Below are 57671 nucleotides of genomic sequence, written 5' to 3'. Positions count from 1 at the left end.
ATTATCAGACTCTTTGTTTAGAGGTGATTTTAGCAGAAACTTTGAAAACAAAAGTCAGCATTAAGCTGACTTTCGAAAAGATCTGAAAAAGTGAAAGCTCTTATTTTGAGGAAGATCCCTTTTTGATGAATCCTTCTTCAGTTAAATCATCTGGAGCTTCATTTACCATCTTAATCTTTGCTTTTGGTAACTCATATTTCTTCTCTGGATTCAGAACTCTAAGTCCGTTATTAAGCTCTGAAAGTGCAACGGAATCTGAATCGATTTCTTCCTGAGTCTGCTGTGCCTTAAGAGCATCAAGCAGTGTCATAGAAGGAGAATTATCAATGTAAACCTCATTATTATCCTCATCTTTTGCAAGAACCAGCTGTGCTGGAGTTACTTTTGATGAATCCGGATCTGACTGCTTGCCCAGATAGTTGATTCTTCTTATCATCTGGTCTGACAGCTCTTCAAGACTTTCCTCTAGAAGGATTCTTCTCTCATTGGCACTTGCAAGAGAGTTATCACCTTTATTTAGAGTTAGTCTGCTGATACCGTTTCTGATAATAATTGGCTTACTATGGTTAGGAACTTTCAGGATGGCAGAGGTTGTAACCACCATATTGTATTCCTTTGCAGAACCAAAAGCATTTACGGATACAATTGGTAAACTTACCTGAGGAGCTGCAATTTCAAGAGTAGGAACATTATCACGGCCCTTAAAGTCACGATTAGCTGTTCCCTGATAGTTTACTTTTACACCTCTAACCTGAAGTTTCTGCACAACCAGCTTGTAGAACTGGTTGTGATACGCTCCTGTAACATCTATTTCAGTAAGACTCGATCCAAGTCTGTTTTGATTAGGAATATGAAAACCACAGGCACTAAGTCCCAATAGCATTACTCCAACAGCAAAGACCTTAAATCTCATCTATTACTTCCTTAGTTGTTAGACAGCAACAATGTTAACTAATCTACCCTTAACGTAGATAGTCTTCTTGATTTCTTTACCCTCAGTGAATTTCTGAGTTTCTGGTGCTGCTTTTGCCTTTGCAATAACAGACTCTTCATCCTCATTTGGATTGATGCTGATCTTTGCACGAACCTTACCGTTGATCTGAACTACAACAGTAATCTCGTCCTCTTTTAGAGCATCCTTATCAGCAACAGGCCAGGTTTCAGTATCGATCTCGGTAGTATTGCCAAGCATTGACCATAACTTGAAGCAGATATGAGGAACGATTGGGTAAAGCATGATAATAACGTTATTATATACTTCATAACGAACTGCAAGAGAAGCTTCATCTGTTCCTGTGCACTTGTTAGCAAGGTTCAGTAACTCCATGATAGCTGCGATTGCAGTATTGAAGGTCTGTCTGCGTCCGATATCATCGGTAACCTTCTCAATTGTTACGTGAAGTTCATGTCTTAGCTTCTTAAGCTCAGGAGTTAACTTGTTCTTATCAAGAGTAGGCTTAGCACCTGCATTAACAAGATCCTGTACCTGAGACCAAAGCTTACGAAGGAATCTCTGAGAACCTTCAACACCTGACTGTCTCCACTCAAGGGTAAGTTCAGCTGGAGAAGCGAACAGCATGAACAGACGAACAGTATCAGCACCGTACATCTTAACCATGTACTCAGGATCGATACCATTAGCCTTTGACTTGGACATCTTAATCATGCCTTCGTGGTGCAGCTGGTGACCTTCCTTGTCCACTGCTGAGATGATATTACCCTTTTCATCACGGGTAGGGAATGCATCAAGTGGGTTTACCCAGTTCTTAACACCCTTATCATCCAGATAGTAGTATGCGTCAGCCAGAACCATACCCTGACATAGCAGACGCTTGAATGGCTCGTCGTACTTAACCATTCCTGCATCTCTTAGAAGCTTGAAGAAGAAGCGTGAATACAGCAGGTGAAGAACAGCGTGCTCAATACCGCCGATGTACTGATCAACTGGTAGCCAGTAGTTAGCTGCATCCTTGTCGAACATTTCCTTTTCATCACGTGGAGAGCAGTATCTTGCAAAGTACCATGATGACTCCATGAAGGTATCGAAGGTATCGGTTTCACGAGTTGCACTCTTTCCTTCATAGGTGGTCTTGTACCATTTCTCGTCTGTCTTTAGAGGAGAAATTACACCGTTAATCTTTACGTCATAAGGTAGTTCAACTGGCAGATTCTCATCCTTCTCAGGAACAACTTCACCAGTCTCATCAATAGTCAGCATTGGAATTGGTGCACCCCAGTAACGCTGACGTGAAATACCCCAGTCACGCAGTCTGTAATTAACCTTGCGTTCAGCACAGCCCATGCTCTCAAGCTTGTCAGCAATTGCCTTGAATGCTTCTTCAAAGTTCATGCCGTCAAATTCACCAGAGTGGCATGCAATACCGTGTTCAACGAATGCGTGCTCTGACAGATCAGGATCTCCTGATTCCTTAGATTCTTTGATTACAGGGATGATTTCAATGCCGTATTTCTTAGCGAACTCATAATCACGCTGATCGTGACCTGGTACAGACATAACTGCGCCAGTACCGTAATCCATGATAACGAAGTTAGCAACATAGATAGGTACCTTTCTTCCTGTAATAGGGTGAATTGCATAGAGACCTGTTGCCATACCTTTCTTTTCCATGGTGGCAAGATCTGCTTCTGCGAATTTCTGAGTGCGGCATTCCTGACAGAAAGCTTCAAGCTCAGGATTTGTTTCACAACACTTCTTAACCAGTGGGTGGTTAGCTGAAATTGAAATATAGGTAATACCCATGAAGGTATCTGGACGAGTGGTGTATACGGTAAAGGTATCATCACTGCCGTCAACTTTGAAAGTGATATTCAGACCTTCAGAACGACCGATCCAGTTCTTCTGCATGGTGCGAACACGCTCTGGCCATCCATCAAGCTTATCTAAATCATTTAAAAGCTCTTCTGCATATGCAGTGATCTTCAGGTACCACTGAGGAATTTCCTTGATCTCTACCTTTGCACCGCATCTCCAGCAGCAGCCGTCTTCAACCTGCTCGTTAGCAAGAACGGTGTTGTCTACAGGACACCAGTTAACTGAAGAAACCTTCTTGTATACAAGACCTTTCTTGTAAAGTTCTCCGAAGAACTTCTGCTCCCACTTATAGTATTCTGGTCTGCAGGTTGCAACTTCACGAGCCCAGTCATATGAAAGACCTAGTGACTTTAACTGGCCTTTCATGTAGGAAATGTTTTCATAGGTCCAGTCTCCTGGCTGCTTATTGTTTTTGATTGCAGCGTTTTCTGCAGGAAGACCGAATGCGTCCCAGCCGATAGGAGCAAGAACGTTTTTACCTAATAAGCGGTTAAATCTTGCAATAACGTCACCTAGAGCATAGTTTCTAACATGACCTAAATGTAATCTGCCTGATGGATAAGGGAACATAACAAGGCAGTAGTATTTCTCTTTGTTTTTATCTTCTGTTGCATGGAAAGTCTGATGTTCTTCCCAGTATTTCTGTACTTCAGGCTCAATTTCCTGAGGATTGTAGGCAACTTTATTGTCAGCCATGGACTAAGTGCTCCAAGTTAAAATTTAAAATCTGTTCAAATTAAAAATAATCATATATTTTGCCACATTTACGCCGGATTTTGACGTATGCCCTAGAAAAAAAATAAAATAAAGTTTATGGAAAAGGCGGATTTGAGGCTGTGATTTGCTACTTTGTATATAAGAAAGGTGAGCTATTATGGTGAAAAATTGGTGCTAGAAAAGAATAAGAATAACTGGAAGCAGCAGAGTAATAGCCAAAAGCAGATCTCTGTAGAAGGTCTTCTTGAATTTTGTTTTTGGATTAACTTTGTAGTTATAGTGGCTGTAAGCCCATAGAAAGGCCCAGAACCACACTGCCAGAATCACAAATTCAACAATCATTCCTGTTTTAGACAATTTGGAAAATCTTCCCTGTAAATATTTATTAATGAATATCGTTATAAAAGCAGGGTAGATTATATACAATTTTTTTTAAGAAACATATTTTTTCGAATAATCTAACAATAGTCCGAAAGTTTGATCTGTGTTAAAATTGCACCGCGGTACCGAGTATATATAGTGCCAAAACGTTTTTACATTGCTTTTATTTTCTGGCGATAATTTAATTCAGTTTTAGTAAATTTTAAAACTGATTAATAATGAGACAATCATGTTTAAGAAATTAGCTTTAGCTTTAGCTCTTTTTTCCACTGTTACAGCAGCAAATGCAACCAACGTATACAATCTTAATGGTAACCGGGTAGTAGGTGAGGAGAAAATCTATCAGATTGATCCTAACGGAATTACTACCCTTGAATATGTTGCGGCTGAGTATCATTTAGGTCTTTCCAATATGATTGAGGCTAATCCAGAGGTTGATCCTATTGTTCCTCTGAAAGGTCTTAATCTTGTTGTTCCAACAAAGCTGATCCTTCCTGATACAGTTCATGAGGGCATTATTGTTAATTCTGCCGAAATGCGCCTGTACTACTACAACAAGGGCAGAGTAGAAGTTTATCCAATCGGTATCGGTCAGATCGGTAAGGGCACTCCTTTAGCATGGACTACAAAGGTTGAGCGTAAAAAGGCTGAACCAACCTGGACCCCAACAGCTGCAATGCGAGCTGAATATGCTGCTGAGGGTGAGTATCTTCCTCCTGTAGTACCAGCCGGTCCAGATAATCCAATGGGCCTTTACGCTATGTATGTAGGCAAGCTTTACGCTATTCATGGTACAAATGCTGATTTTGGTATTGGTCTGCGTGTAAGTCATGGCTGTGTTCGTTTACGTAACGAGGATAACGAGGAGTTATTCCATAAGGTTGCAGTTGGCACCAGAGTTCAGTTTATTAACGAACCTATCAAGTTTGCTGAAGAACCAAATGGTGATCTTTATATTGAGGTTCATCAGCCATTATCGAGAAGTCAGTCTGAATTTGACAATTTTGATGCAAATGTTCCTTTCTCATTTACAAAGTCTCAACTAGAATTCTTTAAGGATCCTCGTATTGATCAGGATATTCTGCAGAGAGCTCTTCATGAAAGAACCGGCAGACCTGTGTTGCTAAATCCAGTTGAATTCTAGAGATTTAAGTGTTTGATGTTAAAACTGTAATTGCAATAGTTTTATCGGGTCTGATGTGCCAGCATCAGGCCTTGGCTAGTACTGACTCTTCAAAAAATTTTGACCAGCCCTCGGGGCTCTATTACCACAACGATATACACAGACTTTTCTCTGATCTTAAAGAGTCAGATAAGATTTTTACAAGCAGAAATTCTCTGTTTAAACCTTACGTTGTGACTGAAGACAGTGAAATCAGTGATTTGTTTTCAAGAAGAGCAAAAGGAGTAGATGCCCCTTCTCAAAAGGGTGAACTGGAGTTTTCATCTTCAAAATATACATGGATAAATGCATCATCCATTTTAACTTTCCTCTTTAGAAATTACGTTTCTGATAATGAGCCTTTTAGTGTTCCGTTTGTAGCAAGCACAGATCCTGATAGAAGTTCCAGAGCATTTGATCTTCATTATGATGCTGCAAATCTGTGCTCAGGAATGGGATATTTTGAATCGAATCTCAAGAATATTTGCGTTATTAATAATCGGCATGACTATGGTCTTGTAGAGATCAACTACAATAAGGATATTGGGGTATTCAGTTCAAAAAACAGAATAAAGCTGTTACCCGAAAACGGAATAAAAGAATCGCTGTCTCACAAGCTCTTTCTGACTTTTGCTTCTCTGATTGGCGTTTATTCTAACCATAATCATGAAGGCTTTAAAAATCCTCTTTCTACTTTTGATTACCATATAATCAGCAATAATAATTTTGTGACTGATAAGGTAAAGTTTTCGGATATTCAGAAGTCATGTGATTATGATTCCTATTCATCCTGTCATTTTAAATTTGTTGGTGTAAACACTGAAGCTCTGCTGGCTCCTGGAAAAAATACAAAGCCTCAGGCTGACTTTTATAAAACAGATAGATTCAGCATTCACTTTACAAAGAGTGGTGCACCTAAACTGAATTTAAGAAACAGCATTTTATCTGGCTCCTCATTTATTAATCATGGTTTTTATAATCAGGCAGAGCTGGAGCTGTTTAAGGATATCGGTTACAACATCAACACAAAAGATTTCTTCGGAACATCAATTTATAATTCAGGCACTCCTGAGCACAGGGGTAATTACAAAATTACAAAGTCTTTTACTGCATCAAATGGTGAAGTCAGACCATTCAATCAGGATAAAGCTTCTATCGTTCCTTTATCAACAGGTACTCACATATATGGAAGCTATAATGATGTAATTCAGTCTGCAATTATTGCTAGCCAGGGCTTTAGTAGTATTGGTATCAGAATTGAAGGATCTCGCAATACACTTTTAATTCCTAAAACAACGTCTGTTGTCGAAAATGGTGAGTCTTCATCAGGTATCGCTGTAACATACGGACGTGACAACAGTATAGATATTTGTGGAGATGTAGAGGCTAACGGAAAAGACGGTATTGCTTTAAACTTTGATTTCGGATCCAATGTGCTGTCTGATCTTAAAGAATATCGTGGCTCATACAAAAGAGTCCGTACCTACGACTATATCAAGAGAAAACTTCCTAAGGAGCAGGCAGAAGCCTACGATACTCCTAATATAATCAGAGGTCCTCTGGTATCAGCTCTTAATATCTCAGGAAAGGTTACCGGAAAGAAGTATTCTATATACATTGATGATTCTGCTCATGTACGGGATATCAATCTTACTGATAAGGCAAGGGTCGTTGGTGATATTGTTTCCAACTGGAATTACTACGTATCTCCTGATGGAAGGTCTCTATATTCAAAACCATATGATGTAAAGCTGTTAGCAGGAAAACTTCAGTTTGATTCTGTATATGGAGAGAATCTGAATATTCCTGCGTTTGTTAAGAAACTTTCAACAAATATCAATCTTGGTATCAAGAAGAAAAACAAAGTCAAGGAGTTTTCTTCGGATAACCTTGTTTCAGACAGTAAATCTCATATTCAGATTGCAGGAAACATTATAGGCAAGACCATTAATCTTCTAAGTTATGGTGGACTGAGTGATATTGAAGGTTCTATTAATGTTAATCGTCTGTACATAAAGGACTCTTCTGTATTTATTCATCCTGAGGCTGGAGCTAAGCCTTCGGTTGTTGATGTTCTGGATTTGAGCCGTGGAGGTCAACTTGATTTGACTGATGGTGGGTCACAGACATTTATTGTTAAAGACAAGGCAACAATTTCAAGTAATTCTGTTATCTGTATAGATGCTGAAAAAAATGGCTCTCTTTTAGATGCAATTAAGTTTGATGGTACCCTATATGCTCCTGATGGCGTTGTAAACTTTGAGCCTGGTATCTCTTACAACGATATAAAACGCTATTCCTCTGATCCTAAGGCATTACTTGATTTTATGAATAATTTCGTAAGACAGGCCAATGGAATGCTTTCAAAGTACAATGCCTATACAAAATTCCCTAAGCATATCTGGTATACACAGGGGAAAATGGGAAGAACCGTAAACTGTTCTCCTCGTGGATGCTACATTGGTGATTTTATTAACACATATAGTAATGCTTCTAAGCCTCTTCCAATGTGGCGTTACATTCTAAGTTTTGTCGGCTGTATCTTGTTACTTGGATTCTCAGTTGTTCTGATAAGAAAAACTGGTTCTGGTAGATTCGGTTAATCTATCTGCAGATAGTGATTTGATAGATAGCCTCTTTGATAACTGTATGTTTCAGAGAGGCTGTATTGTTTGTCTAAGGTCTGATAAGCTTGTTTAATGTTTCTTTGGAAGCATCATCTTTCTTCTTTAATCCGTAAATACCGAAGCCAAGCAGTATCAGCATAATAATGAACAAGGTAAAGGTGCCATATTTTGAATAGAATGTCTGGCCTTTAACTGGTGCGAACTGAACAGTCAGAACCCCTTCCTGATCCGGAGGAAGTCTGTCTACAACCTTTCCATTCTCATCGATGTAAGCTGTAATTCCGCTGTTAGTACAACGAAGCATTGGTTTTTGAAGTTCCATTGCTCTCATTCTTGCAATATTCAGATGCTGTTCCGGTGCCTGTGTAGGACCGAACCAGGAATCATTTGAAACCATAATGATACCGTTTGTCTCTGCAGAATCCATTGAGGATATTACCTCAGGGAAAATTGCTTCATAGCAGATTGCAGGAATGAACTTATTATCCCTAATTCTGACAGGAAGCTGGTCATCTGCTCCATAGCTGAATGAGGAATTAGGAATAACAAAGATAGAGCCTAATGGTCTTAGAAACTCCTCAAAAGGAACTATTTCTCCGAATGGAACAAGCTTTCTCTTCTGATAAGGAAGATCTTTTGCAAGATCTGCACTATTTCCAATACGAACAATAGAATTGTATAACTTATCCTGAACAGAGCTAAAAATTCCGGTTACAAGATCAGATTTTTCACTCTTGAATACAGTGTCTAAATCTCCGATCAGATCTGCAGATGAATAATAGTCTACTGGTAGAGCTGATTCTGACCAGACAACAATTTTTGAATTCTGAATCTTTGGTTTTGTCAGATTCCAGTATGTAGAGAAGATCTCGTTGGCACTTGCTGCATTGTTATGTACGGACTGTGTGATATTAGCCTGAACCAGAGATGCTGTGATAGTAGGGAGTTTTTCGACCTGAGGAAAGTTCTCCAGAAATAATCCTACCACAAGAATCATTGCTGCAATAGGAAGATATAGGAATTTTCTTAGAGCAGTAAGTGCAAGAGCTGCGCTTAAAACATAAAGGACTGTATTAATTCCTCTTACACCAATAAATGGAGCATAATTCTTAAGAGGTCCTTCTACACAGGAATAACCTGCATAAAGCCAAGGAAATCCTGTTAAGTAGTAGTAAATAATGTAGTCTGCAAGAATGAATGCAATAGGAACAAAGCACAACAGATAGACTGATTTCTTCTTTTGGGTAAAATAAAATACAACCATATTGAGAAATGCATATGGCGCTGCTACATAGGCGAATGAAAATCCAAAGATTATTATGTAGGATAATACTGCTGGAACCTGTCCAAAGCCTTCCATCACAAAGTTCAGCCATGTAAGTGATATTGTTCCATAGGTTCCGAAGAACAGTAGAGTTAAAAGAGCTACCTGAGGAACGAATTTACATGTATAAAGCTGCATCATGAAAAATACCAGTGCAATAACTGCAAAAGGCCATTTTTCAACTGGTGCAATAGAAAGACTCATGATTGCGCCTAGGACTATGGAAGAGACACACATTCCCAGGGGTGTTTTGACAATAGCTAATAACCTTTTTCCATCAAGCAGGGCTGATAGGATAAAGTATAATTTTATAAAAAACTGCATATTCCTGTTTCTTACTGTTCTGTTGCTGGAGGAGGTGTTACTTCAAGAAGGTGAACTCTTCTGTCGTTGGCCTCCAATACTTTGAATTCAAATCCTTCAATTGTCAGCTTCTCCCCTACGTTAGGGAATTTACCCAGCATATGAGTGGTTAGGCCTGCAATGGTGTCGACTTCTGCCAGTTCAGAAAAGTTGCACTTAAAGAACTCGTCGAATTCCTCGACTTCAGTAACACCGCTGACTATGTAGGATTTTCCTTCCTTTGATTTTACAATATGCTCTGAGTTTACTTCAGTGTCATATTCATCATCGATATCACCTACGATGACCTCAAGTACGTCTTCAATAGTTACAAGACCTGATACTCCGCCGAATTCATCTACGACAATTGCAATGTGAAAACGGTTCTGCTGGAATTCCTTCAGCATTGAGTTAACACGCTTTGCTTCTGGAACAATAATAGGGGAGCGTAGTATTGATTTAATTGATCCCCCTTCAAGTTCCTTTAGGCCGCATGCGTATGGAATTAAATCCTTTGCAAGAAGTACTCCTACAATGTGGTCCTTATCCTCTCCGATTACCGGATAACGTGAGTGGGCTGTCTTAAGTACTATTTTTGCAGCTTCTTCGATAGAGCTGTTAACGTGGATGGTAACAATCTCGTTGGCAGGGATCATCACGTCAGATACACGAAGTCTGTTGATATCGAAGATACCCTGAAGCATTTCTTCTGTATCTTCATCAATAACTTCATTCTCTGAAGCTTCTCTTATAACCTGTTCTAATTCATCCTGACTTGTTGGTTCAGTTTTTTTTGAAAAAATCTTTGATAAAAAAGAACTGTGTTCTTCGTCGTGAGTATCGGTCATAGTTTTTTCCAAATGTTTATTCTGTTACAGGTGTTTCTTTATTTAGAACTCATCATCTTTATAAGGATTTTCATAGCCAAGTTCAGCCATAGCCTTAACCTCTAGAGGCTCCATTTCCTTGGCATCTTCTTCTTCAATGTGGTCATAGCCTAAAAGATGCAGACAGCCGTGAACAATCAGATGAGCAAAATGTTCCTCAAGAGTTTTGTTCTGCTCCTTGCATTCTCTTTCTAAAACTTCTTTGCATACGACCAGATCTCCTAACAGAGGCAGATCTTCTATTCCCTCTGGTAATTCAAAAGGGAATGAAAGAATATTGGTTGGTCTGTCTACATGTCTGTATGTGGCATTCAGCTCATGAATCTCTTTTGAATCTACCATACGTATGGTAATTTCGCTGTCATTTGTTCTGCCACCTGTTTTAAGAGCAACAGTTGCCCATTTAGTCATGGTTTCAAGAGAAGGATAGCTCTCCAGTGCCTCATCTGTTGCAATCTGCAGATCAATTATTACTTTCATTAGCTACCTCTTTTTCGGAACGTTCTGTTCCGGTTAACTCTGTTTTACTGTTTTTATAGCCTGAATACTGCTGATGAGAACTGTCATGAGTTTTCTCGTACTCATCATAGGCATTAACAATGGCTGCTACTACAGGATGTCTTACAACATCTGATGACTCGAAGAATGTAAAACCAATCTCCTCAACAGACTTTAGAACTTCAATAGCATGCTTTAATCCAGATCTTACATTTCTAGGAAGGTCAATCTGACTTGGATCTCCGGTGATGACTGCATGAGAGTTAAAGCCGATACGTGTCAGGAACATTTTCATCTGTTCTACTGTAGTATTCTGAGCCTCATCTAGAATTATAAAAGAATCGTTTAGGGTTCTTCCTCTCATGTATGCCAATGGAGCAATTTCAATAATCTGTTTTTCGATCAGTTTCTCAACTTTCTCAAAACCAAGCATCTCAAAAAGAGCATCGTAAAGAGGTCTTAGATAAGGATCAACTTTCTGAGAAAGATCTCCTGGCAGGAATCCAAGCTTTTCTCCTGCCTCAATAGCTGGTCTTGTCAGAATGATACGTCTGATTTCATTTCTCTCAAGTGCATCAACAGCGGCAGCTACAGCCAGAAAGGTTTTTCCTGTTCCGGCAGGACCGATACCGAAGCTCACATCGTGAGATACTATCTTGTTGATATAGTCTGACTGATTTGAGGTTCTTGCTTTAATAAAGCCACGCTTTGTCTTAAAGTTATTGGCCTTTGCATACAGTGAATCAATAGATCCTTTTTCATGGTCTAAAGAATAATCTGTGTTGTCCTGCTCTAAAGAGGTTGTCTCTGTAATAGCAAGATGAACCATATCAGGTGTAACTTCAGAAGGCTTCTTTGAGCCTTTGATAGGAGTAGTATCAATATATAGAGACTTAATCAGCTTGTATGCTTTTTTCACATGGCCGGCTTTACCTTCCAGATGAAAATGAGCTCCGGAATAACTGATCTTTACGCCTAGTCTTTTTTCTATCTGTTTTAAATTTTCGTCTTCAGGTCCTACAAGATAGGCAATTCTATTTTTGTCATCAGGATCTAAAACAAAATCTTGTGTAATTGAGTTCATCACAATGCCTTACTTAGTTACCAGCTCACCCTTAAGTGTATGAGCTGCAACAGAAGTGATCTTTACATCAACCATCTGTCCTACAAGAGATAGAGGTCCCTTGAATACTACAATTCTTCCTGAGGATGCTCTGCTCTTGAGTTCATTCTCATCTTTTCTTGAGGTTCCCTCTACAAGGCATCTCTGGGTTGTTCCGACAAATGCCTGTGTATATTCAGATGCCAGTTCTTCAAGTCTCTGCTGAAGAATATAAAGTCTCTGCATCTTGGTTTCCTTTGAAACTGGATCCTCAAGTGTAGCAGCAGGGGTTCCTGGTCTTATTGAATAAACAAAAGAGAAACTCTGATCGAATTTTACTTCGTTTACAATTTTCATGGTTTCATTGAAGTCTTCATCGGTTTCACCTGGGAATCCAACAATGAAATCAGAGGATATATGTACAGTTGGACGTGCGGCTCTAATCTTTTTTATCAGCTCAACATACTGTTTTGCTGTATATCTTCTGTGCATAGCCTCTAAAATTCTATCTGAACCAGCCTGAATAGGTACATGAATACCGTCTGAGATTACAGGCAGATCCTTGATTGCCTCAATAATGTCATCTGTAAAGTCCATAGGATTTGAGGTAGTGAATCTGATTCTCTCAACTCCTGGAATAGCGGCAATTTCATATAGAAGGGTAGAGAATTTGCAGTCGGAGCCATCAGTATTTAGTCCATGATAGGAGTTAACGTTCTGTCCTAAAAGATGAATTTCCTTAACTCCGTTTGCAATATGTCCCACACACTCATCAATGATATCCTGAACTGGTCTGGACTGTTCCTCTCCACGGGTGTAAGGAACAATGCAGTATGTGCATTTGTTAGAGCATCCTTCCATAATGGTTACGAATGCTGAAGGACCTACTGCTCCCGCTTCTGGTAGATAGTCAAACTTGTCGATGGCATCAGCGGTTACGTCTACTACTGGTTTTCCTGAAGCAATGAATTCGCCAACCATCTTAGGCAGTCTGTGGATTGTTCTTGGTCCGAAAATAATATTGATGCTCTTATCCAGATCAAGAATCTGTTCTGCAAGCTCGGCTCCAACACATCCTCCAAGGGCAATAATGGTGTCGTTATTGATTTCACCTGTATGTCTCCAGGATGCAATCTGGTTGAATACCTTATCTTCTGCCTTTGCTCTAACTGCACAGGTTACAAGAATTATAATATTTGCCCCTTTTGGGGTAGAAGATTCTGCAAAACCAGAAGCTGTCATTAAATCTCTGATTCTTCCTCCGTCATATACATTCATTTGGCATCCCCAGACGTGTACATAGAAAGAACCTAATTGAAGTTTTGGCGCAGATAAGGTGGTTTGAATAGTAGTCATGATTTTTATTAATTAGTTATTTTAATTTTGAGGTTTTGCAATAATGCATTTATCAAATAACTCGGTCATTAGTTCATAATCACTGGCAAATGCATTAATTGATGCATAAAGCATCATCTTAGGATCACATAAAGAATAATCAACCTTAAATCCAAGAGGGAGAAGTAATTCTCTTACGAACTCTCGCTGAGCTCTTCCATTTCCTTCTCTGAACGGATGTACGGCGTTTATTTCTCCAAGATAATAAGCAGCTTTTTCAGCAATATTCTTTTCGCTACAGTCTCTCAGATAATTCTCCTGTGCAAGCTTATCGAAAACTTTGCTAATGGTTTTCTCGATAAACTGAGCATCACAGAAAAGAATTTCCTTGGAAATATTAACCAGGCGCAGTTCACCCGCCCAAGGGTAAATATCCTGAAAGATATATTTATGAATTGCCTTTAAGTGGGATAGATCAAATTTGCCCTGAATAGGCTTTTTAAATAGATCGATGATCCTTGCTCCAGTGTACATTCTTTCATATTGAGAAAGCACTCTAGGATCATGCTCATTGAAGTTATTGATTAAAACTTCAGTACCTGGATAACAATAGACTTTATCGAAAGTCGAGGCTTCCAAAATTCAAGCTACCTTGTTATCTTCAGTTATCTTTAATATCTGTTCTTGAAATTCTTTAAAAGAAATTTCTCCATCAGCATAGCTTTGTAATAGCTTTTCTTGCTCTTCTGACAGATATAAATTTTCCATTGCTAAAGTAGCTTTTACTTCATCTAGCAACATACGATCTCCGTAGTAATCACACCAATTTAATTATAACAGAAAAAGGGCATTTTTTTCGTGTTTTAGGGACAATTAATACTATATTATTTTGTGATTAATTTCAAAAATATTAAAAATAATTTTACGGAATTTCTTCATTGTTTTTTTAACGTAGAAAAACATAAAAAAAAACCTCTGACAAAGGAAAAAGTCAGAGGCGATTTAGGTATGTGTAATTGTGAAAACGTTAGTAAAACATCAAGTGTTACTTAATCGATGAGTTCGGAAAATCTTCCAATAAATTGCTTGAACATTAGTCGTAGTTTTAACTAGTCTAATATCGTCTATGCAGGATACATGATAGATTGTTTTTCTTAGTTGACACTTAGTTTATTGAGATATAAAGATTTTTTTATTTATTGGACAAAAAAATGCCTAGGTCAAAAGGTGTGGACCTAGGCGATGAGGTATGTGATTCTTTCTTGTTAAAAAACAAAATCATTTAAAACTATAGAGTTTGAAATCATTTTGTCTCTTCCGTTTTTCTATTATCTATTCTAGAAGCTCTAACTTAGAGAATACTTAGATGACAAAATTCTTTATTTCACAAGCTACAGTGTTAATTATATTTGTAAATTTTGAGCAAAAAGTTGATCTCTGTTTGAAAAAATCGCAAACATAATAATCTTTTGAATAACATTTTGTTTTATCATGAAATTATGTAGATATAAACGAGAAATCGCAACTTTTGTGTAAAATTTTTACAAATGTATAATTGCAGAATTATGCAATTTTTGAAAAATATTAGGCAAGATTCTCTGCCTCATCCAAATTCTCCCAGTAATCACGGTTAAGTTTGTAGGAAGCTGAGGTGTAATCAATAATGTTGTGCATCAGCTCATCAAGCTTACTTCCCTTAGAATAATCAGCTTTTGCAAAGTGCTTGATTCTCTTATCCATAATCAGTTCGTGGACTCTTGCCTTGTTGTTACTGGTTGGGTCGTAGACTCCGATAGAATGTCCTCCGAGAGAATTTACAAGCTTCATACATGGAATATCTGTCTGACTGTCTCCTATGTAGACAATATTATTGAACGGTACCCTAATATTTTCCGGCTCATAGTAACGGTTTACATCATTATCATTTACATCAAGAGTACCTTTGGATATTCTGAAAAGAAACTGGGTCTTGTTTGTGAAGTTGATGTTCTGTGCTGGCCAAACTGCTGCTCCGTTATGGTCATATAAAAATGAATTTGCATAGATCATTCTGAATTCGTCGGCAATTTTTGTTCCTTCTATCATCTCCTTTAGACCAGAGGAAATAATATAGTGCTCGACCTTAACTTCTTTTTTCTTTCCATACTGATTTATTCTTGAAAACCAGTCTGATACACCTTTGTATAGCTTTACCTTAGAGCCGAATTCGATTAGCTTTTCTCTTTTTACCTGAAACTTGCCTTTGGCACCGTTAAGCATCAGATACATATAAGAAAGGTTTGGGTCCATCTGATTTTCTATAGCAATCTTTGATGATAGAGCCCAGAATTCATCAACATTCTCATTTAGCTGCTGAATGTAACCCTGTGCTTGCATTTCATAAGGAGTTAGAGTTCTATCAAAGTCGTAACAGATGGCAAGGACGTTTTCTTTTATCATATGATTATATCGATAGCTTACTTATTGCTATCGGCTCCTTTTGAGATTGGATTTGTTTTTTTACAATTCTTGAGTGTGCCACAAAAACACTTTGTGGCAAACATATTTCAAAATAATTCCTATAATTTGTGTAGGGTGACACTCGTTTTTCAGTTTTTAGAGTGTTGTCTGAAATGTTTTCTTACTAATCTGAGAAAGATTTCAAAAAAGGTTAACGTAAGGATAATCCGATATAAATCATCATTATTAGGTCTTTGCGCTCTAAATAAATTTTGTGACCTAAATTTATTTTTTTTATTTTGTTGACAAGCATTTTTATTTTCATATAATAGTGCACGTTGTCGAACAAAAGCGACCTAGTACTTGATAGGGGTATAGCCAAGTGGTAAGGCAGCGGGTTTTGATCCCGCCATTTCCCTGGTTCGAGTCCAGGTACCCCTGCCAAAGGGATTTGTTTAACACACTGTTGGGGTATCGCCAAGTGGTACGGCAGCGGATTCTGATTCCGCCATTACCTAGGTTCGAATCCTAGTACCCCAGCCATTCAATGGCTATGTAGCTCAGTTGGTTAGAGCGCGGCACTCATAATGCTGAGGTCACTGGTTCGATTCCAGTCATAGCTACCATTCACCTTCAAAGGTGTCTTAATTCTTATCTCATGTTGGGGTATCGCCAAGTGGTACGGCAGCGGATTCTGATTCCGCCATTACCTAGGTTCGAATCCTAGTACCCCAGCCATTCAGTGGCTATGTAGCTCAGTTGGTTAGAGCGCGGCACTCATAATGCTGAGGTCACTGGTTCGATTCCAGTCATAGCTACCAGTAATCTTCTTAGTTTTCTCCCAATTTTGGTTAGTTCGACATAAGTCATTGCAAATATTCGTTACTTGTCGCATTATTCTATTTATTACTAAAAAAAAGAATACATGAGGCTTAACTAATCAATGATCCCAAAAATATCAGATCTCCCTTCAGTTAATAATGTATATAAGAAGTATTTTGATTCCCTTAAAGACAAAGGTTTCAAAGGAGATATTGAGTATTCTCATTCCTCAAGATTACTAGTTTCTACTGATAATTCTGTTTATCAGAGAATGCCTCAGGGTGTAATTTTCCCTAAAGACAGTCAGGATATCGTTACCGCTTTAAAACTAAGAGCCGAGAGCATCTTCAAGAAGCTTGTGATAACTCCTAGAGGCGGTGGCACCAGCACCAACGGACAGTCATTGAATGATGGAATCACTATCGACTGTTCCAGATACATGAAAGAAATCTCTGATCTTAATGTTGAGGACAGATCTGTTCATGTTCAGTCTGGTGTTATTAAAGATGAACTGAACGATTTCTTAAAACCTCATGGTCTATTCTTTTCTCCTGAGTTATCAACCTCAAATCGAGCCTGTGTTGGTGGCATGATTTCAAATGATGCTGCAGGTCAGGGATCACTAAAATATGGTAGAACTTCATCCCATATCAAGGATGTAACAGTTGTTCTTGCAGATGGAACTCTGACTACCTTTGGGCCTGTAAGCGGTGATAGATTAAAGGAGTGCTTAGAGAAAGAAGGCCTGGAAGGTGATATCTACCGTAAGTGTTATGCTCTGTTGAAAGATAACAGAAAACAGGTAGAGAAGATCTTCCCTAAGTTAAACCGCTTCATGACAGGTTATGATTTGAACCATTCATATGATCCTAAAACCGATACATTAAATCTGGCTCGTCTGATCTGTGGTGCTGAGGGTACCTTGGCAGTAATCTGCGGGGCGACTCTTGATCTTACAAAAATCCCTGATTTCAGAGAGCTGATGGTTGTTAAATATGAGGACTTTGACAGTGCCTTAAGACATGCTGTTGAACTGATTGATGCGGGTGTATTTTCTGTTGAGACTGTTGATTCTAGAGTTTTATTCCTTGCTAAAAAGGACACAGTCTGGGAGTCTGTAAAGGACTATATCGAGGAAGTCAAAGGTCATTCCATCAAAGGTATTAACATTGTTGAGTTCAATGGATACAACAGGGATGTTGAGCATAAGAAACTTGTTGATATCTTCTCCAATATAGAAGAAAAAGCTAAAAATTTTGAAAATGGAATTTTAGGTGCGCAGCTTGCGGTAACTCCTGAAGCAATCTCTGCAATCTACGGCATGAGAAAGAAGGCTGTTGGTCTTTTAGGTGCGGCATCTGGTGATAAGAAGCTTGTTGCTTTTACTGAAGATACTGTTGTTCCTCCAAGAAATCTTGCTGATTACATTCTTGAGTTCAGAGCTCTTTTAGATTCACTTCATGTAACCTACGGTATGTTCGGTCATGTTGATACAGGTCTGATGCATGTTCGTCCTGCTCTTGATCTGACAACTGATTCTGACAGAAAGAAACTGGTTACCATCTCTGATAAGGTTGTTGAACTAGTAAATAAATATCAGGGCCAGATGTGGGGTGAGCATGGCAGAGGATATCGTTCATGCTATGGAGAAATCTTCTTCAAGGAACTGTATCCTGTTGCTAGAAAGATTAAATCTGCATTTGATGCCAATAATATTTTAAATCCAGGTAAGATCTGTGTTCCTTTTGAAAACAATGAGGATAAGATTGTTTCTATCTCTGGTCAGATGAGAGGTGATCTAGACAGAACCATACCTGTAAATATCAGAAATTCATTTAAAGGCGCATTAAGCTGCAATGGAAACGGTCAGTGCTTTAGCTATCAGACCAGTGCTCTTATGTGTCCAAGCTACCGCTACACCAAGGATCACATACGTTCTCCAAAGGGCTTCAGTGAGCTTATGAGAGAATGGCTAAGATTACTTAACGACAGGGGACATAATGTCTCAGCTGAAGAGCTGTCCATTTTAACCTCAAGCCCATCTCCTATTAACTTTGTTAGAAGATGTTTTAATACACTGTTTACAAGACGCGGTGACTACTCAAGTGAATATCTGAAGAAGATAAGAACCTGTCTTTCATGCAAGTCATGTAAGAGTATCTGTCCTGCACATGTTAATGCAGCTGATCTGAATTCAAGATTCCTTTCCTTATACTATGGACGTTATCTTCGTCCTCTTAAGGATCTTCTGATTTTAAATGCAGAATTAACTCTGCCTATTCTTTCAAGATTCCCAACCATATCGAATGCGCTTTTATCAAGCTCTCCTGTTAAGTATGCAGTGAAGAGAATTTTCGGAATGGTTGATTTGCCTCTATTCAGTAAAAATACTTTCAGAGCTCTATGCTACAAGGAAGGTTTTGAGATTTATTCATCAAAACAGGCTATGGTTTCTGGAGATGAAGTTCTGATTGTGACAGACCCTTTCACTGTCTGTTATGAGGCTGAAGGTTTGATTTCCATGGCAAGAGTAATTCGTAATCTAGGCTATAAGGTTGCTTTCTTAAAACCTTATGTGAATGGAAAGATTCTGATTATCAGAGGTGAGCGTCGCCGTTTTGTTCATTATGCTGTAAAACAGGCTGCACGCCTTGAAATGCTGTCAAAGGCTGGTCTTGAGCTTGTAGGATACGATCCTGCATTAACCATCTGCTATAGAGATGAATACTCTCAGATTCTTGATGATGCCCGCGGTTCATTTATTGTAAAGCTTCCTGAAGAGTGGCTCTCTGAACAGATGGAAACTTCCGATTTTGCAAAACGTTTTGACAAGATCAAGGATCAGGTATTATCTGCATCAAGAACTGATGAGTTTAAGGAAATGTATTATCTCTTTACTCACTGTACAGAAAGAGCTCTTATAACTCAGTCTCCGGTTTTATGGCAGAGTATTTTATCGACCTTTGGTCTAAATCTGATTCCTGTAAATGTTGCCTGCTGTGGTATGGCTGGTTTATTCGGTCATATGGCAGAAAACCAGAAGCAGACCTATGCGGTATACGAAAAGAACTGGAAGCCTGAGCTTGAGAAGAGAGATTTTGACCATTGTCTGATTACCGGTTTCAGCTGTCGTTCTCAGGTTCACAGAATGGAAGGAAAGAGAGCTGTTCATCCATTATTTGTTGTGGATGATTTGCTCAAGAAGGCATTGAATGGCTAGATATATTTTTTCATATCTACTTGGAGGCTCAATTTTTTTTGTAGCTATTCCTGCTATTATTTTCTTCATAGCAACGCTATGTCCGTATACCTTCATGCCTGAAGGAAAAGTAGCTGTATTTTTCGGCGCTTTCAGCTCCGCTGTCGGCCTTCTTTTTATGATCTGGTCAAACCTTGAACTCATAAAAAAGGGCAAAGGTGGTGCAGTAGTCATCGGTAATATAAAAATTTCAAAAGAAACTATAAAATTAGTTACAACAGGTCCATACGCATTATGTAGAAATCCTATGCACATGGGAGCTTTTCTGTTTTATCTTGGACTTTGCTGTGCAGTTAATTCATTTTTTACGCTAGTCGTACCTTTTGGCTTTTTACTGTTTGCTTATTTTTTTGCAGTATTTCTTGATGAGCCAAGGTTAAAAAGAGATTTTCCTGAAGAATTCGAACAATGGATTCAGGATGTACCACAAAGGTTCTGGCCAAAACCTAAAAAAGGCTAATAAATAAAAAGGAGAATGTAATGACCATGATGTCAGGTGCACAGATGTTGGTGCGCACTCTTGAGGATTTAGGGGTAGATAATCTTTTCGGTTATCCAGGTGGTGCTGTTCTTGATATTTACGATGCTCTCTTAGAGTCAAAGAAGATTAAGCATATCCTTGGAAGACATGAGCAGGGAGTCGCCCATGCTGCTGATGGTTATGCCAGAGCAACAGGCAAGGTCGGTGTTTGTCTTGTGACCTCAGGTCCAGGCGCAACCAACACTGTTACCTCAATTGCTACTGCATATATGGATTCAATTCCTCTTGTTGTTATCACAGGTCAGGTTGGTACTCCTCTAATCGGTTCAGACGCATTCCAGGAAGTTGATACTGTAGGTATCACAAGACCTATCGTAAAACACTCGTACCTGTGTCAGAGCGCTCTTGATATTCCTAAGTTCATCAGACAGGCATTCTTCCTTGCATCATCAGGCCGTCCTGGTCCTGTAGTTGTTGATGTGCCTAAGGATTGTGTTCGTCCTTCTTTGAAGTTTGAATACCCAGAGATGAAATCTCCTGTAAAGATGCGTTCATATAATCCAACCAAGCAGGGCCATAAGGGCCAGGTAAAGAGAGCTGCAAAACTTATTGCTGATGCATCTCATCCTGTAATGCTTATCGGTGGCGGTGCCCAGTTATCTGGCGCAATGGATGAGGTTCGTACCATAGCTCACAGATTTAATCTGCCTGTAACCTCAACCCTGATGGGTTTAGGTGTTTATCCAAGCACTGACAAACAGTTCTTGGGAATGCTTGGTATGCACGGTACCTTCGAGGCTAACCAGGCAATGGACAAGGCTGATCTCGTATTTGCTGTCGGCTGCCGTTTTGATGACCGTGTAACCAACAATCTATCCAAGTTCTGTCCTGCCGCCAAGATTGTTCATATTGATATAGATCCTGCTTCTATTTCAAAGACAGTTGTTGCTGATATTCCAATTGTAGGCGATGCAAAGACTGTTTTAGGGCAGTTCATTGATGCTTTTGACGAATTCAAGCTTCAGGAGAATGCTGCTGCCATGAAACACTGGTGGGATCAGATTAACAAGTGGCGTGAGGACAACTGTCTTGATTATGAAAAGGACAGTAAGCTGATTCAGCCTCAGGAGATCGTTGAAGCTGTTTATAAGGCAACCAACGGTGAGGCTATTATTGCAACTGACGTTGGTCAGCACCAGATGTTTACCGCTCTGTACTATAAGTTTAACGAGCCTCGTCATCTGCTGACTTCAGGTGGTCTGGGTACCATGGGATATGGCTTCCCTGCCGCTGTTGGAGCAAAGATCGGCTGTCCTGACAAGGAAGTCTGTCTATTCACCGGTGACGGTTCATTCCAGATGAATATTCAGGAGCTGTCAACCTGTCTTGAATTTAATATTCCTCTGAAGATCTTTATCTTTGACAACTCTACATTAGGTATGGTTCGTCAGTGGCAGAAGATGTTCTACAGAGGTCATATCAGCTCAACAAATCTGAACTCAAATCCTGACTTTGTTGCTCTTGCCAAGGCATATGGTCATGAAGGCTTCAGAGTTACCGATCCTAAGGATCTGGATTCTGCTGTAAAGAAAGCTCTATCGATGAAAGATAAGCTTGTTATTGTTGATATCGTATGTAATACCGATGCCAAGGTACTTCCAATGCAGCAGATGGGCGGAAGTATGTCAGATATGTTCTTAGGTGAGGAATAGTTATGCGTCAGATCATTTCTATTTTACTTGAAAACGAAGTTGGCGCTCTTTCACGAGTAGTTGGCCTTTTTTCTCAGAGAGGTTACAACATTGAGAACATTACAGCTGCTCCAACTGAAGATAAAACTTTATCAAGAATCACAATTCTTACAGAAGGTGATGGTGCTATCGTTGAACGCATAACTAAACAGTTGCATAAGCTGGTTAATGTAATTAAGGTATCAAGCCAGCAGGACAACTCTATAGATATTGTTGAAAGAGAAATTCTTTTTGTCAAAGTGCAGGCAGTGGGTCACACTTTAAGAGAAGAAATCAAGACACTCTGTGATATTTTTAAAGCACAGATAGTTGATATTACACCTGAGCTCTATATCCTCCAGTATGTTGATACCTCATTCGAGGTCGACAGATTCCTAAAAGCCGTGTCAGAACAGGCTGAAGTCGTCGAAACCGTGCGTTCTGGAGTGTGTGGAATTTTTAGAGGCGAACATTCACTGCATTCATAGGATACAGCTGAATTAAACAGAAAGCCTCGATAATCATCGGGGCTTAATTTTAGGCTCCGACGTATTAATCAGGTAGTTTGTACTCAAAGATAAGATAAAGAATGGTTATGGATAGTAAAGATTTTATTGAATACAAGAAAGACCTGTTGGAAAAAATAGATGCTCTTTATCAGAGTCAGGAGCTTTTTAAAGTTATAAATTTACTTGAAAATTCTGAACTTGATTTTGATTTGTGTAATGAGCTTGTAAGAGCTTATATCAATGCAGCGAACAAAACATCTGATCCTTATTCACTGTTTGAAAAGGCAAATCTGCTTTTGGACAGATTCTCTCTGGAAGGAAAGGATAATCCAAAGCATCAGTTCTACAGAGGATATATTCTGTTTAAACAGGGGCTAATTGAGGACAGCAAGATCAGATTTGAAAGAGCATTAAAATTTGCCAGTGTAAGTGACAGCAAACTTTTTGAGCAGATTACAACCATGCTCTCAAATGTAAATGCTATGATTGAGCGTGCTGCTTTCAAAGGTCAGAGTGAAGAACACAGGAAACTTATTCTTGAGCATGTGAAGAAGAATTTTGGTGAATATCAGCATTTATGTTCTTTTGACAATGTTGATATTTTCAGAATTCCTCCAACAAAGGAACATGACTATAATCTGCTGGTAAGTGTAGGCCTTTCAGCAAAAGTTATGAAAGGTAAGAGCGGTTCGGCTGATGAATGTGTCGAACTGTGTTTTGCACTGCCTTCTGATTATAAATTCAATCCAGACTCAAAGAGTAACTTTGAAGTCTTTCTGATGATTGAAGTAATCAAGCATCTGATTGCAACCCGCGACAATATTGGCTTTGGCTATTACCTTGAAAAAGAGTCTGGCTTTAGTTCAAGAACTGCTTTTAACGGTGCTATGCTGGTTGGAATGGGCGATTATGAGAAGGAACAGCAGACCATGATTCTTGATGGAGCTGAACTGTCTTTCCTTGAACTTCTGCCTTTAAGACCAATGGAACTTAATTTCAGAAAAGCTCATTCAGCTGTTGAGTTACTGAATTTATTTAAAGAGAAGCTGGTTATGATTACTCCTTTTATATCCACCAGAGATGACGTCTGCAATGTGGTAGCTAAGATGTAAGAGATAACCGCAAGATAGATTTATTATTTTTTATGATTTAGAAAACAAGCTATGGAAAAATTAAATGGTGCAAAGCAGGTTGTCAGAGTTCTGGAAGATCTCGGTGTTGACCGTATTTTCGGATACCCTGGTGCAGCTGTTACTGATATTTATGATGAGTTGTTTGATTCAAAGATAACTCATGTTTTAGCTCGCCATGAACAGGGAGCTGTTCATATGGCTGATGGTTTTGCCCGTTGTACTGGTAAGGTCGGTGTTGCTCTTGTGACATCAGGTCCTGGCGCAACAAACACTGTTACCGCTCTGGCAACAGCTTATGGTGATTCTATTCCGCTGGTTCTTATAACAGGACAGGTTAGTACTGATCTGATTGGTACAGATGCATTCCAGGAAGTAGATACCATGGGTGTGACCCGTCCTGTGGTTAAATATAGCTTTTTGTGTAAGAAGCCCGAGGATATTGCAAAAAACATTCGTAAGGCCTTCTACATCGCCTCAACGGGAAGAAAAGGACCTGTTGTTGTAGATATTCCTAAAAACTGTCAGAATCGTGGATATCTTTTTGATTATGAAAAGAAATCTGATATTTCAATTCGTTCTTATAATCCTACAGTATTTGGTCATAAAGGACAGGTTAAAAGAGCAGCTGCGCAGCTTATCAAAGCTAAACAGCCTGTAATGCTTTTAGGTGGCGGTGTTGTTCAGGGAGACGCTTCAGAGATTGCGTACAAGATTGCCAGAAGACTTAATTTCCCTGTAGTGACAACTCTAATGGGAATTTCTGCATATCCAACAACTGATCGCCAATATCTAGGTATGATTGGTATGCATGGTCTGTATGAAGCCAATGAGACCATGCATAATTCCGATCTGATATTTGCTGTCGGAACCAGATTTGCAGACAGAGCAACCAATATGGTTTCTAAATACTGTCCTAATGCAACTGTTATTCATATCGATGTTGATCCAGCTTCAATCTCAAAGACAGTTAGTGCCAATATTCCTATTGTGGGTGATGCCAGAACTGTTCTTACTCAGATTGATAAGGAACTAGATGAGCAGGGGCAGAAAGAGCCTGCAGACTTATCTCTATGGTGGAATCAGATTGAGGAATTCAAAAAGAAGAACTGTCTGAAGTATTCCAAAAAGGAGGGAATGATCCGTCCTCAGGAAGTTATAGAAACTATCAACAGAATTTCAAATGAGCTTAAGTTGAACCCAATCATTACAACAGATGTTGGTCAGCATCAGATGTTTTCTGCTCAGTACTTTGATTTTGAGACTCCTCGTCATTTCATTACCTCTGGCGGTCTAGGAACCATGGGTGTAGGTCTTCCTGCAGCAATTGGTGCCAAGTTTGCTATTCCTGAGGCCAATGTTTTCTGTATAACCGGTGATGGTTCATTCCAGATGAATATGCAGGAGCTTGCAGTCTGCAGAAAATATAAGCTTCCAATTAAGATCTTTATTCTTGATAACTCTGTTCTTGGAATGGTTCGACAGTTCCAGACTGTGTTCTACAAAGAGCGTTACAGTGCTACAAATCTTGATGGTAACCCTGATTTTATAAAACTGGTTGAAGCATACGGCTTTAAGGGAATCAGAATTACTGATAACGATAAGCTTGAATCAACTATTAGAGAAGTTCTCATGGCAAAGGATGAGTTTACTTTGGTTGATATTATTACAGATACCAATACCAAGGTAATGCCATGGCTAAGAGCTAATGGTTCAATGATAGACATGATGTTAAATGAGGAGTAATAAATGAGACACGTTATATCAATCTTGCTGGAAAATGAAGCCGGTTCCTTATCTCGTGTTGTAGGTTTATTCTCTCAGCGTGGATACAACATCGACAGTCTGACAGTTGCGCCTACAGATGATCCAACCTTATCAAGATGTTCTATCCTGACCACAGGAGAAAAGTGGGAGGCTGAACAGATTACCAAGCAGCTGCATAAGCTGGTCTGCGTTTTCCGTGTTTCAGCTCTTCTTGAAGAGGCTGAAGGCGGTATTGAGCGCGAAATGGTTTTAGTTAAGGTAAATACTCCTAACAAGAATGCCCGTGATGAGGTTAAAGGTCTGGCTGATATCTTTAATTCAAAGATTATTGATGTTAACGCTGAAATCTTTACCTTAGAATTCGTTGGCAATTCATCTGAGATTGATAACTTTATTACAACTATAGGCAAGCTTGCTGAGGTTCTTGAAGTAGTTAGATCTGGTGTTGTTGGTATTGCAAAGGGCAATCATTTCATGAAGCCATAACAGTAACCGTATAGAAGAAGAGAGGCGGTTGCCTCTCTTTTTTTTCTAACTCTTGTCGTTTACAGCCAGATTCTCCGACTGTTCATTTGGAATCATCTCTACTGAATTTCCATCAATGGTAAGAACATTATCCTGCTTGATATAGTGTGTTCCTGCTGTATTGAAGTTTGCCAGCTTGTTCTTGAGATTTCCTCTTCCTGTATAAAGCAGATTCTGCAGCTCTAAAAGACTCTTCTGCTGCTTATCAGTATTGCTCAGAACTGAAGCCATTTTATCCTCAATTGTTGAGAACTTCTTCCAGATATCCTGTGCTATTCTGATTAACTCCCCAATATTCTCTGTCTGTTCAGACAGCATCCACAGATTTGAAACAACACGAAGGGCTGGCAGTAATGAAGAAGGAGAAACCAGATAGATTTTATTTCTGGCAGCCTCATTGTATAGGGATGAATCAGTCTTTAGTGCATCGTACAGTGCGCCATCCAGAGGTACGAACATGAATACGAAGGAAGGACAGTTTAAAGTCTTTCTGTAATCATCACAGTATCTCTTATCCTTAAGCTCGGAGATATGTTTCTTAACTGAAGCAATATGAGCCTTAAGAAAGCTTTCCTTTTCCAACTTATCCTGTGAGTTGATGAAGTTTGTATATGCTGTAAGAGAGCATTTTGCATCGATTACAATACAGTGGTTGTCAGGAAGATATACTACTGCATCAGGACGACCTGTATGATTTATATCATTGCTGTCAGGTTTTACTGCAACTTCACGTTCATAATCTCTTCCTTTTTCAAGGCCTGAGCTTTCAAGTACTCTCTCAAGCTGGAGCTCTCCCCAGATACCTTGAGTTTTTACTCCGGAGCGAAGGGCGTTTGTAAGTTCCTGTGCCTGATTTGAAAGATTCAGCGATGATTCATGCAGGTTCTTAAGTTCAGTCTCAAAGGCTCCGACTCTCTTTTCCTGCTTTGCATGATTCTCGTTTACCATCTGTTTGAATTTATCTAGTTCTTCCTTGAGAGGTTTTACAATGTTCTCAAGGTTAGATTGAGAATGCTTACTCAAATCCTCTGTACCAAGCTTTACGAATTTCTCTGAAAGGTTGGTTAATTGTTCTTCAAGCTGCTGCTTTGACAGATTGTATGACTCTTCAATCTTCTGATATAGCAGTTTATCTGATTCAATTTTGGATTCTAGGACCTTGTTCTGGGTTAAAAGTCCTTCCTTCTCAGCATTGACTGCAATCTTTTCTTCTAAAGTACAGGATAATTTTTCTGATACTTCCTGATTGTTTTTAATTAGGATTTCATTCTGATTTGAAAGGTCTTTGTTCTGAACTTCAAGAGTTCTGACATTGTTCTGAAGATCTGCAACATTCTTTTCTAATAGTCTTATTTTTTCTGAGCTCAAAGACATCTGTGAACTGAGCGCGTTGTTGTCTGACAGACATTTCTGATACTGCAGATTCAGGTTAACAAAGCTTCTGTCATTTTCTTCAAATCTTTGTTTTAGTGTTTCAAGTTCTGAATTTCTTTGATTCAAAGCTGTGTTCAGGTCCATGTTTGATTTATTCAGTTCCTGATTGGCTTTATCTAGTTCGAATGCTTTCTTATTTAGATCTGAATTTTTTAGATAGAAATAGATGGCAGTAATTAAAACCAGTCCGAAAATAATTACGAAGATTAGTGGGTTATTGATTATGTAATCCATTATTAACTCAAAAGTTTTTGTCATATTGTCATACAAAGATATTCAGCTTGTTTCTAACCGCCTTTAAGACGTTTTTTACAAGTATATGTGTGTTCTGACACATGATACCACGAACACAAAAATGCGCGTCTATAACGCGCATTTAAATCAGACATCAATGGCCATTTCGTTTTCCACTCTCTCTAGATAATCATGTATTTCTATCTGCGAGCGAATCTGTTTTTCATTTGGCCCTGCCTGAACGTAATTGTTTACCTGATCTGGATCGACTATTCGTGCTTTTCTGTTATCTTTCTGCTGTAACAGTAGAATTGCCTTGATTCTCTCCTTTAAATCAGGATCAAGAATTTTTGTTCCAACCTCGATTCTCAGATCCAGATTTCGTCTCATCCAGTCGGCTGAACTTATATAGAGTTCTTCTTGTCCTCCGTTGTTAAACAGCATGACACGAGGATGCTCTAAAAATCTGTCCACAATAGATGTTATGTAGATATTTTCAGAGAGTCCTGGCACACCAGCCTTGATTGAACACATTCCTCTTACGATACCTCTGATCTTAACTCCAGCCTGACTAGCCTCATACAGCTTTTCAATAAGATCGATATCGACAAGAGCATTAACCTTAAAGTTAATAGCTGCTTCTTTTCCTTGCTTTGCAAACTCGATTTCACGATCAATCATTGAGGAGATTTTCTCTCTTGCATTTAAAGGTGAAACCAGGAGGTTGTTAAATACTGGTCTTGTATAAGGATATTCAATAAATCTGAATACATCGTTAACTTCGCTGGTTATCTTTTCATTAGCAGTGAATAGGGCAAAGTCTGTATAGATTTTTGCCGTCTTTTCATTGAAGTTACCTGTACCGATATGGGCATAACGAGTGATCTTGTCTCCTTCATGTCTGGTTACAAGACATAGTTTTGAGTGGATCTTAAGTGTTGGCAAACCGAACAGCACCTTAACACCTGCCTGTGTCAGGAAGGAAGCCCACTTAACGTTGTTTGCCTCATCAAATCTTGCCTTAAGCTCAACTACCACTGTAACAGATTTTCCATTGTTGGCAGCATGCATTAGAGAATTGATAACACGGCTGTTGCTTGCCACACGATAAATGTTGATTTTGATTGAGCTTACCTTTGGATCGTAGGATGCATAACGAAGGAACTCTGTAAAATAATCAAATGAATAATATGGGTAGTAAAGCAGAACATCCTTTTTGGCAATGGCATCAAATGGAGTAATAGCAGTTTCAAACTGAACTGATTTGATTTCACTCAGACTTGGGTTTTCCATTTCATCACTGCCGATGCTTGGGAAAGCAAGGAAGTCCTTGAAGTTATGGTAGCGGTTTCCTGGCATCATGGAGTCAATTGCTGACATCTTCAGCTCTCCAGCCATGAATCTGACCATATCCTCTGGCATTGCTGCATCATAAGAGAATCGAACTGGCATTGCATTAAGTCTCTGCTTTAAAGCCTCAGACATATTCTCCAGCACAGAACGGTCGATATTTCCAAGAAGGTCGTATTCAGCATCTCTATTCATCTTAATTGAATATGCTTCGATGCTATCGTACTCATAAAGGCCACGGAAGATCATTTCCATACCGACTCTGATTACGTCGTCCAGGAACATGAAGACGACACTGTTATCTTCAGATGGCATACGGATAAAACGAGGGATCTTATCTGTAGGAATCTCGATTAGAGCATGGTATTCACTGCTGCTGTTTGAAAGCTTTACCAGAAGATAGGTAAATTCATCCTTAAGAAATGAAACAAGGTCAGTCTCAGCATCAATAATTACAGGATTGATGTGTTTTAAGACATGATGCTTGAAGTAGCTTGAAACCCAGTCCTTCTGCTCCTGAGTGATGGAATCCTGATCTCTCATCAGAATATTGTGCTTTGACAGTTCTTCAAGCAGATCTGAATAGATGCTGTTTAATGTTCTCTGGTATTTATTTGCTTCATTCTGAACCTGACGCAGCAGGTTAACAGCAGCCTCGTTTTCACCCTGCGCATTATTGATGATGACCTGTCTTTTAAGCTCAGCTACACGAACCTTAAAAAATTCATCAAGATTGCTTGAGTAAATACCTAGAAATCTAACTCTTTCAATTAAAGGTACAGATGGATCTGCTGCTTCCTGTAAAACTCTTCCGTTAAAGGAGAGCCAGGATAATTCTTTTGGAACAAATTTATCTACCATGTCCACCTCATAATTTCATTCATCTAATTAGAAATTATAGTTTTTGTTGTTATTTTGTGAATTTGTTGTGTGACAAATTAAGAAAGTCACCACATCAAATATTTAGTTTTGAGAGGTATAAACAAAAATAATCTAAAGAAAATCGTGCAAAAAGATACAGTTAATGCATTTGTATGATGAGAATTAGTCTTTCAGATTATCTTTATTTTTTGAAAGTTTCTCAAATACATTGTTGTTAAGGGCCAGGTCAAAAAGATACTGTTTTGCGTTCTCATCGCCCAGCTTAGCCGACTCTTTTAGAAGATCTGCTCCGATGGTGAAGGTTTTTTCATCGTTGCAGAACAACCTTCCAAGTATGTAGTATCCGGTTTTTAATCCAAGAAGATTTGTTACTCTTCGAGACCAGTATGCTCCATCGGAGGTTCTATCTTCTGAATAGAATTTACGGGATATCTTTGCTGATACAGTTCCTCTTGAAACAAAGTAATTGGAATATTCCTTGTGACCTTCACTTGAAGCTTTCTGCAGACACATCTCGTATATCGCGTTGGTACTTACCTGCTGAAACTCATAAGGTTTGATTTTTTCTGGAACATCGAAGTTATCCTCAATCTCTGGTAAAGCGACGGATTCATCAAAATCACCTTTCTGGAGAGAGGATACATACATATGTACAACCTTAGGAGCAGCACGCATATCTCCAGTCGTACATTTTTTTGCGTATTCTGTGAAAACTTCTTCTGCCTTAGAGGAATAATCCTGCTTTTTTTCAACTGGTATGATAATTTTTTCTGCAGTTTCATCTTCCAGAGTACATCCTGTAAAACAGAATGAAATCAGAGAAATAAAAAGCAGGAAGGTCTTATTCACAAGTACTATTCCTGTGGAAGTTCGAAATTATCTACCTGATTGCTGTTAGGAAGAGTCTGTGAGCCAGCCTCAAATCCTGCAGGTTTCTTGTAATCTCCTGACATATCTACAAGAGTGTTGTTCTGGAACAGAAGAATCAGATTCTTGATTTCAGGATCACTCCATCCTTCTCGTTTGAATGCTGTGTAGTACCAGCGAGACTTGTCAAAAGGATCTACTAACATAGGAGCACCAAGAACGTATCTTACCTGTTCTGCTGACATTCCATATGAAAGGTTATTAACTAGATCCTGATCTACATAGTTTCCCTGATTAAGATCTGCTCTATAAGCACATGAAGATACAAAAGGCACACAGGCACAGATTGCGCTGATGCATAAAATATTTTTTAGCTTCATAATAAATCCTTTTTTTTATTAGGAAATTGTAGCAAAAAACTGTATATATCTGATTTTATTTTTAATTAATTTTAAATTTTTTTTGCATATTGCTCTTGAAATCAAAAAAGGCGATCCCCATCTTAGATTTAGCGTTAATTTAACAACAATTTTTTAAGAGTAGAAAATGCAGACTGAAGAAACTCAGATGAAACAGGCTTTTGAGAATGCTCAGAATCTTGATGAATCTCAGAATATCGAAGAAATTGCAACAGAAAATGTTGAAGCTCAGAACGATGTTGAACCAGAGGTAGAGAATGCCGCTGAGGAAAATCAGGAGTCAACATTTGATGTTAAAGAAATCCTTGCTGAGAATGAGCAGCTAAGATTACAGATGACTGCTTTAGAGGCCAAGCACAAGGATGAGATTGATCGTCTTGTTCGTGCTGTTGCTGAAACAGAAAATCAGAAAAAACGTATCGAAGCTGATGTTGAACGCGAAAGAAAATACGGTAATGAGAAGCTTCTTAAGGCTCTGATTCCTGTTGTTGATTCACTAGAGTTAGCCCTTCAGCACACTGATCCAAACAATGAAGCAGTTAAACCTACTATCGAAGGTGTTCAGAATACAGTTACACTTCTTCTAAAGGAACTGTCAAAGTTTGGTGTTACCGCTGTTGACCCTTTAAATCAGCCATTTGATCCTAATCTTCATCAGGCAATTTCAATGGCTCCTTCAAACGAGGTTGAAGCTAACTGCGTAATGTCTGTAATGCAGAAAGGTTACACACTGAATGGAAGAGTAGTAAGACCAGCAATGGTTATTGTTTCAAGAGGCGCACCTCAGGAAGCAAATGCTGAGGAAGCAAAAAATACAATAAATATTGAAGCATAATCTTGAAAAAAAATTATTAGACTCCATTTAGTAATACAGATAGATAAAAGTCATTAAGTGACACAAAGAATTTGAAATAGAGGAAATCCAAAATGGGTAAAATTATTGGTATTGACTTAGGTACTACTAACTCATGCGTTGCAGTGTTAGATGGTGATAAAGTTAGAGTTCTGGAGAATTCAGAAGGTCGTCGTACAACCCCATCAATCGTAGCTTATGCTAAAGATGGTGAGATCATTGTTGGTGATGCTGCAAAGCGTCAGGCTGTTACCAATCCAAAGAACACCTTATTTGCTATCAAGCGTTTAATCGGTCGTCGTTATGAGGATGCCGAGGTTCAGCGTGATGTTGGCATTATGCCATTCAAGATTACCAAGGCTGATAACGGTGATGCTTGGGTTGAGGTTGACGATAAGAAGTTAGCTCCTCCTCAGATTTCAGCTGAAGTTTTAAAGAAGATGAAGAAGACTGCAGAGGATATTCTTGGTGAAGAGGTTACTGAAGCAGTTATTACCTGTCCTGCATACTTCAACGATTCACAGCGTCAGGCTACAAAGGATGCTGGTCGTATCGCAGGCCTGAATGTTAAGCGTATTATCAATGAGCCTACCGCTGCAGCTATCGCTTACGGTGAGGACAAGGCTAAGGGCGAGCAGAAGATTGCTGTTTACGACTTAGGTGGTGGTACCTTCGATATTTCAATCATCGATATCGATGAGTTAGATGGCGAGAAGACCTTCGAAGTTTTAGCAACCAACGGTGATACTCACTTAGGTGGTGAAGATTTCGATAACCGCATCGTTGATTACCTGATTGATGAATTCAAGGCAGAGCAGGGTGTTGATTTACGTGCTGATCCTTTAGCTCTACAGCGTTTAAAGGAAGCTGCAGAAAAGGCTAAGATTGAGCTTTCATCTTCACAGCAGACCGATGTAAACCTACCATACATTACTGCTGATGCAACTGGCCCTAAGCACATGAACATCAAGATTACTCGTTCAAAGCTAGAGTCATTAGTTGAAGATTTAGTAAACAAAACCTTAGACCCAGTTAAGACTGCTTTATCAGATGCTGGTCTGTCTCCATCAGAGGTTAACGATGTTATCCTTGTTGGTGGTCAGTCACGTATGCCAATGGTTCAGAAGCTTGTTGCTGATTTCTTCGGTAAGGAGCCTCGTAAGGATGTTAACCCAGATGAGGCAGTTGCTATCGGTGCTGCAATTCAGGGTGGTGTTCTAACTGGTGATAAGAAGGACGTTCTACTTCTAGACGTTACCCCTCTATCATTAGGTATCGAGACTCTTGGTGGTGTTATGACTACTCTGATTGAGAAGAACACAACCATTCCTACTAAGAAGTCACAGGTATTCTCAACTGCTGAAGACAATCAGCCTGCAGTAACCATCCACGTTCTACAGGGTGAGAGAAAGAGAGCAGCTGACAACAAGTCACTAGGTCAGTTCAACCTAGAGGGTATTGAGCCTCAGCCACGTGGAATGGCACAGATCGAAGTTACCTTCGATATTGATGCTGATGGTTTAATCCACGTTTCAGCTAAGGATAAGAAGACCGGCAAAGAGCAGAAGATTACTATTAAGTCATCTTCAGGTCTATCTGATGAAGATATCAAGCGTATGGTTCGCGAGGCTGAAGAGCACTCAGCAGAGGATAAGAAGTTCGAAGAGCTTGCTACTGCACGTAACCGCGCTGATTCAACTGCTCACCAGATCAAGAAGCAGATGTCAGATCTAGGTGATAAGGTTTCAGATGCTGACAAGACCAAGATCAACAAGGCATTAGGTGACCTTGAGATGGCTGCTCGCGGTGATGACAAAGAGAAGATTGAGCAGGCTGAGAAGGCTGTATTAGAGGCTGCTGCCGTACTAATGCAGGCTGGTCAGGCACAGGCTCAAGCTCAGCAGTCTTCACAGCAGTCTTCACAGCAGTCAAATAGTGCTAATAAGGAAGACGATGTCGTTGATGCTGAATTCGAAGAAGTAAAAGACGACAACAAGTAATTAGTACTTAATATTTCCAAAAAAGGTGGATGATTTTATCATCTGCCTTTTTGTCAATTTAAGAGGACGATATGGCTTCCAAACGTGATTACTATGAAGTGCTAGGTGTAGAGAAGGGCGCGGATGATGCTACTATCAAACGTGCCTTTAAGCGTTTAGCTATTAAGTATCACCCTGATAGAAACAAGGATCCTGATGCTGGTGAAAAGTTCCGTGAAATCAACGAGGCTTACCAGGTTCTATCAGATCCTCAGAAACGTGCTGCCTATGATCAGTATGGTTTTGCCGGTGCTGATGGTTCACAGGCAGGCGGTGGCAATCCTTTTGGTGCTGGCGCTGACTTTTCTGACATGTTCGGTGACATCTTCGGTGATATTTTCGGCGGTGGACGTGGCGGTTTTGGCTCTCGTTCATCAGGTCCTCGTGAAATCCGCGGTAGAGATCTTAGAGCTCGAATCACCCTTTCTCTTGAAGAAGCTGTTAAAGGCTGCAAGAAGAAACTTAATGTTAAGACCTACGTTAAGTGTGATACCTGTGGTGGCTCTGGCTTAGGCAAGAATGGCAAGAAAGAGACCTGTCCTCACTGTCACGGTCAGGGACAGATTTTTATGCGTCAGGGCTTTATGCAGGTTTCTCAGACCTGTCCACACTGTAATGGTTCTGGCTACATTATCACTGACGGCTGTAAGTCATGTTCAGGCACTGGTCGTGTTCTAAAGTCAAAGACTCTGGAAGTCGATATTGCAGCAGGTGTTGATACAGGTGATCGTATTCGTCTGACAGGTGAGGGCGAGGCCGGTCTAAACGGTGCTCCTGCAGGAGACTTATATGTTGTTATCGAGGTTAAGGATCATGATATCTTTACCCGTGACGGCAATGATCTGTACTGTGAGGTTCCAATCAGCTTCACTACAGCTGCTTTAGGTGGCAAGGTTGAGGTTCCTACTCTGGAAGGTGCTGTTAATATCAGCATAAGACCAGAGACCCAGACCGGAATTATGATGAGAATTCCTGGAAAAGGTGTTAAGTCTTATAATTCAACCTTCAAAGGTAACCTATACTGCAAGATTGTAGTTGAGACTCCTATTAATCTGACTGCACATCAGAAAGACCTGCTTAAGGAATTCGAGGCTTCTTTAAATGGAGAAGACAAGGATTCAAAAGACGGTAAAGAAGACAAATCATCAAAAGATGAAAAGAGTGCTAAAAAAAGAGCTGAGAGCGCAGCGAGGCACAAACCGAAATCGGAAGGCTTCATAAAGGGCGTAAAGAAGTTCTTTGATGATCTTTCAAGCTAAAAAGATGGTGATTTTTGTCAAAGTAGAAATAGATCACTGTTGATTGAAAGTTCACAAGAGTGTATATTTTTACGTACAGATGGCGCCTAATGAAAATTAGGCGTTGTTTTTTTTACCCTGAATTTTAGGATGGTTCTTAGATTTTTAGGGGAGCACAAGTTTTTAGAAACATCAGAGTCTGAATATAACTCGATGTTCATGATAGTAGATAAGACTGGTAAAAACTGACTTACCGGATCGGGATAGAATGATTGCTTCCTGATTCTGAATTTACAGATAACTTAAGTGTTCATATAAGATTTCAATGGTAAAGGTCAGCTTACCACTGATACAGACTTTAATTATATAAGAGGATTTACATATGGATCAGACTCCAATGACTCCACGTGGTGAAGAGCTGTTAAGAAAAGAGTTGGTTCGTTTAAAGACTGTTGAGCGTCCACGTATTGTTGCAGCAATTGCTGAGGCAAGAAGCCACGGTGATCTAAGTGAAAATGCAGAGTACGATGCAGCTAAAGAAGAGCAGGGCATGTGCGAGGCTAGAATCAAGGATATCGAAGGTAAGATAGCTTCTGCTAACGTTATCGATGTAACCAAGCTTAAGAATCCTACAGGCGGTAAGCTAAAGGTTATCTTTGGTTCAACAGTAACCTTAGTTGACGTTGATACAGATAAGGAAATCACTTACAAGATTGTTGGTGAGGACGAGGCTGATATTGATTCTAACCTGATCTCTTACAAGACTCCAATTGCTAAGGGCTTACTTGGCAAGCAGGAAGAGGATGAGATTGAGATTAAGATTCCTAAGGGAACTATCTGCTACGAAGTAGTAAAGGTTGAATACATCTAATAGATGTCTTAGAAAAAAATTCATACAAAAAAAGGATCCATCAGGATCCTTTTTTTGTAACTGTATTTTGGGGAGCTAACGTGGAAGGATAAATCTGCTGTCGTCTTTTCTCTGACGGAATAGAACAGCAATTCTTCCAACTAGACTTACTAGCTCTGCGTTTACAGTCTTAGCAGCTGTTTCAGCCTGCTCTTTGCGGCCTTCACCTGCATTTAACTTTACCTTGATTAGCTCATGATGCTCAATGCTTGAGTCAATCTCTTTTAAAACATTCTCTGAAAGACCATCGTTACCTAACATAACAACAGGCTTTAACTGGTGAGCCTGAGCCTTTAAGAACTGGCGCTGATGTGAATTTAGTGACATCTTTATCCTCTTTAAAAAATTCTGCAAAATTTGCTGTTTAGCTAAGTCTAAACAGCATTAGTACAGAGTTTTCTGACCACCTTAAATGAAAACTCTGGAGTAAACCTATTGTTTGTATGTTCTCATTATCAGACTGAGAACTATTATCGAGATAATTTGACTAAACTATAATATATTTCTATCTCTACAGTCGTTTCTTGGCTTTTTATTGATTAAAGCTGTACAAATTGTATAATATTCAAGAGATATAAACAAATAAATTAATGTATTCAAGGATCCCAATTTAATGCCAGCAAAAAAACGTACTGCCAGTCAATCTAGGTGGTTACATGAGCACTTTTCCGATCCATATGTAAAACAAGCCCATAAGCTTGGTCTTCGCTCAAGAGCATCTTTTAAATTAGAAGAACTGCAGAAAAAAGATCGTCTTATCCGTCAGGGAAATATTGTTGTAGATTTAGGTGCAGCTCCTGGTGGCTGGTCTGAGTATGCGGTTAAATGTATCGGTGAAAGTGGAAGAGTTATCGCTATGGATATTCTTCCTATCCGCCCTATCCGTAACGTGCAGTTTTTACAGGGTGATTTCAGAGACGAAGAAGTCTTCAAGACACTTTATTCTATGATTGGTGTTGGCGCAGATGTTGTGCTTTCTGATATGGCACCAAATATGTCAGGAACTGTCGGTATTGATCAGCCAAGAGCAATGTATCTGTCAGAGCTCGCTCTTGATATGGCAAGACGTGTTCTGAAAATAGGCGGAACCTTTGTTGTTAAGGTATTCCAGGGCGTTGGTTCTCAGGAATACTTAAAGGAACTGCATAATGATTTTACAACCGTAAAGGTTAGAAAGCCTGATGCTTCAAGAGATCGTTCTCGTGAGGTATACATGGTTGCAACCGGGTTTAAAGGCCATCCTCTGAATGGCGTTGCTCCTGGTGAAGAAAATATTGAAGATCTTCCTGAAGAAGATTTGGAGTAAGTGAAATATATGACAAAAAATCTTATATTGTGGTTGGTGATTGCTGTCATTCTGATGACTCTATTCGAGTCTTTCAGCACGACAGATAATTCTGGCCAGTTACAGGATTACACTACCTTTGTAAGGGAAGTGCAGTCAGATCAGATTGCTCAGGCAACATTTGACGGAAAGGTCATTAACGGTATCAAGACCAACGGTCAGAAATTTGTAACCGTAATGCCTATTTCCGACCCTGCAATCATTGATACTCTTTTAAGCCACAATGTTCGTACTTCTGGTACCAAGCCAGAGGAGCAGAGCACGTTATTTGCCATCTTCATAAGTTGGTTCCCAATGATACTGCTGATTGCAGTTTGGATCTTCTTTATGAGACAGATGCAGGGCGGTTCAAAGGGTAATCCTCTGTCATTCGGTAAATCAAAGGCAAAACTTCTTTCAGAGAACCAGATTAAGACAACATTTGCTGATGTCGCTGGCTGTGATGAGGCAAAAGAAGATGTGGTTGAGCTGGTTGACTTCTTAAAGGATCCAACAAAATACTCAAAGCTTGGCGGTAGAATTCCTCGTGGTGTTCTGATGGTAGGTCCTCCAGGTACCGGTAAGACTTTACTTGCAAGAGCAATTGCTGGTGAGGCAAAGGTTCCGTTCTTCTCAATTTCAGGTTCTGATTTCGTTGAGATGTTCGTTGGTGTTGGTGCTTCTCGTGTTAGAGATATGTTTGCTCAGGCTAAGAAGAACGCTCCTTGCATCATTTTCATCGACGAAATTGATGCTGTTGGTAGAAAGCGTGGTGTCGGCATGGGCGGCGGTCATGACGAGCGTGAACAGACTCTGAACCAGCTGCTGGTTGAAATGGACGGTTTCGAAGGATTTGAGGCTGTGATTATTATTGCAGCAACCAACAGACCAGACGTTCTTGATCCTGCACTTCTAAGACCAGGTCGTTTCGACCGACAGGTTGTTGTAGGTCTTCCAGATGTAAGAGGCCGTGAGCAGATTCTGAATGTTCATGTTAAGAAAGTTCCTCTTGGCAAGGATGTTGATACTGCAACTATCGCTCGTGGAACTCCTGGTTTCTCTGGTGCTGAGCTTGCAAATCTTGTTAATGAGGCTGCACTTGGAGCAGCTCGACATAACAAGCGTGTAGTTTCAATGCAGGAATTCGAAGAGGCAAAGGATAAGCTTCTGATGGGCGCAGAGCGTCGTTCAATGGCTATGAATGAGCATGAGAAGATTAACACTGCTTATCATGAGGCAGGTCATGCTATCGTAGGTAAGCTTGTTCCAGAGCACGACCCTGTATACAAGGTTTCTATTATCCCAAGAGGAAGAGCTCTAGGTGTAACCATGTATCTTCCTGAGCAGGATAGAGTTTCTCAGAGCAGACGAGGCCTTCTTTCAAACATTTCAACTCTGTTTGCAGGAAGAATTGCTGAAGAGATGATGTTTGGTGCTGATGCTGTAACCACCGGTGCTTCAAACGACATTGAAAGAGCAACCATGATTGCAAGAAATATGGTTACCCGCTGGGGCTTCTCCAAGAAATTAGCTCCTATGCAGTATGAGAAGGATAATGAAGGTTCTGCATACCTAGGTGGAGCTTCATCTTCAATGATTGCAATGTCTGACAAGACAGCAGCAACAATTGATGAGGAAGTAACCGAGATTATCAACTCCTGCTACCAGAAAGCGGTTGAGCTGCTTGAGGCTAACAAGGATATTTTAGAGAACATGAAAGATGCTCTTCTAAAATATGAAACCATAGATGCAGATCAGATTGATGATCTTATGAATCGTCGTGAAGTAAGAGCTCCTTCTAAGCATGAGGACAAGACTTCATCAGGTTCAGATTCAGCTGAAGATAAGTCTGATGACAATTCAGATTCATCAGATAATAATGATTCTTCAGATGCATCACAGAAACCTTTAGAGAACGATGATGTAAGAATCGATTCTGAGGATAAGTCACAGGATTCATCAGAAAAAGAAGATAAGTAAAGAAATAGAATCTAAACTTAAACAGTATAGATTGTATTAATCTATTATTATCACCGTAATACTAGAACAGATGTATTACGGTGTTTGTCTAAAAGGACGGTTCTTTTTTCGACAAAATCACATAAGGAATTGCATGAAACTAAAATTGCCAGATAATAAAAGCTTGGACCTGAGTCTGACCAAGGTTATGGGCACAATTGTTCTATATCCAGAGGATTCTAGATCAATAGAAGAAATTGTTGAACTTGCTCATTCTTTTGTTAAATCAGGAGCTGAACTTTTAGAAGTTGGAACCAAGAAGACCGAATTCAATCTTGATGATGTTGATGAGTCAAGAGTCTGCAGTGTAGTTGAGGCTTTACTAAAAGAGCTTTCAGTTCCAATTGCTGTAAACTCTGACAATCCAAGTGTAATCATTAACTCCATTAAGCTTGGTGTTTCAATGATTATTACATCAAAGGGACTAGACTCGGAAGAGGCTATTAAGGCTTTCAAGGATTCTGAGGCAGTTGTCTGCATCCACTGTGAACCTAGTGAACGCGTAGAAGATGACACAGATGTTGTGTCTTTAATTTCTGAGTTTTTCTATGCCAAGATAGATTCGTTGTTAAATTCTGGTATTGCCAGAAAAAGAATTGTCATTGACCCTTCTATTATAAATGCTTCTGTAAATTCAAAGCTCAGACTTATCGGAAGACTGGAATCCTTCAAGAGTTTTGCTCTGCCAATCTGTGTAGGAATTCCTCGTCAGCTTCCTCTTGAAGATGTTCTTTTAAAAGAGAATCGTACACTTTCTCTTACTGCTGCTGTATTCTGTGCGTCAGATAAATCAGTGCAGATTATCAGAACTTCTGATGTAAGTGAGATTGCAATTGCTATTGGTTTCTGGCAGATTATGTCAGCAAAGACAAAGCCATATCGATTATCTAAGTCAATTGTCAGAAGATTGAGAACTCTGAGAGATGCAATTCGTGGTTTAGGTAAGAATCACAATACAAAATGAGAAAATAACAAATGAAAAGAAAATATTTTGGAACTGACGGCGTTAGAGGTCGTGTTGGTCAGTTTCCTATTACTCCAGATTTTGCTGTAAAGTTAGGTTTAGCTGCTGGTAAAGTTTTAGGTAAGAAAAAAGGCGGAAAGGTAATCATCGGTAAGGATACCCGTCTGTCAGGTTATATGCTTGAGGCTGCTCTTGAGTCTGGTTTTTCAGCTGGCGGAATGTCCCCTGTAATGTTAGGTCCTATGCCTACACCTGCAGTAGCTCATCTAACCCGTGCCTTCAGAGCTGATCTTGGTGTTGTAATCAGTGCTTCTCATAATCCTTACTTTGACAACGGTATCAAGTTCTTCTCAGGTCAGGGTACAAAGCTTCCTGATGAAATTGAGCTTGAGATTGAAAAGTATCTAGATCAAGATTCAATTGAGCTTGCTGCTGCTTCTGATTTTGGTCGTGCCTACCGTCAGGAGGATGCTCAGGGCCGATATATTGAGTACTGTAAGTCAACCTTTGCAAGCCAGTTCAGCCTTGAAGGATTAAAGATTGTTTTAGACTGTGCAAACGGTGCTACTTACCATATTGCTCCATCTGTATTTAGAGAGCTTGGCGCTGAAGTGATCACAATCGGTGATGCACCAAACGGTATTAATATTAACGATGAGGTTGGCTCTACTCACCCTCAGGCTCTTGTTGCCAAAGTTCTTGCAACCAAGGCTGATCTTGGTATTGCCTTTGATGGCGACGGTGACCGTGTTCTTATGTGTGACAGACATGGTGTTCTTCGCGACGGAGATAACCTTCTGTACATTATTGCCAAGGATACTCAGAAGAGAAATCGTCTGAATGGCGGTGTTGTTGGCACTCTGATGACAAATCTTGGTTTAGAGCTTGCTTTAAAGCGCGAGAATATTGAATTCTGCCGAGCAAAGGTAGGTGACCGTTACGTTATGGAACAGCTTTTAGAGAGAAACTGGAAGCTAGGCGGTGAAAACAGTGGTCATATCATCTCTCTTCATCATGCAACAACTGGTGACGGAATTGTTTCTGCTCTTCAGGTTTTAAAGGCATGTATGTACGAGGGTAAGGATATTGAAGAACTATCTGAAGGGCTTGTAATGTTCCCTCAGGAACTTATTAATGTTCGTCTGACTGCCGGTATTGATATCACTACCGATGAACTTGTTATGAAGGAAGTAAAAGCCGTTGAGAAGGAATTAGGCTCAACCGGTCGTGTGCTTCTGAGAAAATCAGGAACTGAACCTCTGGTCAGAGTGATGGTTGAAGGCGAGGACCGTGATGACGTTCGCTCAAAAGCTCAGAGAATTGCTGATGTAATTATTCGTCAGTCCGACAGTTAAAAGTTCTTGAATTTATTTTCATAAACTTGTATCATTTTGCAGTCTAAATGTACGCAAAATAGGGTGCGTTATTATTATGTTGTATCAAGTTTTAATCGTTTTACTACTTTTAATCGCTATTGCGATGATTTCTTTGATTTTAGTTCAGCAGGGTAAGGGCGCTGGTATGGGCGCATCTTTCGGTGCTGGCGCTTCAAATACTGTTTTCGGTTCAGTTGGTTCAGGTAACTTCCTAACCCGTTCAACCTGGTTTTTAATTATTCTTTTCTTTGGTGTTTGTTTAGCTTTAGGCTATCTTCAGAAGGCTCAGCACGAAGAGACTTCAAACTTCTCAAACATTGGTGATGCTCCAGAGGCTGAAGTTGTAGAGTCAGTTCCTGCAGTTACTACCGATGCTCCTGTTGTTGAGACTGATGCACCTGCAGTTAAGACCGAGAATAATGCATCTAAGAGTGATGCTCCAGTAGTTTCAGATAAGAAATAATTTCTAGTCTGATATTGCGTTTAAAAGAAAATGGCCTTATGGCCATTTTTTGTTATATATATAGTGAGCTGTCGGAGTAATCACTTCATCTAATGGCATATCCCAGCTTTCGGTTGGAACATTATCAATAAGCTGAAAGTCATAAGCGATACCTATCAGAAGACATTCTGCAGAAATTTTTTTCAGCATTCTGTCGTAGTATCCTCCCCCCATTCCCATTCTGTTTCCTCTGTTGTCAAAAGCAACCAGCGGAACAACAATAGCATCTATTAAATCAGGTCTGATCAGATTTTCTTTCTTATTCTCTGGCTCAAGAATATGGAATCTATTTTCTATAAGGGGATCTCCCTTTTTGAATGAATAAAAATCCATACTGCCTTTAACGTTAATATTTATGAAAGGAAGAATCAGATCGTGGGCGTCTAGTAGATAGTCATTCAGCGGTGAGGTTGATATTTCTCCTCCCGTGCTGACATAGGAAGCAACAATTTTTTTACTTGTGAAAAAAGGATGTTCCTTTAGAACCTTTACGATATTAAGTCCTGCTTTATAAGCATCCTCATCGGGAATAGTTCTTCTCTGTTTAAGAATTTCCTGGCGGATTTTTTTTCTGAATTCTTTATTTCCTTTGTACTCTGCCATTTTCTGTCTTCTTTAATTCGGATTTCATTTTTAGGATTTTCTTTGTGGCCTGATTGATAAAAGGAGTATCTGCATCCAGGTATTCCAGTAGATTACTTTCTGAGTCAAGCGCAGCTAGAATCGCTACCTGAAAAGGGGAAATACTAGGATTGTCCCTAAGCATTTTAGAAATTTTTGCTTGAAGATTTTTTACAGAGGCTTCAAGAATTGCCTTCTTTTCGGAAGAGCAACGAAGATTAAAATTCTCTCCGAGAATTGAGAATGAGACACTGCTGTCTTTATCGTTATCTGGCATCATATCTCCTTTTTGCAGGTATTTTAAAATAAATTTATCTTTAATTCGATAGAATCTCTCCCAAAATGATAAAATACGCTTTTACGAAATTTTTTTATCGCCATTTTATGGCTTGAGAGATATATGACTGAGAAGTTACAGAAAATTTTATCCCGTGCTGGAATCGCTTCACGTAGAGCCCTAGAACAGATGATTGATGAGGGCCGAGTTTCTGTTGATGGCAAGATTGCCTCCATCGGTGACCGTTTTGAAGCAAACGATATTACAGTTAAGATCGATAACAAGGTTGTGCTGTCACCTTCTTCAAATAAGGTTGAGTGCAGAGTTCTGATGTACCACAAGCCAGAAGGTGAGTTAACCACATTATCAGATCCAGAAAACAGACCTACTGTTTTTGATCATATTCCACAGCCTCCTTCTGGCAGATGGATTTATATTGGTCGTCTTGATATTAACACTTCAGGTCTTCTATTATTCACAACTGACGGTGAACTTGCCAATGCGCTAATGCATCCTAAGTATGAGGTTGAGCGTGTTTACGCTGCTCGTATCTATGGTGAAGTTTCTGAGAAGCAGATTTCAGATCTTCTTCAGGGAGTAACATTGGAAGATGGTGTTGCAAGATTCAGCAAGATTATGTATCAGGGCGGTGAAGGTCGTAACTCATGGTATCACGTTACCTTAAAGGAAGGTCGTAAGCGTGAGGTTAGACGCCTATGGGAAGCTGTTGGTCTTAAGGTTAGCCGTCTTATCAGAATCAAATACGCAGGTGTAAGTCTTGATCCTAATATTAAGACCGGTCAGTTCAGAGAACTGACATTATCTGAAATAAACAAGTTAAGAAAGACTGTTCATCTTGATCCTATTGAGGAAGTAGCAAGCTCAATGGATCTAGACGCTGCTCAGTCAACCAGAGGCAAGAAGCCTTCTGCTCAGGGAGCTCGCAAGACTGGTGAGAGCAGAAAGCCAAGAGCTGCAGGTGGCAGATCTTCAGGTAAGCCTTCTTCTGAGAAGTCATCTCCAAGAAAATATGAGAAGAAAACTGAAGGAAGAAAGTCTTCATATCCTTCAAAAAACGGAGAGAAGAGCAGAGCTCCTTCAAAATCAGGAAAGGCTCCTTACAGCAAGGATTCTTCAAGAAGAGGCAAGAGGAACTTTTCCTCAAATGAAAACAGAAATATTTCTGAGTCTAAGATAGTATCCCGTTCAAGCTATTCAGCTCGTCGAGATGATAGTAATGGCTCAGGCAGAAAGCTAAGCAAATTCTCTGCAGTAAGGAGCAGAGGAACTGTTAAGAGCAGTTTTGGTAGAAAAAAATAAACTGTTTTTCGATTTATGATTAATGTACGGCTCTGCTATAGTTTTTTTTCTAAAATCTAAAGTAAGAGCCTTTGTTAATTTGGAGTGATATTTAATTAAAAATGAACCCTGACCCGACCTGTTGTGATAATTTAAGATTCTTTTTCGTTTTAAATCTTTCAGGTAAAGGAGTCCTGTAGTATGGAAGAGCTCGCAAGTTCTATAGCAGGACCTACCTTACAATTCGATATAGCCTGGCTTTTAGATCCTACCGCCTGGGTTGGTCTTTTAACTCTGACCGTAATTCAGACAGTTCTGGGTATTGATAACCTACTGTTTATTGCTATTCTTTCTGCAAAACTACCTCCTAAACAGGCAAAGCAGGCAAGATATCTTGGTCTTGGGGGAGCTCTTGTAATAAGAATCATCCTCATGCTTTCTGCGGCATATATTGTCGCGATATCTAAACCGTTATTCACTATCTATGACTTTGAGTGTACAAGCCGTGATCTGATGATGCTTGCTGGTGGTCTGTTCCTTATTTATAAGGCAACTCAGGAGCTGCATGGAAAGCTTGAGGCAACAGACGTTGAAGAGGCTATGACGGTTAATAAGGCTGTAGTTCAGTCCTTTGCTGTGGTTGTTTCTCAGATTATTATTCTGGATGTTCTTTTCTCTGCAGACGCCATTGTTACAGCCATCGGTATGACTAATCATGGTTATATCATGATTATTTCTGTAACCATTGCTTCGGTACTTCTGATATGGGCGTCAGGAGCTATTTCAGAGTTTGTTACAAAACATCCTACACTGGTTATTCTGTGTTTAGGATTCCTGCTTTTAATTGCATTCAGCTTAATTCTGGAAGCTTTCCATATATACGTAAGTAAAGGCTATCTGTATTCGGCAATGGGCTTTTCAATTCTTATTGAGTCCTTTAATCAGATTTCAAGAAAGAATCTTCTTCAGCTAAAAAAGAATAATACTGCAAGACAGACTGCAGCTACTATTGTACTAAGACTGCTTGGTTCCCGTCCTGATGATATGCCAACCTTGAAGGATGCAATTATTTCTGCTCCTGAGGAGGATATTTTCAATTCTCAGGAACAGGAAATGGTGTCAAGAGTACTGCAGCTTTCAACTTTGCCGGTTAAGGCTGTTATGACAGCAAGACCTGATCTTCAGATGATTAAGATTGACGGTTCTACAACATCTGTTATTAAAAAGGCAATGCAGTGTACCCGCAGTCGACTGATTGCCTATAAGAACGGATTTAAGGATCAGCCTTTAGGTTTTATTGTAAGAGCAAATCTTTTAGGACAGATGTTGCAGGGCAATACTGCTGTTGGAGATATTGAACGCCAGATAGTACAGCCTATTCATCTGCCTGAGACAATCAGTATTCTAAAGGCCTTAGAACAGTTTAAGAAAAACAAGAAGTATTTTGGTTTTGTTTTTGATGAGTTTGGTGTTTTTGAAGGTGTAGTAACTCTACAGGATATTCTTGAGGAAATCACGGGAGAGATGCCAAGCAGAACTGAAACACCTGAAATTCTTCCATATGATGAATCCGAAAGTGCCTATCGTGTAGATGGCGATACCATTTTATCGGATCTAGAGCGAGAAACAGGACTTGCTATCAGTGCAAATGAACATTATCAGACAATTGCTGGATATGTTCTTGATCGCTTCCAGAGAGTTCCTAAGCAGGGAGAAAAACTGGAGGTTGATGGCTGGACTATTGAAGTTTCAAGTGCTGATTTAACCAGTATCAATGTTTTAAAACTGACTCGAAATAAACCTAAAGATGGCGGGGAAGAAGAATCTGAAACAAAATCTCAGGAGTGATAAAACTTGATTTTTTTACAATAATCTGCTATAAATATGCATGCTTGGATTTATACAGATTCAAGTCTGTTCAAGTGTGAGCTTGAACCTATACATATCTTAAGATATGTATTTGATATAGTGGAACTTCAAAAGAAAGGGACCCTAGTTAGCGGTCCTTTTTTTATGGGATTTAAGAGGTACTAATGGCAGGAACCATTGAAGAAAAAGTTACTGAACTTGTAACACCATTGGTTGAATCCATGGATGTTAAAGTCTGGGGAATAAGATACCGAGGCGGTAGCGATCATGCGGTTTTACAGGTGTTCATTGATTCAGAAGAGGGTGTAAGCGCAGACAAGTGTGGAGAAATCATGGATGTGTTGTCTCCTGCATTGGATGCTGCAGATTTAATTGCACCTAAGTATACACTTGAGGTTTCTTCACCTGGTCTTGACAGAATCCTGTTCACACTTGAACAAACTAAGGCATATGTTGGAAAGACTGTTAAGGCAGAACTACGTATGCCAACTCAAGGAAGACATAAACTTCAGGGCATCTTAGAGAGTGTTTCAGAAGATGGCATGCTCAAGATTAACGATAAAGTATCTGGTGAAATGGAAGTCGCTTTTTCCAATATCTCCACTGCTAGAGTCGTTCCTGAATTTCCACAGAACAACAAGAAAGCTCCTAGAAGCGCATCATAACGAGGTCTTAGATAGAAAATGGGTAAAGAGATTATTGCCATTGCAGAGGCGCTGTCAAATGAACGCGCTATTCCAAGAGATAAAATCTTTGAGGCTTTAGAGATTGCATTAGCAACTGCAACCAAGAAGAAGTATCAGGTAGAAATTCTTGTTCGCGTATCTATTGATAGAAAAGAAGGTTCTTATGATACTTTCCGTAGATGGGTTGTTGTAGACACAGATGGTCCTTTGGAGAAGCCTGCACAGGAGATTTCTCTACAGGCAGCTGTTATTGACCATCCAGGCATTAAGGCTGGTGATATTGTTGAGGAGCAGATTGAGTCTGTAGCATTCGATCGTATTACCATTCAGACTGCAAAACAGGTTCTATCTCAGAAAGTTAAGGATGCAGAAAGAGAGCAGGTTGTTGCTGAGCAGAGAGAAAGAGTTGGCAAGATTGTTAACGCTACAGTTAAGAAGCAGACTCATGACATCATGGTTCTGGATTTAGGCAACAATGCTGAGGCTGTATTAAAGAGAGATCAGATTATTCCTCACGAGACTTATGGTAGAGGTGACCGTGTTAAGGTTCTTCTACAGGAAATCAAGTCTGAGGCAAATCGTGGTCCACAGATTATCTGTTCAAGAACATCTCCTGATTTCTTAAAGGAATTATTCAGAATTGAAGTTCCTGAGATTGGCGAGGATGTAATTGAGATTATGGGTGTCGCTCGTGACCCAGGTTCTCGTGCAAAGATTGCAGTGCGTTCAAAAGATAAGCGTATTGACCCAAGAGGCGCATGTATCGGCATGAGAGGAGCTCGTGTTACCGCTGTATCAAATGAGCTGTCAGGCGAAAAGATTGACGTTGTTTTATATGATGAGAATCTAGCTCAGTATGTAACCAATACCATGGAACCTGCAGAAGTTTCTAGAATTATCATCAATGAAGAAGACCACTCCATCTGCATTGCAGTTGAAGAGCAGAATCTTGCTTTAGCAATTGGCAGAAATGGTCAGAATGTAAGATTGGCTTCTCAGCTTCTAGGCTGGGATCTAAAGGTTATGACTGAAAATGAGCTTGAGTCAAATCTTCAGGAAGAAGTTGGTAAGATTGTAAAGAACTTTACTGATAACCTGAATGTTGATGACGATTTTGCAAGAGCACTTGCAGATGCAGGCTTTACTAACCTAGAAGAAGTTGCTTATGTTGATCCATCAGATCTTTTAGAAATTGATGGTATGGATGAAGAAACCGCTTCAGAGTTACAGAACGTTGCAAGAGAAGCTTTGGAATCAAAAGAGAAGGCTGAAAATGCTGAAGGTATCAAGCAGTTATCTGCACTAGAAGGTATTGACGAGGAGCTTGCTACTAAGTTAGTTGCTCACGGTATCAAGACCGGTGAAGATTTAGCTGAGCAGGCTACTGATGACTTAACTGATATCGAAGGTCTGGACGAGAAGAAGGCTGGCGAAATTATTATGGCAGCTAGAAATGAGTTCTGGTTCAAAGATTCAGCAAAGTAAGATTTAAGGAAGGCTTTAGATGAGTGAAGAGAAAGAACAGACAGGCGCAGCACCAAAACGCATGTCTTTAAAGAAGTCTTCTAGTTCCAATGCTGCTATGCAGGGAACTAAGAAAGTTCAGGTAGAAGTTAGAAAGAAAAAGATTATTGTCGATCCTAAGGCAAGAAAGGCTCAGCTTGAAGCTGAAGCTTTAGAGAAAAAAGCTGCTGAAGAGCAGGCTGCCAAGGAAGAGCAGGAACGTAAGGCTAAGGAAGCTGCAGAGAAAGCTGCTGCAAAGGCTGCTGCTGAAAAACAGCAGAAGGCTCCTGAAGAGAAGAGTGCAGCTAAGGCTGAAGTTAAGGTGGCTGCTACTAAGGTTGCAGTAAAACCTAAGTCAGCTCCTGCTCCTCACAAGGAGAAGGAAGAGGATAAGGCAACTGCTGAATTACGCAAGGCTCAGGAAGAGCAGCAGAAGCGTAAGTCAGAGGAAGAGGCTAAGCGTCTTGCAGAGCAGGCCAGAAAGCTTGCTGAAGAGAATGAAGCTCGCTGGGCTGCTGAAGAAGCTGCACGTGCAAGTGATGATGACGATGATGATTCATTAACATCACAGTATGTTCGTGAAGCAGAGGCAAGACAGGAGCGTGAAGCTGAGAACCGTGGTCGTCACAGAGACAGAAGCGGTACTGACAGACGCGGAAGCAACAAGCGTTTTGAAGAAGCTGAACAGCAGAATAACCGTAGACAGAAGGGCGGTAAGGCTGGTAAGGGCGTTAAGGGTGCTGCAAAACTAAATCAGCAGCACGGCTTTAACCGTCCAGCTGCACCAGTAACCCGTGATGTTGAAATTGGTGAAACCATCACTGTTGCAGATTTAGCTGCAAAGATGGCTGTTAAGGCTACTGAGGTTATCAAGTGTCTGATGAAGTTAGGCGAAATGGTAACCATCAACCAGGTTTTAGATCAGTCTACAGCTCAGGTTGTTGCTGAGGAAATGGGCCATAAGGTTATTCTTCGCAAGGAGAATGAGATCGAAGAGCAGCTTTTAAGAGAGAGAGGTGGTTCTATCTCTGAGGCTACTATGAGAGCTCCTGTTGTAACCATCATGGGTCACGTTGACCATGGTAAAACCTCTTTACTTGATTACATCCGTAAGTCAAAGGTTGCTGTTGGCGAAGCCGGCGGTATTACTCAGCGTATCGGTGCTTATCATGTTGAGACCAGAAATAATGGTATTACTTTCCTTGATACCCCTGGTCACGCTGCATTTACCGCAATGCGTGCCCGTGGTGCTCAGTGTACCGATATCGTTGTTCTAGTTGTAGCTGCTGATGATGGTGTAATGCCTCAGACTCTTGAAGCTATCCAGCATGCTCAGGCTGCTAAGGTTCCAATGATTGTTGCAATCAACAAGATGGATAAGCCAGGTGCAGATCCTCAGCGTGTAATCAACGAATTAATGCAGCATTCTGTTATCCCAGAGTCTATGGGTGGTGAGAACCAGTTCGTAGAGGTATCAGCAAAGACTGGTATGGGTGTTGATGAGCTGTTAGAGGCAATTACTCTTCAGGCTGAAGTTTTAGAGCTTAAGGCTGTTCATGACGGTATGGCTGAAGGTGTAACTATCGAATCACGTCTTGATAAGGGCCGTGGTCCAGTTGCTACTGTTCTAGTTCGTTCAGGTACTTTACACAAGGGCGATACCATTCTATGTGGTCTTCAGTACGGTAGAGTACGTGCAATGCGTAATGAAAAGGGTCAGGAGCTAAATGAGGCAGGTCCATCAATCCCTGTTGAGGTATTTGGTCTGTCTGGTGTTCCTTCAGCTGGTGATGAAGTTACCGCTGTATCCGACGAAAAGAAGGCTCGTGAAGTAGCTCTGTTCCGTCAGGGTAAGTTCCGTGAGCTTAAGATTGCTAAGCAGAAGAGTGCTCAGCTTGCTTCTATGTTCAAGGAGAGCAATGCTTCAGAACTTAAGGTTGTTCTGAAGGCTGATACTCAGGGTTCTGTTGAAGCTATTTCTGATGCACTGCTGAAACTTGGTAACGAAGAAGTTCAGGTTAAGATTATCGGTTCTGGTGTTGGTGGTATTACCGCTAACGATGCAACTCTTGCTGCAGCAGATAGCGCAGTAATCATCGGCTTCAACGTTCGTGCTGATGGTCCTGCAAGACAGGTAATCGATTCTGAATCAGTTGATTTACATTACTACAGCGTTATTTACGACCTGATTGATGATGTTAAGAAGGCTATGTCCGGTCTGCTTAAGAAGGAAGTTCGTGAGAACTTCATCGGTTATGCAGAGGTTCGTGATGTCTTCCGTCATCCTAAGTACGGTGCAATTGCAGGCTGTATGGTTGTTGAAGGTGTTGTTAAGCGTTCAGCTCCTATTCGTGTGCTGCGTGATAATACTGTTATCTTCGAAGGTGAGCTTGATTCTCTACGTCGTTTCAAGGATGATGTATCTGAGGTTAAGCAGAACAACGAATGCGGTATCTGTGTTAAGAATTATCAGGATGTTCGTGTTGGCGACCGTATCGAGGTATTCGAGAAGGTTGAAGTTGCACGTACACTTGATTAATTAAAGGATAATATGCCAGCAAAGAAAAGTTACGGAAGAAATGAAAGAGTAGCAGCTGCAGTAAGACGCGAACTAGCTGATGTACTGCAGAATGAACTCAAAGATCCACGTGTGAAAAACGCCACTATTACAGAGGTTGATGTTTCACCGGATCTAAGAAATGCTCGTGTATATATTTCTTTCCTCACTGATGATGAGGAAGAAATTAAATCTGCAATGACTGGTTTAAAGAGCGCCAAGGGTTTCCTTCGCTCCCAGCTTGCAGCAAGACTGAACTTAAGATATATGCCACAACTTGATTTGAGATATGACTCTTTAGTCACAGAATCAATGAAAATTGATGCGTTAATCAGAAAAGGTCTGCATAAAGACTAGTTTTTAATGGTCTGATACATAAGTAATTTTATTTCTTAATGCGAAGAGAATCCCAATTGAATGCCAAATTCTTTTGGGATTTTTATTTTATTTTCATTTTTTTTTACCTTTTGTTTTATTTTTGGTGATTATGATCAATTCTTAGCGATTTTTGCCGGATAAAAGCCAAATTCTGTACACATTTCAAGGTTGCGTTTTATTTATGCACCTAAACTTCTAAATACACTCTGTAAAGTAACCCGAAATAAGAAATTATGAAGGTGAGGTGTATGGAAAAGAAGGCTTTATCAATGACCGCTTTGGAGCGTGGCGAACTGTTTATGAAGGCTGCCCAGTATAGGAAGGCTAAAGCTATGCTCATGAAAGTAGGACCAAAGAATCCAGACTATAGAAGCGCCCAGTATGATTTATTCATTATTCATGCAAGCGGCTGCTTAAATCAGATCATGATTGATGAGGCCATTCTTAATTTAAGAGAAACTGCCAAGTTTGGTATGGATGAGGCTGCTAAAACACTGGCTGTAATAAAGTGCTTTGAGAAAGGACTTGGTAATATAGATTCCCTAAAATCCCTGGTAGTATGCCGCTACAATCAGCCGGATGTCGCAGACTGGACTGAATCTCCGGCAGTTGAGTTTTTCTCTGCAGTCCTTGCCTGCAAGTATTTCTATTCCATGTGTATGCGCAGTGGAGATTTTTACGATGTTATCAGTCTTGGCTCAATGATGCTCAAGTACTATTCTAGTCATAAGAATGAAGTTCCAGATTTTAGAATGCTGGTTAAATATATAAATGAGAACTACGTAGAAGCTATACCTGAGGATTTAAGCTGGTATTCTGTTTGTGTAGAGATGAATGATCTGTACTGTTCTATAAAAAAGACCAAAGCTAACGGAATTCAGGCATACAATCTGCTATCTGCAGTCCTAGAATACATCCAGTCAGAATTTTCAAATCAGATAAATATCCTCAACACTCAGATCAATGACTATCACAATAAGGGAGAGCATATTGCCTTTAGAGATTTTGTTTTTGAATATGAGTCTGTTCCCCAATAGGATGCACGTTTTAAAATTAAGAAAAATATGCATCAAAATGTGCCGTGTTTTTTTGAAAAAAGGCTACCTGCAAGGTAAAATATAAATAAAAAACGTAGGAGTCTTTACGTGGCCACCGAAAACGTACAGCAAAAAAAAATCAAATCAGTTGTAATCATATCCAAGGTTTACAAAAGACCTTTGTCTTCTGCAATTAAGGAAATTGCTCAGAAGTTTACTTCTTATGGTGTAAAAGTCTATATTGATGCCAATACACAGGTTGGATTTAATCTTCCTGATATAGAATGTATTTCCAGAAGGGATATGAGGGATGTTGATCTGATTATTGTCGTCGGTGGGGATGGTTCTGTTTTAGGTGTAGCACGAACACTTGTTGATCTTAAAGTTCCTGTGCTGGGAATCAACAGAGGTCATCTGGGTCTGCTTACAGATGTAAGTCCATCAAATCTTGATGAGAACATAAAGAAAATTGTAAACGGAGAATACACCCTCGAAGAGAGAACAATGATTGATGTTATTGTTTCTCGTCGTTCTGAGGATGGTGTTGGAGAGATGGTTGGACATTCTCTTGCTACAAATGAGACTGTAATTCACTCCGGTACGATTGCTCACATGATGGTTCTAAAAGTGTCCATCGGTGATAAATATATGTATACCATCAGAGGTGACGGTATTATTATCAACACACCTACTGGTTCTACCGCCTATTCGCTATCTGCTGGTGGCTCTATTATTGAACCTCATCTTGATCTTTTATCTTTGGTTCCAATGTTTCCTCATTCGCTTAACTGTTCTCCAATTATCATCCCTGGCAAGAGTGAAATCAAAATCGAGTTTGAATGCCCTGATGATTTACCAGAGCTGATTGCAATTAACTGTGACGGTCAGGTAACTATGAGAGCTGATACAAAGTGTACTGTAATGATAAGACAGCATCAGATCCCTCTGACTTTAATGCACCCACGTGGATATGACTACTACAGTCTTTTAAGAAAGAAATTAGGATGGGGCAAGAGCCTGGTATAACTGGATTGTTTTATGCTTGAACAGCTAATTGTTAAAGATTTTGCTTTAAGTACCAAGAATACTTTAGATTTCAATTCTGGAATGACCTGTATAACAGGTGAAACCGGTGCCGGTAAATCACTTACCGTAGATGCCTTATCTCTGCTTTTGGGAGCTAGAGCAGATGCCAATATGGTCAGAACAGGAGCTTCAAAGGCAGAACTTAATGCTGTTTTTTCTATTGATAAGAATGAACAGGCTCAATCATTTTTAAAATCTCATGATCTGGTGAGTGACGATGGCTCTCTGATGTTAAGAAGAGTCATTGGTTCAGATGGAAAATCCAAGGCCTATATCAATGATACTCCATGTACTCTTGCATGGCTTAAGGAAATAGGCGCAATGCTTGTTGCTATTCATGGTCAACACGCAAGTATCAAGCTTATAGACAAGAGCAATCAGCTAAAGCTGGTTGATGATTTTGGAAAGCTCAATAATAAGGTTAAGGCTGTAGATGAAGCTTTCAATGCCTATAATGTAAGCCGAAGAAAACTGCAGGAACTTGCTGATGAACAGCAGCAGGGGGCATCTAATTACAAGAATCTGAAATTTGAGCTTGATGCCTTAAATAAGCTGGATTTAAAGGAAGGCGATTACGAGCAGATAAGCCTTGATTATGACTCTCTGCAGCATCAGTCTCAGGCTCAGGATGCAGTTGCTCTTGCTTTAGGTGTTCTGGAGAATGAAGAGCACAATATCATTGATATTATTTCTGCAAGAATTTCTGATTTAAGCCGTGTCAGTGTTTATGCTAAGGATAGCATTGACCCAATTGTTGAGGATCTTTCAAAGGCGGCAGAACACCTAGATTTGGCCCGTGATGCCTTAAATGATCTGACCTTGAAGGCAAACCCTGAACTTGTTGAGGAACTGTCAGAGAAACTTTCAAAATGCCACGAGTTTGCAAGACGTTTCGATGTTCAGCCAAAGGAGCTTTATAAGGTTAGGGAGCGTCTTGAGAAAGAGCTTGAGCATTTCATGTCTTTAAAAGAGCAGATTGCTGGTTTAACAGTTGATGTTAAAAAGCTAAGAGATGCTTATGAAGCAAAATGCAGTGAACTATCTGAGTTAAGAGCTGCTGCAGCAAAACGCATGTCATCTGAGGTTTCTTTAAAGATTAAAGAACTCGCCATGAAGGATGGTGTTTTTATTGTGAAAGTTGTTCGTGATGAGAACTGTCGTCCTAGATTAGGCGGAAGAGATGACGTTGAATTTCTTTTTTCTGCAAATCTTGGAGAGTCTCCAAAGGAACTGGGGGCTGTTGCTTCTGGCGGTGAGCTGTCCAGACTTGCTCTTGCCATTGAGGTTCTGACCTCTTCTGCCAACTCAACTCCAACACTTATTTTCGATGAGGTTGATACCGGTATTTCAGGTAGAACCGCTTCAAGCGTTGGCAATCTGTTAAGACAGTTAGGTCAGAGTGTGCAGGTTATAACTGTTACTCATCTGCCTCAGGTTGCTGCAAGTGCCAACCAGCAGTTTTTAGTGAACAAGGTTGAAGATAACGGTAATGTTCACTCACTTGTCATAAAGCTTGATATGGACGGACGAGTTGAAGAAATCTCCAGAATGATGGGGGGAAATGTTGTAACTGAAGCTACCCGTCAGTCAGCTCATGCACTATTAAAACAGAGCGGAAATTAGAATGGCTGAAACTACCATCACTCTTAAAAATAAAGATGTAGTAACATTACGCTGGGCTGAAGTTAAAGATGCTGCTGCCATCGTTAAACTTGAGCTTGAATCTGCTAAATATGAAAACAGAGCAGAGCCAATAAATCTTCCACCTGAAGAGTTCACTAAATACTGGGAAGAGCGCTTAAATGGTGAGAACTATAAGACCGTGCTAGTTTGTGGTGCAAATAAACTTTATGGTTTTTTAACTTTCGTTAACGAAATAAAATTAGGTCAGATACTTGCACTTTATATTGCGCCTGAATACATGAGACTAGGAATAGGCTCAAACCTTATGAAGATAGCAGAACAGATGGTTCTGCTCAAAGGCGGGCACAGTATAGAAGTTGATGTTGAAACGAAAAACAGTGGTGGACTTATTTTTTACGAGAATCTTGGATTGAAGAGAATCGGCTATATAAACGACCACTTAATAAAAATGAAAAAGGAGCTTTAAGCATGCTTAAAATTTGTATTGTTGGTTTAGGCGGTCGTATGGGCCACGCTTTATGGGAATGCTGTCGCGGTCTTGCTGATGCTAAAGTTGTTTGTGGTATCGATAAAAACAGGGATTCTCTTCCAAACGGATGCAATGTTGAAGTTGTTCCAAATATAAATGAATTATCAGTAGTACCTGATCTGATTATCGATTTCTCAAGACCAGAATGTTCTATGGCTGTTTTAGCATACGCTAAAGAGCATAACTGTGCTGTTGTTCTTGGTACTACAGGCTTTGATTATGATCAGCGTGACAAGATTAAGGATTACACAAAGGTAATTCCTATTGTTCTGTCAGCAAATTTCTCAGTTGGTGTGAACATCCTTCTAAATCTTGTTCAGAAGACTGCTGCTGTTATGGCTGATGCTGATATTGAAATTGTTGAAGCTCATCACCGCTATAAGGTTGATTCTCCATCAGGAACTGCTCTTGCAATCGGTGAGGCCGCTGCTGCAGGCCGTAATGTTAACCTGAAGGATGTAATGGTTGCAGGCAGAGATGGTATCACTGGTGAGCGTATTTACGGATCAATCGGCTTCTCTTCAATCCGTGGTGGTGATATTGTTGGTGAACACACTGCTATGTTCTGCTCAGAGGGTGAGCGCGTTGAATTAGGTCACGTTGCAACCTCAAGACAGACCTTTGCCCGCGGTGCTTTGCGCGCAGCTCTATGGCTAAGCGGTAAAAAGCCTGGTCTTTACGGCATGAATGAAGTTTTAGGTCTGGATAAGAACTAATTTATAAACTTATAAAGCTCCATTTTTTGTGGGGCTTTTTTTGTCTTAACTCAATTACATTATTAAGGATTTCTCTCGTGTCTAAATCATTACTGGTAATCGGTGGCAGTTCTGAAATTGCTCATTCTTTTATTAAGATGGCTGCTCTGAAGGATTACAACATAACCATTACTTGCAGAAACGAAGAAACTCTTAATAAAACCTGTTCTGATTTTTATAAGGACTGTGGTCGTATAATCAACGGTGTGGTTCTGGATTTAACAGATTCAGAAAAGGTCGCTACCTTCTTTGATGATAGAGAAATTCCTGATGTGCTGTTTATAGCAGCAGGTACTCTTGGTGATGTTAATGTATGTCATTATGAGTTAAAGAATCAGCTGGAAATTATTAACGTTAACTACACTGCTATAGCTACTCTTTTAGCCTCTGTAACTGATAAGTATAAGGCAAAGGGAGATGGTCATATTGTGGTTATAAGCTCTGTTGCAGGAGATAGGGGATATTACTCCAACTACGTTTACTGCAGTGCAAAGGCTGCAATTAGTACTTATCTTTCAGGACTTAGAGCTGTTTTATATCCTCATGGAGTAAATGTTCTGGATATAAAATGCGGTCTGGTTGAGACCAAGCTGAATGCTCACAGAAAGAAGCCAAAACTGCTTACAGCTTCTCCTGATTATGTCGGTATGCAGATTTTTGCTTCCATGCAGAAACGACACACCATTGTTTACACTCCTCTTATCTGGTACTTCATTATGGGATTTGTAAAAATGATCCCTGAGTTTATATTCAAGAAGCTGAAGTTCTAAGCGAAATCTTTACCTGTATACTCTTTTGCTATGATAATACCCAACCTCCGCTCACCCTAGTTTTAAACTAGGGTGATTATTATCACAAATCATCTAAATATTCTTTTTATTCCACTGTTTTTTAAGATTTTTTCTTTATGTAATTCTATTTTTGTTATATCATAGTCCATAATATATCTTAATGGACTATTTATATGACTGACTCATCTGAAATCAAGTGGAATTACTCAAGCTATACAGACAAAATGGGTAGAACCTATATCATCTCTTACTACAATAAATGGGACCCGCTTAAGAAACAGTCTCGAGTTGCTAAGAGAGTTCATGTCGGTAGACTAAATGCCGATACAGGTGAAGTTTCTCTTAGTAAAGCCTTCCT

At 39.8% G+C, this 57671-nt stretch carries 49 protein-coding genes and 5 tRNA genes; 36 read left to right on the top strand and 18 right to left on the bottom strand.

The window, feature by feature from the left end; genetic code table 11:
* Positions 1 to 100 precede the first annotated feature (100 nt).
* The 3 genes from B5D46_RS02055 to B5D46_RS12010 form a co-directional block, all read right to left on the bottom strand.
* Positions 101 to 913 (bottom strand): LPS-assembly lipoprotein LptE, encoded by an 813-nt coding sequence (locus B5D46_RS02055; RefSeq protein ID WP_078928002.1) that lies wholly within the window; start codon positions 911 to 913, stop codon positions 101 to 103.
* Between the two features lie 18 nt (positions 914 to 931).
* Positions 932 to 3529 carry a leucine--tRNA ligase gene (leuS, locus tag B5D46_RS02050; protein WP_031490934.1) on the bottom strand — a complete coding sequence of 866 codons (2598 nt, stop codon included), beginning with the start codon at positions 3527 to 3529 and terminating at the stop codon, positions 932 to 934.
* A 195-nt stretch (positions 3530 to 3724) separates the two neighbouring features.
* Positions 3725 to 3907, bottom strand: coding sequence for a hypothetical protein (locus tag B5D46_RS12010; protein WP_143675587.1), 183 nt, complete (start codon positions 3905 to 3907; stop codon positions 3725 to 3727).
* A 253-nt stretch (positions 3908 to 4160) separates the two neighbouring features.
* Between B5D46_RS12010 and B5D46_RS02045 the strand changes: the two genes are divergently transcribed.
* Entirely contained in the window at positions 4161 to 5075 is a 915-nt protein-coding gene (locus B5D46_RS02045) for a L,D-transpeptidase family protein (protein WP_078928001.1), read from the top strand.
* 8 nt (positions 5076 to 5083) lie between these two features.
* Complete coding sequence (locus B5D46_RS02040; protein WP_078928000.1) at positions 5084 to 7696, top strand: hypothetical protein; 2613 nt, start codon at positions 5084 to 5086, stop codon at positions 7694 to 7696.
* 73 nt (positions 7697 to 7769) lie between these two features.
* On the opposite strand, the gene lnt is transcribed toward B5D46_RS02040, so the two are convergent.
* From lnt to B5D46_RS02005, 8 genes are all read right to left on the bottom strand, one after another.
* Complete coding sequence (gene lnt, locus B5D46_RS02035) at positions 7770 to 9248, bottom strand: apolipoprotein N-acyltransferase (RefSeq protein WP_159442998.1); 1479 nt, start codon at positions 9246 to 9248, stop codon at positions 7770 to 7772.
* A gap of 131 nt (positions 9249 to 9379) precedes the next feature.
* Entirely contained in the window at positions 9380 to 10234 is an 855-nt protein-coding gene (locus B5D46_RS02030) for an HlyC/CorC family transporter (RefSeq protein ID WP_031490930.1), read from the bottom strand.
* Positions 10235 to 10276: 42 nt separating this feature from the next.
* Entirely contained in the window at positions 10277 to 10753 is a 477-nt protein-coding gene (gene ybeY / locus B5D46_RS02025; protein ID WP_078927998.1) for an rRNA maturation RNase YbeY, read from the bottom strand.
* Positions 10737 to 11855, bottom strand: coding sequence for a PhoH family protein (locus B5D46_RS02020; protein ID WP_143675586.1), 1119 nt, complete (start codon positions 11853 to 11855; stop codon positions 10737 to 10739). Before B5D46_RS02020 ends, ybeY begins: the two co-directional genes overlap by 17 nt.
* Positions 11856 to 11864: 9 nt before the next feature.
* Positions 11865 to 13229, bottom strand: a complete 1365-nt coding sequence (gene miaB, locus B5D46_RS02015) for a tRNA (N6-isopentenyl adenosine(37)-C2)-methylthiotransferase MiaB (RefSeq protein ID WP_078927996.1) — start codon at positions 13227 to 13229, stop codon at positions 11865 to 11867.
* Positions 13230 to 13250: 21 nt separating this feature from the next.
* Positions 13251 to 13847, bottom strand: a complete 597-nt coding sequence (locus tag B5D46_RS02010) for a Fic/DOC family protein (RefSeq protein WP_078927995.1) — start codon at positions 13845 to 13847, stop codon at positions 13251 to 13253.
* Positions 13848 to 13850: 3 nt separating this feature from the next.
* Complete coding sequence (locus B5D46_RS12090; RefSeq protein ID WP_156027227.1) at positions 13851 to 14009, bottom strand: antitoxin VbhA family protein; 159 nt, start codon at positions 14007 to 14009, stop codon at positions 13851 to 13853.
* Between the two features lie 783 nt (positions 14010 to 14792).
* Positions 14793 to 15647 carry an HAD family hydrolase gene (locus B5D46_RS02005; protein ID WP_051639141.1) on the bottom strand — a complete coding sequence of 285 codons (855 nt, stop codon included), beginning with the start codon at positions 15645 to 15647 and terminating at the stop codon, positions 14793 to 14795.
* A gap of 368 nt (positions 15648 to 16015) precedes the next feature.
* On the opposite strand from B5D46_RS02005, the gene B5D46_RS02000 reads away from it, so the two are divergent.
* The 12 genes from B5D46_RS02000 to ilvN (B5D46_RS01945) all read left to right on the top strand — a co-directional run bounded on the left by B5D46_RS02000 (position 16016) and on the right by ilvN (B5D46_RS01945) (position 25831).
* Positions 16016 to 16091 (top strand) — tRNA-Gln (locus tag B5D46_RS02000).
* A gap of 23 nt (positions 16092 to 16114) precedes the next feature.
* Positions 16115 to 16190: transfer RNA gene (locus tag B5D46_RS01995), tRNA-Gln, on the top strand.
* 6 nt (positions 16191 to 16196) lie between these two features.
* Positions 16197 to 16273, top strand: a tRNA-Met gene (locus tag B5D46_RS01990).
* A 36-nt stretch (positions 16274 to 16309) separates the two neighbouring features.
* Positions 16310 to 16385 (top strand) — tRNA-Gln (locus B5D46_RS01985).
* Positions 16386 to 16391: 6 nt separating this feature from the next.
* Positions 16392 to 16468: transfer RNA gene (locus B5D46_RS01980), tRNA-Met, on the top strand.
* Between the two features lie 122 nt (positions 16469 to 16590).
* A complete protein-coding gene (locus B5D46_RS01975; protein WP_078927994.1) occupies positions 16591 to 19689 on the top strand; it encodes an FAD-binding and (Fe-S)-binding domain-containing protein in 3099 nt (1032 codons plus the stop codon).
* Positions 19682 to 20188: a methyltransferase family protein gene (locus tag B5D46_RS01970; protein ID WP_031490923.1), complete on the top strand. Its 507-nt coding sequence runs from the start codon at positions 19682 to 19684 to the stop codon at positions 20186 to 20188. The genes B5D46_RS01975 and B5D46_RS01970 overlap by 8 nt, the downstream gene beginning before the upstream one ends.
* A 20-nt stretch (positions 20189 to 20208) precedes the next feature.
* Complete coding sequence (gene ilvB, locus B5D46_RS01965) at positions 20209 to 21921, top strand: biosynthetic-type acetolactate synthase large subunit (RefSeq protein ID WP_031490922.1); 1713 nt, start codon at positions 20209 to 20211, stop codon at positions 21919 to 21921.
* Positions 21922 to 21923: 2 nt separating this feature from the next.
* On the top strand, positions 21924 to 22427 hold the full coding sequence (gene ilvN / locus B5D46_RS01960; protein WP_031490921.1) for an acetolactate synthase small subunit: 504 nt from the start codon (positions 21924 to 21926) through the stop codon (positions 22425 to 22427).
* Positions 22428 to 22534: 107 nt separating this feature from the next.
* On the top strand, positions 22535 to 23560 hold the full coding sequence (locus tag B5D46_RS01955; RefSeq protein ID WP_159442997.1) for a suppressor of fused domain protein: 1026 nt from the start codon (positions 22535 to 22537) through the stop codon (positions 23558 to 23560).
* A 51-nt stretch (positions 23561 to 23611) separates the two neighbouring features.
* Entirely contained in the window at positions 23612 to 25324 is a 1713-nt protein-coding gene (gene ilvB / locus B5D46_RS01950) for a biosynthetic-type acetolactate synthase large subunit (protein ID WP_078927992.1), read from the top strand.
* Between the two features lie 3 nt (positions 25325 to 25327).
* Positions 25328 to 25831, top strand: a complete 504-nt coding sequence (gene ilvN, locus B5D46_RS01945) for an acetolactate synthase small subunit (protein WP_031490918.1) — start codon at positions 25328 to 25330, stop codon at positions 25829 to 25831.
* 45 nt (positions 25832 to 25876) lie between these two features.
* Here ilvN (B5D46_RS01945) and B5D46_RS01940 read toward each other — a convergent pair whose 3' ends face one another.
* The 4 genes from B5D46_RS01940 to B5D46_RS01925 all read right to left on the bottom strand — a co-directional run bounded on the left by B5D46_RS01940 (position 25877) and on the right by B5D46_RS01925 (position 31017).
* The gene (locus B5D46_RS01940) at positions 25877 to 27538 is read right to left on the bottom strand and encodes a DNA recombination protein RmuC (RefSeq protein WP_159442996.1); all 1662 of its coding nucleotides are present in this window, start codon (positions 27536 to 27538) and stop codon (positions 25877 to 25879) included.
* Between the two features lie 147 nt (positions 27539 to 27685).
* Positions 27686 to 29755 carry a polyphosphate kinase 1 gene (gene ppk1 / locus B5D46_RS01935; RefSeq protein WP_412556288.1) on the bottom strand — a complete coding sequence of 690 codons (2070 nt, stop codon included), beginning with the start codon at positions 29753 to 29755 and terminating at the stop codon, positions 27686 to 27688.
* Positions 29756 to 29932: 177 nt separating this feature from the next.
* Positions 29933 to 30619 carry a hypothetical protein gene (locus B5D46_RS01930; protein WP_078927989.1) on the bottom strand — a complete coding sequence of 229 codons (687 nt, stop codon included), beginning with the start codon at positions 30617 to 30619 and terminating at the stop codon, positions 29933 to 29935.
* A gap of 5 nt (positions 30620 to 30624) precedes the next feature.
* The gene (locus B5D46_RS01925) at positions 30625 to 31017 is read right to left on the bottom strand and encodes an outer membrane protein assembly factor BamE (RefSeq protein ID WP_051639444.1); all 393 of its coding nucleotides are present in this window, start codon (positions 31015 to 31017) and stop codon (positions 30625 to 30627) included.
* Between the two features lie 166 nt (positions 31018 to 31183).
* Here B5D46_RS01925 and grpE point away from each other — a divergent pair, with 166 nt between their 5' ends.
* The 4 genes from grpE to greA all read left to right on the top strand — a co-directional run bounded on the left by grpE (position 31184) and on the right by greA (position 36057).
* Positions 31184 to 31891: a nucleotide exchange factor GrpE gene (gene grpE, locus B5D46_RS01920; protein WP_078927988.1), complete on the top strand. Its 708-nt coding sequence runs from the start codon at positions 31184 to 31186 to the stop codon at positions 31889 to 31891.
* A 92-nt stretch (positions 31892 to 31983) separates the two neighbouring features.
* Entirely contained in the window at positions 31984 to 33909 is a 1926-nt protein-coding gene (dnaK, locus tag B5D46_RS01915; protein WP_078927987.1) for a molecular chaperone DnaK, read from the top strand.
* A 71-nt stretch (positions 33910 to 33980) separates the two neighbouring features.
* Positions 33981 to 35207, top strand: coding sequence for a molecular chaperone DnaJ (dnaJ, locus tag B5D46_RS01910; protein WP_078927986.1), 1227 nt, complete (start codon positions 33981 to 33983; stop codon positions 35205 to 35207).
* Between the two features lie 361 nt (positions 35208 to 35568).
* A complete protein-coding gene (greA, locus tag B5D46_RS01905) occupies positions 35569 to 36057 on the top strand; it encodes a transcription elongation factor GreA (RefSeq protein ID WP_031491868.1) in 489 nt (162 codons plus the stop codon).
* A 75-nt stretch (positions 36058 to 36132) separates the two neighbouring features.
* On the opposite strand, the gene yhbY is transcribed toward greA, so the two are convergent.
* A complete protein-coding gene (yhbY, locus tag B5D46_RS01900; RefSeq protein ID WP_074839486.1) occupies positions 36133 to 36423 on the bottom strand; it encodes a ribosome assembly RNA-binding protein YhbY in 291 nt (96 codons plus the stop codon).
* 286 nt (positions 36424 to 36709) lie between these two features.
* On the opposite strand from yhbY, the gene rlmE reads away from it, so the two are divergent.
* From rlmE to secG, 5 genes are all read left to right on the top strand, one after another.
* Entirely contained in the window at positions 36710 to 37402 is a 693-nt protein-coding gene (gene rlmE / locus B5D46_RS01895; protein WP_031491866.1) for a 23S rRNA (uridine(2552)-2'-O)-methyltransferase RlmE, read from the top strand.
* On the top strand, positions 37403 to 39400 hold the full coding sequence (gene ftsH, locus B5D46_RS01890; RefSeq protein ID WP_234973802.1) for an ATP-dependent zinc metalloprotease FtsH: 1998 nt from the start codon (positions 37403 to 37405) through the stop codon (positions 39398 to 39400). It abuts the gene before it with no gap.
* Positions 39401 to 39533: 133 nt separating this feature from the next.
* Positions 39534 to 40403: a dihydropteroate synthase gene (locus B5D46_RS01885; RefSeq protein ID WP_031491864.1), complete on the top strand. Its 870-nt coding sequence runs from the start codon at positions 39534 to 39536 to the stop codon at positions 40401 to 40403.
* 11 nt (positions 40404 to 40414) lie between these two features.
* Positions 40415 to 41758 (top strand): phosphoglucosamine mutase, encoded by a 1344-nt coding sequence (gene glmM, locus B5D46_RS01880; RefSeq protein WP_031491863.1) that lies wholly within the window; start codon positions 40415 to 40417, stop codon positions 41756 to 41758.
* Positions 41759 to 41834: 76 nt separating this feature from the next.
* The gene (secG, locus tag B5D46_RS01875) at positions 41835 to 42242 is read left to right on the top strand and encodes a preprotein translocase subunit SecG (protein ID WP_078927983.1); all 408 of its coding nucleotides are present in this window, start codon (positions 41835 to 41837) and stop codon (positions 42240 to 42242) included.
* Between the two features lie 36 nt (positions 42243 to 42278).
* Here the strand turns inward: secG and B5D46_RS01870 are convergent, their stop codons facing one another.
* On the bottom strand, positions 42279 to 42884 hold the full coding sequence (locus tag B5D46_RS01870) for a 5-formyltetrahydrofolate cyclo-ligase (protein WP_078927982.1): 606 nt from the start codon (positions 42882 to 42884) through the stop codon (positions 42279 to 42281).
* Positions 42862 to 43179, bottom strand: a complete 318-nt coding sequence (locus B5D46_RS01865; RefSeq protein WP_159442995.1) for a cell division protein ZapA — start codon at positions 43177 to 43179, stop codon at positions 42862 to 42864. The genes B5D46_RS01870 and B5D46_RS01865 overlap by 23 nt, the downstream gene beginning before the upstream one ends.
* 123 nt (positions 43180 to 43302) lie before the next feature.
* Here B5D46_RS01865 and rluB point away from each other — a divergent pair, with 123 nt between their 5' ends.
* From rluB to B5D46_RS01800, 13 genes are all read left to right on the top strand, one after another.
* The gene (gene rluB / locus B5D46_RS01860) at positions 43303 to 44499 is read left to right on the top strand and encodes a 23S rRNA pseudouridine(2605) synthase RluB (RefSeq protein WP_078927980.1); all 1197 of its coding nucleotides are present in this window, start codon (positions 43303 to 43305) and stop codon (positions 44497 to 44499) included.
* Positions 44500 to 44679: 180 nt separating this feature from the next.
* Positions 44680 to 46326: a TerC family protein gene (locus B5D46_RS01855; protein ID WP_078927979.1), complete on the top strand. Its 1647-nt coding sequence runs from the start codon at positions 44680 to 44682 to the stop codon at positions 46324 to 46326.
* A gap of 185 nt (positions 46327 to 46511) precedes the next feature.
* On the top strand, positions 46512 to 47012 hold the full coding sequence (locus tag B5D46_RS01850) for a ribosome maturation factor RimP (protein ID WP_051639440.1): 501 nt from the start codon (positions 46512 to 46514) through the stop codon (positions 47010 to 47012).
* A gap of 18 nt (positions 47013 to 47030) precedes the next feature.
* A complete protein-coding gene (nusA, locus tag B5D46_RS01845) occupies positions 47031 to 48518 on the top strand; it encodes a transcription termination factor NusA (protein ID WP_078927978.1) in 1488 nt (495 codons plus the stop codon).
* A gap of 19 nt (positions 48519 to 48537) precedes the next feature.
* The gene (gene infB / locus B5D46_RS01840; RefSeq protein ID WP_078927977.1) at positions 48538 to 51075 is read left to right on the top strand and encodes a translation initiation factor IF-2; all 2538 of its coding nucleotides are present in this window, start codon (positions 48538 to 48540) and stop codon (positions 51073 to 51075) included.
* A 12-nt stretch (positions 51076 to 51087) separates the two neighbouring features.
* Positions 51088 to 51450 carry a 30S ribosome-binding factor RbfA gene (gene rbfA / locus B5D46_RS01835; RefSeq protein ID WP_031491854.1) on the top strand — a complete coding sequence of 121 codons (363 nt, stop codon included), beginning with the start codon at positions 51088 to 51090 and terminating at the stop codon, positions 51448 to 51450.
* A gap of 269 nt (positions 51451 to 51719) precedes the next feature.
* Positions 51720 to 52508, top strand: coding sequence for a hypothetical protein (locus B5D46_RS01830; RefSeq protein ID WP_078927976.1), 789 nt, complete (start codon positions 51720 to 51722; stop codon positions 52506 to 52508).
* A 108-nt stretch (positions 52509 to 52616) separates the two neighbouring features.
* Positions 52617 to 53534 (top strand): NAD(+)/NADH kinase, encoded by a 918-nt coding sequence (locus B5D46_RS01825; RefSeq protein WP_031491851.1) that lies wholly within the window; start codon positions 52617 to 52619, stop codon positions 53532 to 53534.
* 12 nt (positions 53535 to 53546) lie between these two features.
* Positions 53547 to 55217, top strand: a complete 1671-nt coding sequence (gene recN, locus B5D46_RS01820) for a DNA repair protein RecN (RefSeq protein WP_078927975.1) — start codon at positions 53547 to 53549, stop codon at positions 55215 to 55217.
* Between the two features lies 1 nt (position 55218).
* Positions 55219 to 55704, top strand: a complete 486-nt coding sequence (locus B5D46_RS01815; protein WP_078927974.1) for a GNAT family N-acetyltransferase — start codon at positions 55219 to 55221, stop codon at positions 55702 to 55704.
* A gap of 2 nt (positions 55705 to 55706) precedes the next feature.
* On the top strand, positions 55707 to 56483 hold the full coding sequence (gene dapB / locus B5D46_RS01810) for a 4-hydroxy-tetrahydrodipicolinate reductase (protein ID WP_078927973.1): 777 nt from the start codon (positions 55707 to 55709) through the stop codon (positions 56481 to 56483).
* 77 nt (positions 56484 to 56560) lie between these two features.
* Entirely contained in the window at positions 56561 to 57292 is a 732-nt protein-coding gene (locus tag B5D46_RS01805) for an SDR family NAD(P)-dependent oxidoreductase (protein WP_159442994.1), read from the top strand.
* Between the two features lie 194 nt (positions 57293 to 57486).
* Positions 57487 to 57671, top strand: a 185-nt coding sequence (locus B5D46_RS01800; protein WP_200805000.1) for a hypothetical protein, incomplete at its 3' end; no start/stop codon positions are given.

The sequence above is a fragment of the Succinivibrio dextrinosolvens DSM 3072 genome (assembly GCF_900167015.1).
Lineage (GTDB): Bacteria > Pseudomonadota > Gammaproteobacteria > Enterobacterales > Succinivibrionaceae > Succinivibrio > Succinivibrio dextrinosolvens.
Note: the sequence above shows the minus strand (reverse complement) of the source record. Positions and strands in the feature narration are given on the sequence as shown.

What these genes read in the sequence shown, in the direction of transcription:
- recN (WP_078927975.1), top strand. Translation starts at nt 53,547, where the DNA reads ATGCTTGAACAGCTAATTGTTAAAGATTTTGCTTTAAGTACCAAGAAT.
- B5D46_RS01855 (WP_078927979.1), top strand. Translation starts at nt 44,680, where the DNA reads ATGGAAGAGCTCGCAAGTTCTATAGCAGGACCTACCTTACAATTCGAT.
- ilvB (WP_031490922.1), top strand. Translation starts at nt 20,209, where the DNA reads ATGACCATGATGTCAGGTGCACAGATGTTGGTGCGCACTCTTGAGGAT.
- B5D46_RS02020 (WP_143675586.1), bottom strand. Translation starts at nt 11,855, where the DNA reads ATGAACTCAATTACACAAGATTTTGTTTTAGATCCTGATGACAAAAAT.
- ybeY (WP_078927998.1), bottom strand. Translation starts at nt 10,753, where the DNA reads ATGAAAGTAATAATTGATCTGCAGATTGCAACAGATGAGGCACTGGAG.
- B5D46_RS01925 (WP_051639444.1), bottom strand. Translation starts at nt 31,017, where the DNA reads ATGAAGCTAAAAAATATTTTATGCATCAGCGCAATCTGTGCCTGTGTG.
- rluB (WP_078927980.1), top strand. Translation starts at nt 43,303, where the DNA reads ATGACTGAGAAGTTACAGAAAATTTTATCCCGTGCTGGAATCGCTTCA.
- glmM (WP_031491863.1), top strand. Translation starts at nt 40,415, where the DNA reads ATGAAAAGAAAATATTTTGGAACTGACGGCGTTAGAGGTCGTGTTGGT.
- B5D46_RS02045 (WP_078928001.1), top strand. Translation starts at nt 4,161, where the DNA reads ATGTTTAAGAAATTAGCTTTAGCTTTAGCTCTTTTTTCCACTGTTACA.
- B5D46_RS02005 (WP_051639141.1), bottom strand. Translation starts at nt 15,647, where the DNA reads ATGATAAAAGAAAACGTCCTTGCCATCTGTTACGACTTTGATAGAACT.
- leuS (WP_031490934.1), bottom strand. Translation starts at nt 3,529, where the DNA reads ATGGCTGACAATAAAGTTGCCTACAATCCTCAGGAAATTGAGCCTGAA.
- yhbY (WP_074839486.1), bottom strand. Translation starts at nt 36,423, where the DNA reads ATGTCACTAAATTCACATCAGCGCCAGTTCTTAAAGGCTCAGGCTCAC.
- B5D46_RS01975 (WP_078927994.1), top strand. Translation starts at nt 16,591, where the DNA reads ATGATCCCAAAAATATCAGATCTCCCTTCAGTTAATAATGTATATAAG.
- B5D46_RS02030 (WP_031490930.1), bottom strand. Translation starts at nt 10,234, where the DNA reads ATGACCGATACTCACGACGAAGAACACAGTTCTTTTTTATCAAAGATT.
- B5D46_RS01955 (WP_159442997.1), top strand. Translation starts at nt 22,535, where the DNA reads ATGGATAGTAAAGATTTTATTGAATACAAGAAAGACCTGTTGGAAAAA.
- B5D46_RS01940 (WP_159442996.1), bottom strand. Translation starts at nt 27,538, where the DNA reads ATGGATTACATAATCAATAACCCACTAATCTTCGTAATTATTTTCGGA.
- B5D46_RS12090 (WP_156027227.1), bottom strand. Translation starts at nt 14,009, where the DNA reads ATGTTGCTAGATGAAGTAAAAGCTACTTTAGCAATGGAAAATTTATAT.
- greA (WP_031491868.1), top strand. Translation starts at nt 35,569, where the DNA reads ATGGATCAGACTCCAATGACTCCACGTGGTGAAGAGCTGTTAAGAAAA.
- infB (WP_078927977.1), top strand. Translation starts at nt 48,538, where the DNA reads ATGAGTGAAGAGAAAGAACAGACAGGCGCAGCACCAAAACGCATGTCT.
- ilvB (WP_078927992.1), top strand. Translation starts at nt 23,612, where the DNA reads ATGGAAAAATTAAATGGTGCAAAGCAGGTTGTCAGAGTTCTGGAAGAT.
- rbfA (WP_031491854.1), top strand. Translation starts at nt 51,088, where the DNA reads ATGCCAGCAAAGAAAAGTTACGGAAGAAATGAAAGAGTAGCAGCTGCA.
- B5D46_RS01830 (WP_078927976.1), top strand. Translation starts at nt 51,720, where the DNA reads ATGGAAAAGAAGGCTTTATCAATGACCGCTTTGGAGCGTGGCGAACTG.
- secG (WP_078927983.1), top strand. Translation starts at nt 41,835, where the DNA reads ATGTTGTATCAAGTTTTAATCGTTTTACTACTTTTAATCGCTATTGCG.
- B5D46_RS01850 (WP_051639440.1), top strand. Translation starts at nt 46,512, where the DNA reads ATGGCAGGAACCATTGAAGAAAAAGTTACTGAACTTGTAACACCATTG.
- ilvN (WP_031490921.1), top strand. Translation starts at nt 21,924, where the DNA reads ATGCGTCAGATCATTTCTATTTTACTTGAAAACGAAGTTGGCGCTCTT.
- B5D46_RS02055 (WP_078928002.1), bottom strand. Translation starts at nt 913, where the DNA reads ATGAGATTTAAGGTCTTTGCTGTTGGAGTAATGCTATTGGGACTTAGT.
- B5D46_RS01865 (WP_159442995.1), bottom strand. Translation starts at nt 43,179, where the DNA reads ATGCCAGATAACGATAAAGACAGCAGTGTCTCATTCTCAATTCTCGGA.
- B5D46_RS01970 (WP_031490923.1), top strand. Translation starts at nt 19,682, where the DNA reads ATGGCTAGATATATTTTTTCATATCTACTTGGAGGCTCAATTTTTTTT.
- dnaJ (WP_078927986.1), top strand. Translation starts at nt 33,981, where the DNA reads ATGGCTTCCAAACGTGATTACTATGAAGTGCTAGGTGTAGAGAAGGGC.
- rlmE (WP_031491866.1), top strand. Translation starts at nt 36,710, where the DNA reads ATGCCAGCAAAAAAACGTACTGCCAGTCAATCTAGGTGGTTACATGAG.
- miaB (WP_078927996.1), bottom strand. Translation starts at nt 13,229, where the DNA reads ATGACTACTATTCAAACCACCTTATCTGCGCCAAAACTTCAATTAGGT.
- lnt (WP_159442998.1), bottom strand. Translation starts at nt 9,248, where the DNA reads ATGAGTCTTTCTATTGCACCAGTTGAAAAATGGCCTTTTGCAGTTATT.
- B5D46_RS01815 (WP_078927974.1), top strand. Translation starts at nt 55,219, where the DNA reads ATGGCTGAAACTACCATCACTCTTAAAAATAAAGATGTAGTAACATTA.
- grpE (WP_078927988.1), top strand. Translation starts at nt 31,184, where the DNA reads ATGCAGACTGAAGAAACTCAGATGAAACAGGCTTTTGAGAATGCTCAG.
- B5D46_RS01870 (WP_078927982.1), bottom strand. Translation starts at nt 42,884, where the DNA reads ATGGCAGAGTACAAAGGAAATAAAGAATTCAGAAAAAAAATCCGCCAG.
- dnaK (WP_078927987.1), top strand. Translation starts at nt 31,984, where the DNA reads ATGGGTAAAATTATTGGTATTGACTTAGGTACTACTAACTCATGCGTT.
- dapB (WP_078927973.1), top strand. Translation starts at nt 55,707, where the DNA reads ATGCTTAAAATTTGTATTGTTGGTTTAGGCGGTCGTATGGGCCACGCT.
- B5D46_RS01885 (WP_031491864.1), top strand. Translation starts at nt 39,534, where the DNA reads ATGAAACTAAAATTGCCAGATAATAAAAGCTTGGACCTGAGTCTGACC.
- nusA (WP_078927978.1), top strand. Translation starts at nt 47,031, where the DNA reads ATGGGTAAAGAGATTATTGCCATTGCAGAGGCGCTGTCAAATGAACGC.
- ilvN (WP_031490918.1), top strand. Translation starts at nt 25,328, where the DNA reads ATGAGACACGTTATATCAATCTTGCTGGAAAATGAAGCCGGTTCCTTA.